Raw genomic sequence first — 55,683 nt, forward strand, 5'->3', positions numbered from 1 at the left:
TCCTGGGCGCGCTCGCCGGCTTCCTCGGCGGCCGCCTCGGCGCCCCCAAGCGCCTCACCCTCGCCGACGGCACCGACGCCCGCCGCATCTGAGCCCAGCCCCGGCCGGTCCCTGCGACCGGCCGGATCCTCACACAGCCGGAGACCTGCCATGAGAGACCTGCCATGAGAGACCTGTCATGAACGGCAATCAATTCCGCGGCGCCTCGCGCCATCTCAAGGGCCGTGCCCAGACCGCCGTCGGCGGCCTCACCGGTGACCCGGCGCGCCAGGTGCGCGGCGCCGTGAACCAGGTGGCCGGCGGCGCCCAGTACGCCTACGGCCGTGCCCGCAACCGGGCCGAAGACCTCGTCGATGACGGCCGCGACCTCGCCTACGCGGTGCGCGACCGCGCCGACCACTGGATCGAGGACGGCCGCGCGCGCGCCGACCACCTCCTCGACGAGGGCCGCGCCTTCGCCCGGAACACCCGCCAGCGCGGCTCGACCTACGGCCGACAGGCCGTGCGCTACGCCGACGACAACCGCACCTCCGCCCTCCTCGGCCTCGCCGCCGTCGCCTTCGCGGTGGGCTGGTTCGCCCGGCCCCAGCGCTAATCCGCGGGACGGGTCCCGGACTGGGTTTCCCAGGCCAAAAAACCAAGCCGTGAAAGCCTTCGGGCCGTCACTGCGGAACGGACGGCGGGATCCGTCGGTGTCCCAATCCCGTTCTCGTCCTTACGCGCGTCACTTCGGACGACGGAGCTCCTGCCAAAAGGCCAGCGATCTCCCGCGGACGGAACCGTTTTTCTCAGACCTCAGACCACAGGATAGACGATGAGCAAGGGCTACCCCTCGATGACCGCGCTGCTGGGCCTGCTGGCCGTGGCCGGCTACCAGAACCGCGACAAGCTCGCCGAGCTGCTGAAGGGCCACGAGGCCACCGTGCCGCAACGCACCGTCCCGCCGATCCCCAGCACCGCGTCCGCGGGCGCCTCCACCGGCGGCGGTCTCGGCAACCTGGCCGGCCTGCTGGGCGGCGTCGGCACCGCCGGGATCGGCGGCCTGATCGCCAGCGGCCTGAGCGAGCTCGTCGACCACTTCACCAAGGGTGGCCACGGCGAGACGGCGAACTCCTGGGTCAACCACGGTCCCAACCGCGACATGCCCGAGACGGATCTCGAGCGGGCCATCGGATCGGACACCCTCGACCACCTGACCCAGCAGACCGGCCTGAGCCGCAGCGCGCTCCTTTCCCGACTCGCGCGCGAGCTGCCCTCGGCCATCGACCGCTACGCCGCCGACGGCCGCCGCCCGGCCTGAGGTCGAGCAGAGACACGACCGGCGTCGCTTCAAGGGCGCCGGTCGCCATGTCGGCTTGCGGCGGGGGCAGGATCGACCTCCCGCATCCTCTGCCGCGTCAGCGGACTGGGAGCCCGTCCGTGAGCCCCTTGTCCGAGCTCGGTGCCGTCGATTGCCCGCTTCCCGTCCGGCCCGGCCGGCGCCTGACGACCTGGCGAAGAATGGCGGAGACCTGATCGGCCGAATAGGGCTTCTGCAGAAGTTCGAAGCCGTGCGCGCCTTCCTCGGCCAGCACATGGCTGTAGCCGGAGGCCAGCACCACGGGCAGGTCCGGCAGACGGAGCCGCAGAAGCTTGGCGAGCTCGATACCGCCCATGCCCGGCATGACCACGTCGGAGAACACGACGTCGAAGCCGCCACCGTCCGAGCCGATGCGGTCCAGCGCCTCCTCCGCGTTGGCCGCCCAGGTCATCGCGTAGCCCAGGTCCTGCAGGATCTGGGTCGCGAACCGACCGACCTCGATGTTGTCCTCGACCACCAGGACGCGCTGGCCGGCCCCGCCCGGCTCCAGGCCCGCCGCTTCCGATCCGTCCTCCGCCCCGACGAAATCCATCTCCGCCTCCGGCAGGTAGAGCGTGAAGGTCGTGCCCCGACCCGGCTCGCTCGCGACGGCCACGTCGCCACCCGATTGCTTGGCGAAGCCGAACACCTGGGACAGGCCGAGCCCCGTGCCCTTGCCAACCTCCTTGGTGGTAAAAAACGGCTCGAAGATGCGGGTCAGGACGTCCGGGGAAATGCCCGCGCCCGTATCGGAGAGGGAGACCGCCGCGAAGGGCCCGGGGGCCCCGGCATGGCCGCGAATGGACGGAAGCGGCATGCCGCAATCCAGCCGCAGGGTCAGGGTCCCTTCGCCCTCCATCGCGTCCCGTGCGTTGACCGCCATGTTCACGAGGGCGGTCTCGAACTGGCTGACATCCACCCGCACGCAGCAGGGGTGGTCGGGTAGTTCCGTCCGCACAGCGATGCGTGCGCCCGTCACGGTATCGAGCAGTTCGGCGACGCTGCGCAGCCGGCTGCCGACGTCTACCGTCTCCGGCTTCAGGGTCTGGCGTCGGGCGAAGGCGAGGAGCTGGCCCGTCAGCTTGGCGGCCCGGTCCACCGTGTCGGACACGGCATTGAGGTAACGGGCCTTGCGTTCCTCCGCGAGATCCGGCCGACGCAGGAAGTCGACCGAGGAGCGGATGATCGTCAGCAGGTTGTTGAAGTCGTGCGCGACGCCCCCGGTCAATTGTCCGACGGCCTCGAGCTTCTGCGACTGGCGCAGGGCTTCCTCGGCCTGCTGCAGCGCCTGCTCCTGGGTCTTCTCCGCGGTGACGTCCCGCCCATAGGCGTAGATGAGGTCTCCCTCCACGGAGGTCCGCCAGGAGATCCAGCGCGGGGTGCCGTCCGCGTGGCGGTAGCGATTTTCGAAGTTGGTGAGGTCGTTAGCCGAGGCCGCCCGGGCCAACACCTCGCGGGAGAGGTCCGCATCGTCCGGCCAGACGAATTCCAGCAAGCTGCGACCGACAACGTCCGACGGATGCTGGCCTAGGATCGCCTTCCAGGCGGGGTTCACCGCTCGGAAGACGCCGTCGGCCCCGACGACGACGAGGAGGTCGCGCGAATTGCGCCAGACCCGGTCGCGCTCGGCGGTGCGTTCGGCGACCCGCTGCTCCAGGGTCTCGTTGAAGCGCACGAGCTCGGCCATCTCCCGCTTCTGGTCGTCGACGTCGGTACTGGTGCCGACCCAGCGCAGGACGGTACCGTCGCCGGCCAGCACCGGCTGCGCCCGCGCCAGGAACCAGCGATAGGCGCCATCTCCGCGCCGGAGACGATACTCGCACTCGTATTCCGACAACGACGAAACCGTCGCGCGCCATTGATCGGCGACGCGGGTCCGATCATCGGGATGAATGATGGCGAGCCATCCCGCCGCGTCGAGGTCGCCGGAACGCAGGCCGGTGTAGGCGTAGACCCGCTCGTTGAACCAGTCCGCGGCGCCGGTCGCATCGGTGGTCCAGACCAGATTGGGCAGCACCTGCGACAGGACGCGGAACTGCTCCTCGCTGGCGCGCAGGGCATCCTCGGACTGCTTGCGGGCGGTGATCTCGATGGCACTCCCGAGCACGCGCACGCAGCGCTCGCCCTCGAAGAGGCCGCGTCCCTTGGCGGCAACCCAGCGGACGATCCCGTCCGCCTGTCCCACCGTTCGATACTCGACATCGTAGACGGCGCGTCGCGCCGGATCGAGCGCGGCGGCAAAGGCCGCCATCGTCGCCTCGCGGTCGTCGGGATGCAGGCCGGCGAGAAACTCCGCTCCCGAGACCGGTGTGTCCGACGACATGCCGAACATCGCCTTCACCCGCTGCGGCCAGTAGGCCGTGTCGTTCACGACGTCGACGTCCCAGAAGCCAATGTCGGAAGCCTCGGTCGCGAGGCGCAGGCGGGCTTCCGTCTCGCTGAATTCCGCCTGCGCCGCGATCTGCCCCGTCGTCTCCGCGCAGGCGCAGAACATGCCGACGACCCGGTCCGCGTCATCGCGCAGGGGCGAGTACGAGAAGGTGAAGGACGCCCTCTCCGCGTAGCCACGCCGGTCGATCTCAAACGGCATGTTCTCGGACCAGGTCGCTTCACCGGCGAGCGCGCGTTCGACCATGGGCTCGACATGGGTCCAGACGTCGGAGAACACGTTCCGGAACGGCCGGCCGAGGGCCGCCGGGTGCCTGAGCCCGAGGATCTCGGCATAAGCGTCGTTGTAGAGGACGGCGAGTTCGCTCCCGACCGCCGCGAACATCGGGAAGCGCGACCCCAGCATCAGGCTCACGGTCGCGCGCAGGCCGGCCGGCCAGGTCTCCGGCCGTCCGAGGGAGGAGCCGGACCAGTCGTGCGCGCGCAGGCGCGCGGCCATCTCGCCGCCACCCACGAGAAAGGTCGGCGCCGCCCCGGGCCCTGCGGCGAGCCCATCATCCACCGATCCGCGCTGCACGCCCTACACCCCTCCGCTCCGCCTCTGCCCGTCCGCTTCCGGACAATCGACCGCGCGCCGCGCCGCCGGCGCCGCTGGACGACGAGGCTCCGCGCGTCGAACGCGTGCATGCCCGCGCTGTGACGGAAACGGCACGCAACGGCTTCGGCGACGCTTCATGCCAGTTTTCGTCGGGCGTATCCGGCACGTCGTCGTCGCACCACGCCGCGCGCACCGGCTGGTCGGCGAGGCAGCGCATGCCCACGAGCGCGGTGAAGACTTCAAACGGCATTCGGACGCTCCACAAGGCGACTTGCCCCGCTGGAGGGCCGGTCAGACACCGGCCTGCCCAGGATCCCGTCCTCAGGCCGTCCGGCCGGCGCCCGACGGGTTGCCGACCCGCTCCGCCGCGAAGCGCTCGCGCAGCCAGGCCGCGGCCGGGCCGCAGGGGCGCTGCTTGTGCCAGACCAGTTCCAGGGCGATCGGCCAGTCGCCCTGATCGAACTGCAGGTCCGGGGTCACCAGATCGGGCGCCGTCTGTGAGGCGGCGATGACGTGGTCCGTGACGAAGGCCCAGCCGATCCCGTGCTTCACCATCTCGAGGATCACCCAGTGGCTCTCCACCCACCACACCTCGGCGGCCACCCGCAGCCGGCGCTTCTCGGGCCCGTCGCTGCGTGCGGCCACCAGGATCTGCCGATGACGCTTCAACTCCTCCCACTCCACCCGCGCCTTCGCCAGGGGGTGGTCGCGCCCGCAGACGAGCTTGAGGGGCACCCAGCCGATGGTCTGGAAGCCGAGTTCGGTGGGCAGGACCTCCTGGCGCCACATCACGCCGAGGTCGGCGGCCCCCGACTGCACCATGCGGCTGACGTCCTCCATCAGCGGGAAGAGCAGTTCGAGCTCGACAAAGGGGAAGTGCCGCGCGAAGTCCGCGAACAGCGCACCGAGCGCGTGCTCGGGATAGAGCTCGTCGATGGCGACGACCAAGCGGTTCTCGACCCGCTGCTCCAAGCTGCGGGCCACGCCGACAAGATGCTCGCGGCGCTCGATCACCACGCGGGCTTCCAGCAGGAGACGTTCGCCGGCCGGGGTCAAGACAGGATTGCGGCCCACCCGGCTGAACAGGGTGACGCCCAGATCGGCCTCAAGATTCGACACCTGGGTGCTGACGGCCGACTGCGCTTTCCGCAGCGCGCGGGCCGCGCCCGAGAACGATCCGGCTTCGGCTGCCGCCACGAACGCCTGGAGCTGATCGAGCGAGACCGCCATCTATCCGATATTCCGATACGTCCTAACTTGCTGCACCGTGTATGGCAGATAGAAGACGGCGGACCAAACGGACCCCTTCAGGAAACACCATGCGTACGACCCGTGACCGTATCCGCCACGCGATCCTGTTCGAGGTGGTGGGGCTCGCCCTGATCATCCCGCTCGGGACGTTGCTCTTCGGGCTGCAGGGCTCGGCCATGGGCGTGATCGGCGTCGGCAGCGCCCTGGCCGCCATGGTGTGGAATTACCTCTACAATCTTGTCTTCGACCGCACGATGCAGCGCACCGTCGGGCATACCCGCAAGGGTCTTCTGCTGCGCGTGGGGCACGCGGTGCTGTTCGAAGCGGGGCTGCTGGTGATCCTGCTGCCACCGATCGCCTGGTATCTCGGCATCGGCTTCACCGAAGCCTTTTTCATGGACCTCGCGATCGCGGCCTTCTACGTGGCCTACGCCTTCGTCTTCAACCTGACGTACGACGTGACCTTCCCGGTGAAGACCTGGGGCGACCCCGCGCCGAAGCCGTCTCACTAAGGGCGCCGCTGCCGTTGATCCTCGACGGTTCGGCGGACAGGGACAGCCTGTCCGCCGCATGGAGCCGATGTCGATCCCGAGATGAAAGGCGACAGCCCGTCTGACCTTGGCCGAGGGCAGGTGCGTGGGTTGCACCACCCTCAGTCGGGGTCAGGTCCGCTTCGGGAGCGAACGCTCCCCCGTCGCGTGTTCAGCGCTTGAACTTGCCGTCGTACTTGAACTCGGGAGCAGCCTTCAGGGCGTCCTTGCTGGCATTCACCGAGGCCTTCCACTTCTTCGCACCGGTGTCGTAGGTCAGCGCCACCGAGGACGGATCCACCACCACGTAGCGCTCACCCATGCCGAGAAAGCCACCGACCGACATGATGTAGCCGGTGAGCTTGCCCTTCTCGATGACGAGATCCTTGATCTCGCCGACATTGCTGTTGGTGCCGTCGACGACGTTGAGTCCGATGAGGTTGTAGCTCAGCACGGCGTCCTGCGGGACGGGTGCGAACTTCACGGCGGCCGGGGGCATCGGCGCCTCGTCCTTGGCGAGAACGGGACCAGTCAGCGCCGTGACGGCGGCGAGGGCAAGAACGAGGCGACGCATGGGAAACTCCTGTGTCCCGGAACGGGGACCAGGAATGGACGACCGCGACAAAGCGTTCCGAACCGCGGCCGGAATTTTGTCCTGGAATGGGATCGGATCGGCGGCTCGCCCCACCCCGGCCCCATCGCGGGACGGAACGGCCTCCCGCGCGCCGAACAGCCCGATCTGATCCGGGGCGACGCCAGCAAAGTCACGCCATCAGAGGTTCAGCCGCAAGGTCACGACCGATGGGCGGCAAGATCTCCAAACACCGTCCGGGCCGCCGCTCGCGGAACGACCATCTTTGAAGAAGCTGCATCAGCCTGGTTCCTCCACCGGGGAGACCGGGACGCTCCTCGATTGTGGGGTCGGCGCATGAGCGCGTTCACCGAACCTGCAAGCGTCAGCAGAAACGCTCCGTGCAAAGCACAGTCTCCGGCTTGATGTCAGGCCAACATTGCGTCGAATTCAGCGACCGGCGCGGATTATCGCCCCGTCTCTACAAAATATCATCATAGAACCACACAATGATCGATCGAATTCTGTCAGTACGGTACATTATTGTCAGCTTATTACCCTGAATACAATACTTATCAAATCACCGTGATGGCGTGCCAGTCTTCCGGTCCTGCGCTATAACTCCGCAGATTATCGCCCCTCAACAAGCCCCGGACGCTGCAGAGGCGGTTCCGGGCGAGAGTTCTTGGAACAAACGCTCTCGATGACGAGGAAGAGGACGCCGCGTTGAACATCGCCGACTCCAGCAAACTGAACACCAAGACCTTCGAGATGCAGGGGAAATGTCCGTTCGGTGGCGACCGCATCGGCGGCGCCGTCGGCAGCCCGCCGGCATTGTCGGATTGGTATCCGAACCGCCTGAAGGTTGAGCTCCTTCATCAGAACGGTCCGCAGGCCAATCCCCTGGGTCAGGACTTCGACTACAAGGCCGCGTTCGACACTCTGGATCTCGAGGCGGTCAAGCAGGACATCAAGGCCTTCCTCACGACATCCGTCGCGTGGTGGCCCTCGGATTATGGCAATTACGGACCGCAGATGATCCGTATGGCCTGGCATTCGGCAGGAACCTACCGGATCGCGGACGGTCGCGGCGGAGCCGGCGAGGGGCTCCAGCGCTTCGCGCCGATCAACAGCTGGTGGGACAACGGCAACACCGACAAGTCCCGGCGTCTGATCTGGCCGATCAAGCAGAAGTACGGGAGCGCCCTGTCGTGGGCCGACCTGATGGTCCTCACCGGCAATTGCGCCCTGGAAATCATGGGTTTTCCCACTTACGGCTTCGCCGGCGGACGCCAGGACGCGTGGGAGGCCGACAACGCGACCTATTGGGGGCCCGAGATCTGGGACCCGAACGACGTCACGTCGTTCGACAGCATGGTGACCCGCGACAAGCGCTGGCGTGGCCAGAACGGCGATGCGGATTACGATCTCAAAAACCCGCTGGCCGCCTCGCACCAGGCGCTGATCTACGTCAATCCCGAAGGCCCCTGCGGGAATGGTGACCCGATCGGGTCCGCCCGCGACATCCGCACGACCTTCACCCGGATGGCGATGAATGACGAGGAGACCGTGGCGCTGATCGCCGGCGGCCATGCCTTCGGGAAGAGCCACGGAATGGTATCGGCCGATCAGGTCGGACCGCCGCCGGAGATCGCCCCGATGGAAGCGATGGGGCTCGGCTGGCACAACCCCAAGGGCACGGGTTTCGCCCAGTACACGATGACCAACGGGATCGAGGGAAGTTGGACGCCGAACCCGACCCAGTGGGACAACGCCTACCTGGAAAATCTCTTCAGGTTCGAATGGGTGCAGACCAAGAGCCCGGCCGGCGCCTCGCAATGGACCCCGGCCGATCCGGATGCGCCCAAGACTCCGGACGCCCATGTCCCGGGCCAGATGCATGGTCTGATGATGATGACCAGCGACATCGCCCTGAAGGTCGACCCGGACTACCGCAAGGTCTGCGAGAAGTTTCTCAACGACTTCGATGCCTTCACCCTGGCCTTCTCGAAGGCTTGGTACAAGCTGACGCACCGCGACATGGGTCCGAAGGAGCGCTATCTCGGACCTGAGGTCAAGATCGAGGACGATCTGCTTTGGCAGGATCCGATCCCGCGCCGCGACCATGCTCTGATCGATGACGCCGACGTCGCCGCGCTGAAGCGGGACATCCTGGCGGCCGGCCTCTCGGTCTCCGATCTCGCCTTCACGGCCTTCTCGGCGGCCTCGACCTATCGCGACAGCGACAAGCGCGGCGGGGCCAATGGTGGTCGGCTGGCGCTCGCCCCGCAGAAGGATTGGTCGATCAACCGTCGCACCGTGCCGGTGGTAACGGCCCTGCGGCAGATCGCGGACGCCTTCAACGGCCGCCAAGCCGGCAAGCGGGTGTCGCTGGCCGATCTCATCGTGCTCGGTGGATGTACCGCCGTGGAGAAGGCGCTCGCCGATGGTGGCCACCCTGCGACGGTGCCGTTTACGCCGGGTCGTGTCGACACCCGGCAGGAACTGACCGACATCGAGATGTTCGAGTGGCTGAAGCCCGTGGTCGACGGTTTCCGCAACTATGTGGCGGAGGATTTCGCCGCGGTCGCTCCGCGCGTCTCTCCCGAAGAGCTTTTCCTCGACAGGGCGTATCTCTTGTCGCTCACGGCCCCCGAATGGGTGGCCCTGGTGGGCGGTCTCCGGGCCCTGGGAGCCAACCACGACGACTCACGGCATGGAATCTTCACCGATCGGGTCGGCGTGCTGTCGAACGACTTCTTCGCGAACCTCACGAGCGTTGATCTCGAATGGCGCAAGGCCGACCCGAAGGGCATGACCTTCGCGCTGGTCGACCGGGAGAGCGGCGCGACGAAGTTCACCGCGACGCGCTGCGATCTGGTGTTCGGGTCGAATGCGCAGCTCCGCTCCGTCGCCGAAGTCTATGCGAGCAGCGACGGCGCAGCCCGGTTCGCGAAGGATTTCGTGAAAGTCTGGGACAAGGTGATGATGCTCGACCGCTACGACGTCCGGGCGCGGTCGCACGCCCCCCTCTGACGCCAAGAACCCCTCTGACGCCAGGTAAAGGAGGGGAGACCGGGACATCCCTGTGCGAATGTCCCGGCCACGGCCAGCCTTGTGACGTCTGCGTCGAATCCCCCATTCTCTCGGCCCGCGAACCCGTGGCACGGGCCTCGATCCCGTTACAACAATGACCTCGCCGATCCCGGCCCTACCCGCCGAAGGTCGGTATCGGGTATCTCGCCGGCAAAGCCGCCCGACCGCCTACCGGTTCGCGCGAGCCTCCGACCCCACGGTGGAAAAATCGACCGCAGGGCATCGCTGCCCGACTCGGTTTCGATACCGAACGAGCGGATTCGCTTCGGCGGCTTCCCCAATCGAAGTCGCGGCGCACGCGGATCATCGCGGCGGCCCAGCGGGGCGGCGGGAACGACGGCGCTGGTATTCGTTGAGAAAAATTAGTCCCTCACGAGCCGGATGCTGAGAATACCGGACCGCGCGGAACGGTATTCGAAGCTGAGCCGTTCCCTGAGCCCGACCGACATCAGCCCCGATGTCTCGTCGGCAACACGCCTGTGAGGACGCCCATGAGGAAGTCTCTGTTCGCCGCCGCCATCCTGGCCACCCTGGGCGCCATCTCGGCCGCTCCGGCCTCTGCCGCCCCCGGCATGATCGGCGCAGTCGACGCGCCGACCGCCGTCACCGAGGTTCGGATGGATGGCATGCACGGCCATCGCGGCCATGGTCGCATGATGGGTCACCGTCACATGCGCGGCCACATGATGCGTCACCATCGTCATCATATGATGGGCCACCGTCACCATCGCGGCCACATGATGGGACATCACCGCGGCCACCGGATGTAAGCGAGCCCCTGCGGGTTCAGATTGATCCGAAGACGAACTCGGACGAGAGGGTCGAGACACGCGGCGGCGTGCGCGACGCTCTCGTCTTTTCCGACCCCAACGAAGCGCCCCGAATTTCGGAAGATTTCGCCAAGCTATCGGGTCTCGTCTGGGGGCTGAAGCTGTTCAGAGGCTGATAAGTCCCGATGCCGGGGCGTCATTCGATCCGCCGGCACCAGAGGGCGCCTCGCCGCTCAGTCTCGAGATCCGAGCCTCGAGCAAAACGACCGTGGGCCGGTCTCGACAGGAACTGTGTCGCCAGAGCAGCGGCAGGCCCGACGCGAAGGCTTTTTCGGCAGAAGCAGTGCAGAAGCAGTGCAGAAGCAGTGGTGGGCCCGGCAGGACTCGAACCTGCAACCAGACCGTTATGAGCGGTCGGCTCTAACCATTGAGCTACAGGCCCCACGCCCATTTCCGTAGAGGGAAACGCCCTAGTCCGTCCAGCCCCGTCGAGGGCCATTCCCCCCGATTTCCGCCCGTTTCCGCCCACTCCGGTCCCGCATCGGTCCCGCGTTCCCGGCGCGTTCGGGACCCGTTCTAAGCCGCCCGCCCGATCCTGGCGACGTTCTCCCGCGACCGCAGCGACCGCAGCGGCAGGCCGAGCCGGGCGAGCCTCTCGACCTGCCGGGCGTGGGCGCCCTCCACGTCGTGGTCCTTGTGGTAGTGGAGCGAGAAGATGTCGTGCAGGCCCGGTGCGGCGCGCGCCTTCGCCCGGCCGCCGGCGATGCCCGCCTGGTAGTCCTGGGCATGGTGACCGTAGACGCGCTGGAGCATCGCCTCGGTCATGCCGAGGTAGTGCGCCGCGTCCCATGCGTTCGCCCCGCGCTGCATCAGCCATGTCGCGCAGGTGTGCCGGAGGACGTGCGGCGTGACGTCCGGACCGAGGCCGGCGTTGCGGGCGGCGGTGGCGAATCCCTTGTTGACCTCCTTAACCGGCTGGTTGCGCCACTCGACGACGAACTCGGGCATCGTCCCGTCCGGGCGCGGGATGGAGGCCCATCGGCGGATGTGGGCGACGAGCCTGTCCGGGAGGCGGACGGGGGGCTGGCGCTTCTTCGTCTCCGCGGCCCCGATGGCGCGCCGGTGGAACACGCCGCGCTTCAGGTCTATCCACCCGTGTCCCGGTGTCGGTTGGAACGCCGCGCCGCAGATCGCCGCCGCGCGGGTTCCGGTGTAGATCCCCACGAGCGTGAAGCGGGCGAGGTGCCTGTGGGACATCTTGCCCGTGGGCAGGACCTCCCCGGCGGCGGCGCCCCGGTGCCGGCGCTGCATCTCGCGATAGCGCCACGCCGTCCAGATCATCTGAGCCGCCTCGACGCGCTCCAAGTACCGATCCTTAGACGCCCCCTTGTCCGGCAAGGGGACCTCGATGACCTGCCGACAGTAGCCCTCATGGCGGTGATAGTTCACGGCCGCCCGCAGGTCCTCAAGCTCGCGCCGGACGCCCTGCTCGGAAACCATGCGGGGGGGCACGCCGGTGACGTCCGGCCTTGCGGACTTCCACGCCTGGCCGCAGCGCCACTTCGTGTAGGCCCGGCAGGACCGGCCATTGATCTCCGCGAGGGCCTTGCCCTCCCACCACTCCCCGAGTTGGAGGAGGCGCTGCATGGTCTTGTCGGCGCGGGCGTGCTTGGCCGCCTTGTCGGCGGCGTAGATCGCCAGGACGTCGGTGACGAGGATGTGGCGCGGGTCCTGGTCCTGGTCACGGCCGGGCTGGTGCTTGGCCGCGATGTACTCGGCTAGCTGGACCTCGGCGCCCGCGCGATCCGCCTGAGCGCATCCAGTGACGATGCGGACGCCGCCGTCGTCCTTGATGACCCAGACGGCGGCTTTGCCTGTCCTTGTTTTGCTGGGCTTCTCGGCCGGCTTGAGCCAGAGCCTCGGTCCTTGTCTGCGTGCCGGCATCGTTCGCGCCACTCCTGGATGATCCTTCGAGTGACCACGATCCGCCGCCCGTGCCGCTCCGGCCGGAGATCGCCCCGGTCAATGGCCTCGCGCATCTGGCGCACGGTGAGCGCCGGCCACCAGCCAGTCCCCTCGATTCCCCGCACGTGCCAGGGGACGAGGAGCTCGGGCAGCCACACGGCCGTCTCGACGTCGAGCGGCGTATCGTCGAGGGCCGCCGCGGCGGTTGCCTGGCGTCCTTCGAAAATGTCGACGCTGACGAGGAGTTGGAACGCGGTCATGATCTACAGTCCAGGCTCTCGCGGGACCGGTCAACGGCCGACCGCGCACGTTGACCGTCTAGGGTTAATGTCGTGGTCCTGTCGGTCCCGGGACGCCCCGATCAAACGGCCTACGGGACGGCGGCGTCGAGACGCTGGGCGAAGGTCCGAAGCCGTGCGGCGCCTGGCTCCTGCTCGGTGGCCGCCGCCTTGCCCTCGCACCATGCTGCCAGCGCCGCCGGGTCGCACCGAAGCGCAGAGCCGTAACCCTCGTGGGGGCACCCCGTCATCGTCCATGCTCGGACGGTCCAGTACGTCGCCGGCGGGCCGAGGATCTCGGCGATCTCCTGCAGCGGCAGCGACCCAGGCGTCACCGGGTCGATGGGGGCCATGCCGTCGGCGATGGCCCGCGCCCGATCTAGGAGGGCCTCACGCTCGGCATCCGATGAGACGTCGTGCATGTCGCCGAGCGCCTCGATGGCAAAATCCTCGCCGCCGATGCGGAGGGCGTGGACGAGGGTGCGCACGTGGTCTGGCCGGGCGTCCGAGGCGGTCTGCTCGGCGATGGCGGCGTTGGTCTCGGTCCGAGTCATCACAGGTCTCCCAAGGTTGCGAACGCATCGTCGTCGGCGAGGATTTGGGCCTCCAGCGCCTCGGTCTCTTCCTTCCGGACGGCGGCGCGGACTAAGGCATCCCGGCGCTCCTCCCTTACGCGCTCGACCCAGCGCGCCTGCAGGCCCCGGTCCCAGTCCCGGTGCAGATCCACGAGGATGCCCATGGCGTCCCCGATGCGGGGCCACTGCTCCCGGATGTCGGCGGGGACGTACACGCCCCACCCCTCCGGGATGCGTGCGCCGGTGTCGGCGAGGACGATGTCGGCGAGGAGTTGCCGGATTTCCGGCGCGACCTTTTCGGAATGCCGCGCATCAAGCGTCGCGTTCAACTTGGCCTGGGCCCGCAACTTCCTCTCGATGCGTGCCTGCGCCTCCGGCTCCAGGTCCCGGACTTGAACGGCGCGGCCCCCGAGGACGCCGTACCGCATCTCGCGGCTGCGCAGCGTCCATACGGGTGACCCCGCTGGGTCCTGGGTTTCCAGGAGGATGCCGAGGTGTACCCCCCAACCGATCAGGTTGCCGATGAAGTCGAGGGTGAACTCGGTGCTCCATCTCCGGGCGCCTCGGGCGACGTCTATCCCTGCGCGCAGGTCTGCCATGGAGAGGCTCGCGCGGCTGCCGTACAGGTCGAGGAGTGAGCGGTTAGCCTCGAAGGGATACAGGCGCAGACCCTGGCCGTAAGGCCGAGACCGGATCGCGCAATTCAGGATCAAATCGGGCGATGTACCGTAGAGATGCCCATACTCGGGCCGAGATTTGAACTTGTTCCAGCGACGTGCCATCCCAATCCTTCTCTCCAATCGAGTGCCACAACACGATGAGTTTGGCGCGCCCCCAAATCCGCGCGCACGCGGCCTGGTCGGTGACCCCCTCGACGGCCCGGGCCGCGGCGGGCCCGTCACCGGCGATGAGGGCGTCCGCCTGGGCGTCGACGACGCGGGTCTCCTCCCGCCAGTCAGCGAAAGCGATCACTGCCGCGTCCTCGGCTCATCCGTGAGCATGAGTGTTTGATGGGGTGGCGTCCGCTCGTAAGTAACCCTCTTTCTGAACCCGATCGCGTCGAGGACGCTCTCTCCTAGAGCGCGTCGGCCTCGGACGACGTCCGACACATATTGCGGTGATACCCCGGCGCGGCCGGCCCACACCTTCGCGTTCCCACTCTCTTTTATGGCGGCGCGCAGGTGCTCCAACACCTCGCATTCTGTCAGCTCAGCATGCCCGGTCATGTATCGCTCCTGTCGCACCACAGTAAAACGAATCTGCCGATCCGCCTCAGAACATGATGGGAAGTCACCATCCGAACGCAAGAGACATTTTTTCGGCTTGTAAGGCGTGTTCTGGCACGAGAATTGTCCAAGCGTAGTGAACTACTGTTAGGTACGCATCATTTTGCGCTGCATCATGCCGAATTAGTCTTGCAGCCTATTTTGGTCGGGGGGTATTATCTGCTTATCCGCCGACAAGCTGCAGGCTCGACGACATGATCACGCTCGCCCTCCTCCTCCTCGGCCTCGCCATCGTGGCGGCGCAGGCCTACGCCTCGGCCGGGAGGCCGCTCCCGGTCGCCGAGGCGATCCCCCTCTCCGCGCTGGGCTTGACGTGGCGCAGGGAGAAAGACGTCGTGACGAGGCGGGGCCCTCGAAGCCTCTGGTTTGGCCTCGGAGATCCGGCCGCATACCGCCGGGCATTTGAACTGTCGCGCGAGGCGATGGGCGCTGCGGGCTACTCGTGGACGGACGGCATCATTGACGGGCGGGCTGTCGGCCGGACGCCGTGCTGCTGGGCGCCCGTCCCGGCCGACGAGGCGGCCGCCGAGGCCGCTGTCGTCGTCGCCGAGGCCGCCCTCGTGCGCGACGCGGCTGAGGTTGAGGCGCTCGGCATCGAGCACGCGGCCTGCCTCGACAGGCTGCGAGTGAGCCTCGACACGCTGTACTGGGCGTGGCCCCCGAAGAAAAAGGTCATCGCCGAGGCGCTGCTGGCGGCGCCGCTGGGCTCCAACGGTTACCCCACCGCCGAAGTCTCCCAGGTGGCATGGGCCCTCTTCCGGCAAGTCAAGGAATCCGTCGAGAAGGTCCGCGAGCGGCTGGCCCGGGACCCGGCACACGATTGGGTCGCACGGGCGCAGTTGCCCGGCGTCCCGGCGGCCGTCCACGACGCCGTCCGATTGATCACCTCGCACGACGTGGATCGGGCAAGCGTTCAAAATGGCATCGGGTGGGGCAAGAGCCACACGCACACAGGGCACATCTTGGCAGCCCTGCCGGAGCTCTCCGTCATCCAGGCGAGCTCGGCCCTGTCCGCCGTCTGGAGGCACAGGAGGCAAGTACCCGCGCAGTTGCGCCAGGCGTGCTTCGGCTCGGCGGAGGCATAAGCGTGACCCAACTGTTTTTCTGGCACCTGATCGACGCCGCGGGTCCGCACCCGGACTGCATCCGGCCCCCTCACGTGCGCTGGACGGAGACGTGGCGCCCCGGTGACGTCATCCCCCCAGGAATTTCGCCCCCGGTCGACGATGGGGTGCCGTGGCGGCGCTGGGTCCACGGACCAGAGTACGACGGGCAGGTCGCCTCGGATATCTGGGAGGCCGTCTATGCGAGCCTCCCCCTGGAGACCCCTGCGATCCCGTTCCCGTTCTACGGGTTTGTAGAGACGAAGCGGCTCCCGGACGGGGCTGCGTGGGGATGCCTGGAGGCCGTGCATGACGGCGGCCTGTCGTTTGTGATGCTTCGGGATGGGGTCTTGGAGTGGGAGGACACGCCCGGAGCGGGGGCCCTGGAGTATGACGAGGGCACCGGAACTTGGACGCGCCTCCCGGCCAAGGAACGCTGGGACGAGGAGGCACAGGACTGGGTCCCGATAACTCTTGCGCCGGAGATGCCGACGCAGGAGGCCTTCCTGGCCGACCTCCGTGCCCGCCAGGTCGCGGCCCGGGCCGTCGAGATCGACTGCGAGACCGCCCTTGTCGAGGCCGGGCTGGCGACTTGGGACGCTTCCGGCACCCGGGTCGTCATCCGCGATCCGGACGCGCCCGACCTGCCTGTCGCGCTACATCATCCGGTCCGCCTACGCCGAGGCACTATCGCGACGGCGTACAGCTACAGTCTACGGCTGACGACACCGGCATGTGCCGACTTGCCATTCGTCCGGAGGGTCGAGGCCGTCACTGGCCTCCGAGCCCGGGCGAGCGCGGTCACACGCGATTCGGTCGCGCGCAGCATCGCCGTTGATCTTGCGACGGACACGCACTGGGAACGCCTCGACGAACTCCTGCCGCACACGTCCGTCGTGGCGGTCGAGAGGGTCCTGCGGCACCATATCCTGTGGGGGATAATCTCGGCGTCGAACGCCCGCAAAGTCCTGGACGGCACCGGGTGCTGGGAGCCCGAGGGCCGGAACAGGGAGGTGCTCGCCCGGATGAAGGCGGCGGCGGGAGAGGCGCCCGACGAGTTGGTGTCCTCGACGGCATGGACAGCCGTTCATGCCGTCGAGGACGGCTGGGTCGTGCCGGGGAAGGCCGACCGGTCCACCTTCCCGAAGGTGACCAGGCTCGGTCGCGCGCGGTGCTTGTTCGCCGCGACGGAGCCCTGAACGCTACACGACGGAAGGGGCAGACCCCGCGACGGGAACGAAGCGGATCTCCGCATTGAGACCCCGTAAGCGAGGCTGTGTCCTACGCCTACTGACTTGCGAGTGCCTGCGTGGCCGAGGCGCACCCGTCTGTGCGGAGTTTATCTCGCGTCGGGCCGCTTGTAGCGCCAACACATAACTCAAGCGCTTACGCCTCGACATCGCCTTCGGCTTTTCCACAAGCCCAAGTCCATTTCCGCTCGTGCACGACAAAAGTTTGTGTGTCGTGCACATTCGTGTATAGGAGGATGATGGCTGCCAGAAAACGAGCCCGTCCCACTATTTCCCTCACTCTGAACGAAAGAACCCTCACAATGCTCGACGCTTATGCCAGCAAGCATCTCGGCAATCGGAGCGAGGCAGCAGATTGCATCGTCGGCCGATACACCTACCTCACTCAAGAGGCCGATCTTTCGAGCGTCTCGTTTGATGCCTTCGTCATGTTGTGCCAGATCAATGGGGGTCTGATTACGACAAAAATGGTTGAGCCGCGCGGGACTTTACTCGCGGGTGCTTATCAGAAGCTTGCCGATCAGAATGATTTCCGTCGTACCCTTGACGCTAAGCCGCCCGGTTTCTTTCGTGACGACTCTCAAGAAAGTCGATCAGCTTTTATCGACAAGTTAAACATTGAGCGCGAGCATCTCAATTCTGTTGTAAATCTAGTAAAGTCGCTCGATCAAACTCAGAGCATGGCTTTGCTGGAGTACGTTGAGCAAGTGCTGTGCGGAGACGATGACACGCATATCCGTGAGCATTGCGCAAATGTTTACGAGCAAATGCAAATCCGTACACGCGATATTTAAATTCCGCTGGCCGCCTGTTCCCCCACGCTAGACACGCAAAACCGGCAGCGGCGCCACACTCAAGGCCTCCTTGGACAAGGCGAACGGCTTCTTCGAGCAGGCCGTCACCAGCGCATTCGAACACGTCTTCGAGTACCTGGAGCCGCTCAGTTCCCACGCATCCGTCGGTGGCCCAAACGGGGAGGACCGCCACCGGAGCCGCGTGAGACGGGAACCCTGAGGTAGGGGCGCGAGAAGCCCGGAGGTCATCGCAGTCCCCGTACCGCTTTTCTGGGGCACGGGGACTGCGCTGTCACGACGTCACCTCGTGTCGAAGCGGATGCCGAACAGGCCGCCGGTCTCGTCGTCAGACAGGCGCGGCCGGAGCACGGCCGCGTCAAGGTCGATCTCGCTTCCCAGGTCGAGGACGTCGAGCACCTCCGAGTTCAGGGCGATGATGTATTGCCCGCCCCGAGACACGGTCGTTCGGTGGCCGAGGGCGATGGCGGTGCGAACCTGGCGGGGGTCAACGCCGTCGAAAAGGTGGCTGTCGTGGACGAGGAGCCCAGGGCCTCCGTTGAACCGTTCCGCGGCGGTCTCGTAGAGCATCAGGTCGAAGCAGAAGATCTCCATGCGGTCGATCCCGCCCCGGTTCCCGTCGCCCTGGATGCTGATGCGGAACTCAGGCCCCTTGGGCGTCGCCTCGACGATGAGGTTGCCGTACCGGTCGTCGTAGAGCTCGGTGATCGAGCGGTCGATCATGAGGGTGGCCGAACGAAGGGCATCGCCCCGCTCCCGATGATCGGCCTGAAGACGTTGCAGGAGGGATGCGCGCTCCTGCAGCAAGAGGGACTTTTTGCCTTCGAGGATTTCCGCGTTCCTGAGCTTTTCGCGCAGGAGCTCGACCTCGCTGCCGAGGGTGCCGATCTCCTCGGCCATCATCGTGAAATCTTCCAGAGCGCCCTTGCCGGCTATTTCGGCCATGATCGCGCTCTGGCTCTCGTCCAGGGCGGTCATCTCGGCGTCGACCAAGGCCAAGCTCGCGCGGGTTTCCGAGATCTGCCCCCCGAGATGGACGCGTCGATTCTCGGAAACCGACCTCTGGAAGCTGGCGACGTCGTCCATCTTGGCCAGGACGATGCCGGGCAACTGGACGTCGGCGGCGCGGTAGAGGCGTTCGAGGGCGGCGTATTCCGGGGCCCTTTCCTCGGCGACCGCCGCCTCAAGGTGGGCGATGGTCTGAAGTGCGCGCATACGCTCGAAGCCGAGCGACTGGATGCGGCGTCGGGCGGTCGCGGCTTCCGCGGCGCGTTCCCGGTAATTCTCGGCGACCTCGAACGCGGCGATGGCGGCCCTGAGGCGTTCGATCCTGGCCTCGATCCTCTGGATCTCGGGCCGGATCTCCCCGACGCTTCCAAACAGCTTGCCGAAGGCGCCTTCCTTGATCGCCTTCCGTAGGTCGGCCAGGGCGGCGGTGGAAACCTTGAGCTGTTCGATGGCCCGCGGGATGCGCCAGTCCAGGCCGATGAGGTAGGACAGGTTGACTTGCCAGTCGTAGGCGTTCTGCTTCTCGTGCTGGCGTACCGGCACAGCGAACGCGCCTCCGGCGTTGCGTCGGATGAAGTAGCTTACGAGCGAGCGGAAGCCCGGCACAAAGGATTGCTCGAACTCGGTGCCCTTAGGGTCCCTGGGCAGGCCAAACCAGTAGTGGCCGAGGATCTCGCGCCACCGCTCAACGGTAAGGTAGGCCGCCTCCGACTTGTCCCGCGTCAGCGGGGCGGCGATCTTGGCGGCATCCTCCTCCAGGAGAAGCATCCGGTTTGCGTCGGCACCGCTGCGCGACACGGTGATCTCGTGAGGACCGAGCCGGAGTCTGGCGTGGAATGTGAACGCGAACAGGGCGGGCGACTGGAAGATCGACGACTTTCCGGCGGCCGAGCCAAGCAGGAAGTGCATGACCTCGATCACGCTGGTCTTGCCGGCGCTGTTGCGGGTCTGCCTTTCCGTGGACGCGTCGGTACGGTCGGCGAGGACGACGTTGAGACCTTCGTGGAAGGTGAGCCCCTTGAAGCCCGGCAGGTCGCTGGTGAGGGATAGGATCATGGCTTGCGCTCGGCCCGCACGAGCAGGCCCTCGTCGTTCAGGTCGAGGGCGCCAAGGGCCCTGAGCAGGCACATGGCCAGCACGAACCAGTCGAACGGCAGCACGGCGCTGTCGGGGCGCGACGCGCGGTTCTTCCGTACCCCGTCCCACGCCTCGGAAACGGTCATCGGTCGGGTAAGGATTTCGAGGATGTCCGCGCCGACGCCGATGAGGGCCCGATCCTGGCTGAGGTGTTTGCTCGGCAGGATCATCCGAACACCCCTTCGTCGGCAACTTTGTCTTTGAAGATGGTGCACCGGACGAAGAGGTAGGAGAGCAAGCTCCAGGCGGCCACGTCCATCTCGACCGCGACCGGACCGTGGCCGACGATGTTGCTGTAAAGCTTCATCATGATGTCATCGGGTTCGAGGCCCTGGAGGTCGAGATCGACGTACTGTCGCCTGAACTCGTTGGCGATGGTCATCGCCATAAGCGGGACCGGGTGGCCCTCGATCTCCCTCTTTACGATGCGCTCGTTCAGGCCGCCCATGGCGATCTTACGCTGGATGGCTCCCGACAAGCCGTTCGTCCGGAGCTTGCCTACCGGTACGTCGCGTCGCTCGTCGTCTTCCGGCAGTTCCTCAAGGGTACCCTGGGCGATGGCATCGATGACGGCTACCACTTCAGGAGCCTGGATATTGCGGAAGTCCTCGGCCGTAACCTCGCGTCCGAGCAGGCCGGTCACCTGGTAGGACTCCAAGGACATGATGTGGGCCTCGAAGGTCGCCCAGCCGAAGACTGCGATACGGTGATGCGGGTTGGCGGCCTGCAGCGCGTCGATCCGGGCAAGCGGCGTCGTGCCCATCCCGAGGATGAAGTTGTTGACGATGTGCCAGACCTTCATGTCGGGCCAGTGCCCTGCCGCTCCGACGTAGTCCTCGTCGATCTTGGCCGCCAGTCGGGCATTCACGGCCTTGACCTTCGCACCGCCGTTCTCAGCCCCGTAGCACTGGAAGATCTCGTGCCCGGGGCGAAGGTAACCATCGCACTTCCGATCACCGAGCGAGCCCTCAAGCGCGGGCCTCATGAAGGCGTCGGGGTGACGGAGTTCCATCATTCGACAGAAGAACTCCTGGAAGTGGTTGCCGGTCAGGCGCCGCAGCGTGAGCTCCAGCATGTCCGAGAGGGCGAGCCGTTGCTCAGGAGGGATCGGCATGGCTGCGTTCGTACAATCACGGGCGGATTCGTTGGGGGTCAAGCGTAGCAGCCGGCGTTGAAACCCGCGAGCGCCAGAAACACCGACGGGCGGGATGACGGTCATTCCCGTGGATCCCGTTGGGCGAACCCTTGCGAGGGGACGCAAGCGGTGCGATCGACACTGCGCAACAGGAGCGCCGAGCCGATGAAAACCAGGGACGTCCACCCTTCCCGCTAACTTCGGAGCGCTGCGTCCCGTACGAGGCCTCCGTCATTTCGGAGGCAAAGAATGCCAAGGACGCTCTTCTGCGCGGACACCCATTTCGGACACCGCGGGATTCTCGGTCCACGGATGGCCCGACCGCGTCCGTTCGAGACCATCGAGGCGCACGACGAGGCCCTGGTCGCCGCCTGGAACAAGGCCGTTCGACCTGACGACATCGTCTGGCTCCTCGGGGACTTCGCCTACAAGTGCAGCCTCGACTACGCCGCATCCATCCAGGCGCGACTGAACGGACGCATCCACCTCGTTCGGGGCAACCACGACCACGGCCTGGGCGAACGTCTCGAATGGGCGGGACCCGTCGTCGACGTCCAAAGGGTCTTCGTCCAGGACCCGGGCATGCCCCGGCGGGTCGCCCTGTGGGTCAGCCACTATTCGCACGTGACGTGGCCCCATGCCTGGCACGGCGACCTTCACGTCTACGGCCATTCCCACGGTGCCATTCCGGCCACCCGGACAAGCCTCGACGTCGGCGTCGATTGCTGGGAGTTGGCTCCGGTCACGTTGATCCGGATCATGGAAAGGATGGCGGAAGCCCCGGCATCCCGCCCGTCAGGCTGATGTCACGCACGAGATAGGCGGCCCATCCGTCCAACCCGGTCACGAAGGTCGTTTTACGAACCCGATGTCGACCGCCACGGCCTTGAGGCGCTCAGGCTCGCGCTCTTTCCGTTCGGAGTAGCGGTCGACGAGATAGGAGGAACGCTCGCGGGTCAGGAGCGTGAACCTGACCAGTTCCTCACAGACGTCGACCACCCGGTCGTAGAGCGGCCCCGGCTTCATCCGACCGGCGTCATCGAACTCCTTGTAGGCCATGGGCACCGAGGACTGGTTGGGGATGGTGATCATCCGCATCCAGCGCCCGAGGATGCGTAGGCCGTTGACGGCGTTGAACGACTGCGAACCGCCGGAGACCTGCATCACCGCTAGGGTCCGGCCTTGTGTCGGGCGCACCGAGCCCTCCGACAGGGGGAGCCAGTCGATCTGGCTCTTGATCACCCCGGTCATGTTGCCGTGACGCTCGGGACTGACCCAGACATGCCCCTCGGACCAGATCGAGAGGTCGCGCAGTTCCTGGACCTTGGGGTGGTCAGCGGTCGCGTCGTCCGGCAACGGCAGGCCGTGCGCGTCGTAGATCCGCACCTCGCCGCCCATCGCCTCCAGGAGGCGTGCGGCCTCGTAGGCTAGGAAGCGGCTGAACGACCGCTCCCGGAGCGAGCCATACAGGATCAGGAAGCGTGGGGCGTGGGTGAACGGTGCCTGCACCTGCAGGTCGGTCGCCGTCGGCACTACGAAGTGCCCCTCGCTGATGTTGGGCATTCCGTCGGCGAAGAGCTGTTGCGGCTTGTCCAAGACGTTTCGTTCCTCTACATTTCAATGATGGTTGAGATATTGACATCATGATGGACGAACGGCAAGCCGTCGCCGCCTTTGCAGCCCTCGGCCAGGAGCACCGCCTGCGCGTCGTACGCCAACTCGTGACCGCCGGCCCCGAAGGCATGGCGGCCGGCGCGCTGGCCGAGGCGGTCGGCGTGTCAGGGACCAACCTGTCGTTCCACCTCAAGGAGCTCTCGCATTCCGGGCTGGTCACGTCCCGGCGCGAGGGTCGCTCGATCATCTACAGCGCGGCCTACCCGGACCTGTCCGAGCTCATCCAATTCCTGATGCGCGATTGCTGCCAGGGCCGACCCGAGGTCTGCGCCCCCGCCGTCGCGGCCCTCGCCGCCTGTTGCCTGCCTACCGGAGACACCGCCCATGCCTGACCACGTCTACAACGTCCTGTTTCTCTGCACCGGCAACTCCGCTCGCTCGATCCTGGCGGAGTCCATGCTCAACAAGGAGGGCCAGGGACGCTTCCGGGCCTTCTCCGCTGGCAGCCAGCCCAAGGCGGACGTGAACCCGCTCGCCGTTCAGGTTCTGAGCGAGACGGAATACCCGACCGAGGGGCTGCGCTCGAAGTCCTGGGACGAGTTCGCCGGCCCCGATGCGCCGGTCATGGATTTCGTCTTTACGGTCTGTGACAACGCCGCCGGCGAGGCCTGCCCCTACTGGCCCGGCCAGCCGGTGACGGCTCACTGGGGCATCGAAGACCCCGCCTCGGTCGAGGGTACGGACCTGGAGCGCAAGACGGCCTTCGTGACCGCGCAGCGCTACCTCAAGAACCGCATCTCGGCTTTCGTGGCGTTGCCGCTGGCCAGCCTCGATGGGGTCGCCCTGTCCGCTAAGGTGCGCGAGATCGGCCAGCAGGCCGGCGCCACCTCGCCCCGCGCGGAGGTCGCGTGATGGACGTCGTCATCTACCACAACCCGGATTGCGGCACGTCCCGCAACACCCTGGCCTTCATCCGCAACGCCGGCATCGAGCCGCACGTGGTCGAGTACCTGAAGACGCCGCCGAACCGGCTCCTGGTGCGACAGCTTGCCGAACGCGCCGGCGTCACGGTCCGCGATCTCCTCCGCGAGAAGGGAACGCCCTACGCCGATCTCGGGCTCTCGGACCCGAGCCTGACGGACGATCAGCTTCTCGACGCCATCGCCGAGCACCCGATCCTGCTGAACCGCCCCCTGGTGGTGAGCCAGAAGGGCGTCGCCCTGTGCCGGCCCTCGGAGAAGGTCCTCGACCTCCTGCCGGCCCAGCAGGGCGAGTTCGTCAAGGAGGACGGCGAGCGCGTCGTCGACGCGCACGGGCGCCGCGTCGCCACCGCCTGATCCGCTCCACGTACCCAAGAACAAGAAACGGTCCCGATGCTCGCGCTCGCCATCTTCGTGGTCACCCTCGTCTTCGTCATCTGGCAGCCGAAGGGTTTCGGGATCGGATGGAGCGCCCTCATCGGGGCCGCTGTGGCGCTCGCCACCGGGGTCATCAGCCCCGGTGACATCCCTGTGGTCTGGCACATCGTCTGGGACGCCACCTTCACCTTCGTGGCGCTGATCATCATCTCGCTGCTCCTCGACGAAGCCGGCTTCTTCCATTGGGCGGCGCTCCACATCGCCCGCTGGGGCGGCGGCCGGGGACGCCTGCTGTTCCCACTGGTCATCCTGCTCGGGGCGGCCATCGCGGCGGTGTTCGCCAATGACGGGGCGGCCCTCTTGCTCACCCCCATCGTGCTCGCGATCCTGCTCCGGCTGGACTTCAAGCCGGCGGCGGCGCTGGCCTTCATCGTCGCCTGCGGGTTCGTGGCAGACTCGACAAGCCTACCGTTGGTGATCTCGAACCTCGTCAACATCGTCTCGGCAAACTTCTTCGACATCACCTTCAGCCGTTATGCGGCCGTGATGGTGCCTGTGAACCTGGTCTCGCTCGCCGCGACCCTGGTGGTGCTGTGGCTGTTCTACCGGCGCGACCTTCCAGCCACCTACCCGGTGGCCGAGCTCGAAGCGCCGCGCCACGCGATCAAGGACCCACTGGTCTTCCGAGCGGCCTTCCCGCTCCTTGGTCTGCTTCTGGTCGCCTACTTCGTGACGGCACCGTTCGGCGTGCCGGTCTCGGTCGTCACCTGCGCGGGGGCGCTCGTCCTCCTGGCGCTGGCCAACCGCAGCCGGGTCATCCCCATCCGCAAGGTCCTGACCGGGGCCCCCTGGCAGATCGTCCTGTTCAGCCTCGGCATGTACCTCGTGGTCTACGGCCTGAAGAATGCCGGGCTGACCGACTACCTGGCGCAGGGGCTTGTCTGGCTCTCGGGCTTTGGCCCATTCGTCGCCACCATCGGGACCGGGTTCGCCGCCGCCATCCTATCCTCAGTGATGAACAACATGCCGAGCGTGCTCGTGGGTGCGCTCTCCATCCAGCAGGCTCCAGATCTCTCGCCCCTGATGCGCGAGCTCATGGTCTACGCCAACGTCATTGGCTGCGACCTCGGCCCGAAGTTCACCCCCATCGGGAGTCTGGCGACCCTGCTCTGGCTGCACGTGCTCGACACCAAGGGCCAGCACATCACCTGGGGCCAGTACATGCGGGTGGGTCTGGTCATCACGCCACCGGTGCTACTCGTCACACTGGCCGCCCTGGCGCTCTGGCTCCCCATGCTCGGGGCTCGGTAGCGCGCCGATGGCCTCGGCTCGCCGCTGGCCCGTGATCTCGGCTCTGGGCGTCGTCCAGATCCTGACCTGGGGCTCTTCGTTCTACCTGCTTTCGGTGCTGGCCGCTCCGATGACGCAGGACACGGGATGGCCCTTTGGATGGGTCATCGGCGGCCTGTCCCTTGGGCTCCTCGTCGCGGGCTTGGTCTCGCCACGGGTCGGAGCGTTCATCGGGGAGCACGGCGGCCGGCCGGTGCTGGCCTTCGCCGCCATTGCCCTGGCGCTGGGCCTGACGGGCCTTGCACTGGCCCCGAACGTTGCGGCTTACCTGGCGGCTTGGCTTCTCGTCGGTCTGGGCATGGGCACCGGACTCTACGATCCGGCCTTCGCCACCCTCGGGCGTCTCTACGGTGCCGAGGCCAGGCCAGCCATCACCACGCTTACCCTGTGGGGCGGTTTCGCCAGTACGGTATGCTGGCCGCTCTCGGCGTTCCTGATCGAGCAGGTGGGTTGGCGGGGGACCTGCCTCGCCTATGCCGGGCTGCACCTCTCGGTCACGTTGCCCCTCGTTCTGCTCGTGATCCCCAAGCCGCCCATACGTATCGTCACACGACTGGCAGGCGCGAACCCCGCCATCCGGCTTGAGGGACGGGAGCGTCGTGCATTCCTCCTCATGGCAGGGGTGCTGACCCTCGGGGGCACGGTGATGGCCATGGTCTCGGTGCACCTCATCACCCTGCTCCAGGCCCGTGGTGTGGCTCTCACCTCGGCCGTTGCCTACGGCGCCCTGATCGGACCGGCACAGGTAGGCGCGCGCATCGTCGAGATGGCTGGCAAGGGCCGGCACCATCCCCTCTGGACCCTGACCGCCGCCATGATCCTGGTGGTCTTGGGGGTCGCGATGCTGACGGCCGGCCTACCCTTGGTCGGGCTGGCGCTGGTCCTCTACGGGGCCGGCAACGGGATCTATTCGATTGCACGGGGTACGGTCCCCCTGGCCCTGTTCGGTCCCGAGCGCTACGCCGCGCTCGTCGGCCGGCTCGCCCGTCCAGGGCTGGTGGCGCAGGCGCTGGCACCCTCCGTCGGAGCCGTGGTCCTGGCCCAAGGTGGCGCGAACGCCACCTACGCCCTGCTCAGCGTCCTCGCCGTAGCGAACGTCGCGCTTGCCCTATCCCTCTGGCGCGTCCGGCCCCGAACCTAGCAAGCCGACGGTTGCCGTGACCCAGTCCCCGATCAAATCCTTGCCTTCGAACCGGTTCATGCCTATCGACGCTTAAACGATTCCACAAAGGTTTAAGTGTCGTGCAAGAGAAGCAAGCGCTCGATGGCTTCGCCGCCATCGCGCAGGAGACCCGCCTACGCATCATCCGCCTGTTGGTCACCGCCGGCGCGGACGGCATGGCGGCCGGTGCCATCACCGAGGCCATCGCGGGCGCCTCGGCGCCGCGCATCTCGTTCCATCTCAGCCACCTTGAGAACGCCGGCCTCGTGGTCGGCCGACGGGAGGGGCGGTCGATCATCTACAGCGCGGTGTTCACGGCCCTGTCCGACCTGGTGGCCTTCCTGATGCGCGATTGCTGCGAGGGACACTGCGAGGTCTGCGACCGAGCCATCGCCCTGTTCGCCCGGTGCACGGGCCGGCCGCAAACGATGTCCGGGTCCCCCAGGATCGCTTGCGAGGAACCATGAGCAACCTGCGTGATACCCTCGAAGGCAACCAGATCGGGATCTACTTCGCGGCCATCGGCGCCGCTGCGCTGATCGCCCTGACGCTGCCCGGCACCACGGCCCTTGAGGTCGGGATCAACCCGGCGCTGGCGCTGATGCTGTTCGTCACCTTCCTTCAGGTGCCGTTGCCTGAACTCGGAAAGGCTTTTGCGCGAGTCCGTTTCCTGGCGGCGCTCCTCGCCACGAACTTCATCGTGGTGCCCTTGCTGGTGGCCGGCCTGATCCGGTTCCTGCCCGAAGCCCCCATGCTGCGGCTGGGCGTGCTCATGGTCCTCCTCACGCCGTGCATCGACTACGTCGTGACCTTCGCCCATCTTGGTCGGGCCGACGCCAAGGTGCTGCTGGCCTCCACCCCGGCGTTGCTGATCGCGCAGATGCTGCTGCTGCCGGTCTACCTGAATGTCTTCCTCGGCGAGGACGCCGCCAGGTTCGTCCAGGTCGGTCCGTTCGTGCATGCCTTCTTCTGGTTGATCGCCGTCCCTCTTGGGCTCGCCGCCGCCGTGCAGCTCTGGGCCGGACGCAGCCCTGCCGGGCAACGGATGGCTACGGGCCTCGGACTCCTGCCGGTGCCGGCGACCGCGCTGGTCCTGTTCGTGGTGATCGCGTCCGTCCTGCCCCAGCTCGGACCCGCCCTCGACGATGCCCTACGAGTGGTCCCCGTCTACGTCGCCTTCGCCGTGGCTGCCCCGCTGCTGGGTTGGGCTGTCGGGCGCGCGTTCCGCCTGGATGCCCCCACCGTCCGCACGCTGGCCTTCAGCGCCGCCACCCGAAACTCCCTGGTGGTCCTGCCGCTGGCGTTTGCGGTTCCGGGTGCCGTGCCACTCCTGCCCGCCGTCATCGTCACGCAGACGCTGGTCGAACTCCTCAGCGAACTCGCCTACGTCCGCCTGATGCCCAGGCTCGGCCCAACGGCGGCGTCGCCGGTCCCGGCCGTCTAGGTCGACCCCGATGAGACGGCGGAGCGTACCCGTGATCCCACATCGCCACCGTCTCGTGGTGATCTCGGCCCTTGGCTCGATCCAATTCCTGACCTGGGGGGCCTCGTTCTACCTGCTGTGCGTGCTCGCCAACCTGATATCGGAGGACACGCGGTGGCCTCTGAGATGGGTCATCGGGGGCCTGTCCCTCGGCTTCCTCGTCGCGGGTTTGGTCCCTCCGCGGGTGGGGCTTTCGTCAGGTAGTCCCTGTCCCTTCCGCGCCGACACGCGATGTGGCATCGTCCGTTCGTGACCTTTTGGCTCGCCCTTCGGCGGTTGCTACCGCTCCTGGCGGTACTCGGCCTCGCCCTTGCGCCGGTGACCGCATCTGCGGCCGCCGCGGGCATGCGCGCTCCGAAGGCCGATCAGCGTCACGCCATGGCGATGCCCGACGAGGCCATGGACGAGATGCCGTGCTGTCCCAAGGAGCGGTTAAACATGCCCGATTGCTCCAAGGGCTGCCCCCTGATGGCGCTCTGCCTGGCGAAGGTCGCCACCGGGCTGCCGGTCGCCGTCGGACTTCCGGGCCGCGTTGCCGGCGTCGAGGGGCCGACCTGGGGCGTCACTGCCTCCTTCGACAGCCTGTCGCAAGGGCCGCCCACCGAGCCTCCCCGAGCCTGAACCCGATGCCGCCGGCGCCTGCGCCGGCAGATCCCGCGCGCCTGAAGGCCCGGGTCCCATCGTTTTCAGGAGATCATCCACCGTGTCCAAGACATCGTTTTCGCGCGCCCTCACGGCTGCGCTGCTCGGCCTCGCCCTCACCGCCGCCGCCCGGGCCGACACCCAGGACTACGAGTTCCAACTCGTGAAGGACGAGGCGAAGCAGGGTGAGGCCATCCTCGACGTCCGCCTCGTCGACAAGCGCACGTCCAAGCCCGTGCCGAACGCCGTCATCTTCGCCAAGCGCATCGACATGGCGCCCGACAGCATGGAGGAGATGACCTCCAAGATCGAGCAGCTCCCCTCGCCGGAGCCCGGCATCTACCGGTTCAAGGCGAAGCTGACGATGGCCGGCGGCTGGCGTCTCTCGCTCGGAGCCAAGGTTCAGGGCGAGACCGGCACCGTCGAGAACAAGCTGGTGTTCAAGGCCACCAAGTGAGCCGGTCGGCTTGGGCAGCCGGGACCCTCGCCGCGCTCGCGGCGGGGGTTTTGGGGTATGGCGCGGGGCATGAGGGCAGTCCCGTGCCGGCGCTCGTCCAGCAGGCGCGGACCGGGTTCGCCCATTGGCTGCCGGGAACCCGGCAGCCCTCTTCGGTGCCCGCTCGGGTCCCGGCCAGGGCGACGGGACCAGTCGTCTACTACCAGGACCCGGACGGGAAGCCGGACTACGCCGCGGAGCCCAAGCGCACGGCGGACGGTCGAGACTATCGCGCCGTCCACGCCAGCGAGGACGTGCGCTTCGACGAACCCGACGAGGCGGAGGCAATGCCCGACGCCGGGCACGGCGACATGGCCATGGCTCAGGCCACGCCCCCTGCAAGCGCCCGCAAGGTGCGCTTCTACCGGAACCCGATGGGCCTTCCGGACACCTCGCCGATTCCGAAGAAGGACTCGATGGGAATGGACTACCTCCCCGTCTACGAGGAGGAGGACACCGACGACGGCACCGTGAAAATCTCGCCCGGTAAGCTCCAGCGCACCGGGGTCCGGACGGCGGTCGCCGAGCGACGCGTCCTGTCGATGCCGGTGCGCGCGCCCGGCGCCATCGAGGAGGACGAGCGCCGGATCTCGGTGATCGCGATGCGCACCGACGCCTTCATCGAGAAGGTCGAGGCCGTCACCACGGGCGACCACGTCCGCAAGGGCCAGCCGCTCCTGCGCCTGTTCTCGCCGGAGATGAACGCGGCCGCCGCGCAGTACCTCACCGGCATCGGCTACGAGGGCGCCCGTCGGCGCCTGGAGAACCTCGGCATCCCGCCCGAGGTCATCGACGAGATCGAGCGATCCCGAAAAGTGCCCTCGACTATCACGTGGTCGGCGCCCCGCGACGGCGTCGTGGTCGAGCGCAACGTCTCGGACGGGATGCGCGCCAAGTCCGGCGACACACTGTTCAAGCTCGTCGACCATTCCCGGGTCTGGGTCCTGGCCGACGTGACCGAACGCGACCTGGCGGCCGTGGCGGAGGGCCAGACGGCGACCGTGCGCGCCCGGACGTTTCCGGATCGCGTCTTCACCGGCGCGGTGACCCGGATCTACCCGCACCTCGCCATGGGGACCCGGACCGCCCGCCTGCGCATCGAGCTGCCCAACCCGAACGGCGACCTGCGCCCGGGCATGTTCGCCGATGTGACGATCGCCACGGGCAGCGACAAGCCGGTGGTGGCGGTGCCCGACGACGCGGTCATCGACACCGGCACGAAACAAGTCGTCCTGCTCGACAGGGGCGAGGGCCGCTTCGAGCCGAGACCGGTCAGGCTCGGCACCCGTGGCGACGGCTACGTCGAGATCCGCGACGGCATCGCCGCGGGCGAGCGGGTGGTGACGTCGGCCAACTTCCTCATTGATGCCGAGAGCAACCTGAAGGCGGCCCTCCAAGGTCTTTCCGAGCCGAAGCCCGATCCCGGGCCGCAAGCCGCCGCCGAGGGGAAGGCGCCATGATCGCCCGTCTCATCGCCTGGTCGGCGAGGAATCTGGTGCTCGTCCTGATCGGGACCGTTTTTGCCGTCGGAGCGGGGCTCTACGCCCTGAAAACCCTGCCGCTCGACGCGATCCCGGACCTCTCGGACGTCCAGACCATCGTCTACACCGAGTACCCCGGGCAGGCGCCCCAGGTCATTGAGGACCAGGTCACCTACCCGCTGACCACCGCCATGCTGACGGTGCCCCGGTCGAAGGTCGTGCGCGGCTTCTCGTTCTTCGGGGTGTCGTTCGTCTACGTCATTTTCGAGGACGGCACCGACCCGTACTGGGCCCGCAGCCGGGTGCTCGAATACCTGAACACCGTGGCCAAGCGCCTTCCGGCCGGCGTGACCCCGACCCTGGGACCGGACGCGACTGGGGTCGGCTGGGTCTACCAGTACGTCGTGGTGGCTAAGGAACGGACGCTGGCCGAGCTCCGCTCGCTCCAGGACTGGGTCGTGCGCTTCGGGGCGTCGCGTGCCGAGGGCGTGGCGGAGGTCGCGGGCGTCGGCGGCTTCGTGAAACAGTACAACGTCGTCGTGGACCCGAGCCGGCTCCGGGCGCAGGGCATCACCCTGTCGAAGCTCCGGGACGCGATCCGGTCGAGCAACGCCGACGTCGGCGGCCGCACCGTCGAGCTCTCCGAGTTCGAGTTCGTTGTCCGTGGCCGCGGGTATCTCAAGACCGTCGCCGACATCGAGAGCATCGTCCTGAAGACCGAGGCGGGCACCCCGCTGCGGGTGAAGGACGTGGCTCGGGTCGAGCTCGGTCCCGACGAGCGCCGCGGCATCACCGAGATGAACGGCGACGGCGAGGTCGCCGGCGGGATCGTCCTGCAGCGGTTCGGGGCCAACGCTCTGAACGTCATCGAGAACGTGAAGGCGCGCCTTTCCGAAGTCGCCGCCAGCCTGCCCAAGGGCACGGAGATCCTGCCGGTCTACGACCGCTCGCACCTGATCGAGGCGGCCATCGAGACCCTAAAGGGCACGCTGATCGAGGAGAGCGTCATCGTCGCCCTCGTCTGCGTCGTGTTCCTGCTCCACGTCCGCAGCGCGCTGGTTGCGATCCTGATGCTGCCGGTCGGCATCCTAATGGCGTTCGCGGGCATGAAGGCCCTGGGGCTCGGGGCCAACATCATGAGCCTGGGCGGCATCGCCATCGCGGTCGGCGCCATGATCGACGCCGCCATCGTGATGATCGAGAACGCCCACAAGCACCTGGAGCGGGCGCCGCCGGACAAGCCCCGGGTCGAGATCCTGATCGAGGCCGCGGGCGAGGTGGGGCCGTCGCTGTTCTTTAGTCTCCTCATCATCACGGTGAGCTTCCTGCCGATCTTCACCCTGGAGAGCCAGGAGGGGCGCCTGTTCGGGCCGCTGGCCTTCACCAAGACGTTCGCGATGGCGGCGGCGGCGGTGCTGTCCCTGACCCTCGTCCCGGCGCTGATGGTCCTGTTCGTCCGCGGCCGGATCATCCCCGAGCGCCGCAACCCGGTGAACAGGCTCCTGATCTGGCTCTACCGGCCCCTCATCGCAGGCGTCCTGCGGGCACGGGTGCTCACCATCCTGCTGGCCGTGGTCGTCCTGGCGGCGACGGCGTGGCCGGCGAGCCGGCTCGGCTCCGAGTTCATGCCCGACCTCGACGAGGGCACCTTGATGTACATGCCCACCACGCTGCCGGGCATCTCGGTGACCAAGGCCGGTGACCTGCTCGCCACCCAGGGCCGCATCATCAAGTCCTTCCCCGAGGTGGCCTCGGTCTACGGCAAGGCCGGTCGGGCCAACACCGCGACCGACCCGGCGCCGTCCGAGATGTTCGAGACCATCGTCAACCTGAAGCCGAAGGCGGAGTGGCGACCCGGCGTCACGACGGTGAGCCTGAAGGCCGAGATGGACGCCGCGCTCCAATTTCCCGGGGTCTCGAATGCCTGGACCCAGCCCATCCGCGCCCGCATCGACATGCTCTCGACCGGCATCCGTACGCCGGTCGGGATCAAGGTGCTGGGGACGGACCTCACCGAGATGGAGAAGGTCGCCCGCCAAGTCGAGGCGGTGGTGAAGGCGGTCCCGGGCACGTCGAGCGCCTACGCCGAGCGCGTCCAGGGCGGCTACTTCCTCGACATCACCCCCGACCGCGAGGCGCTGGGCCGGTACGGCCTGACCGTCGGCGACGTGCAGGACGTGATCGGGATGGCGCTCGGCGGCGAGAGCGTGACCAACACGGTCGAGGGACGTGAGCGCTACACCGTCAACGTGCGCTACCCGCGCGCCTTCCGCTCCGACCCGCGGTCCATCGCCTCCGAGGTTCAGGTGTCGATCCCGAGCGGGGGGACGGTGCCCCTCGGCGAGGTCGCCAAGGTGCAGTTGAACCGCGGCCCGACGCAGATCCGAACCGAGAACGGGCAACTCGCGGTCTTCATCTACGTGGACGTCGCCGGTCGCGATCTCGGGGGCTACGTCGCCGAGGCGCGGGCGGCGGTGGCCAACGAGGTCAGGCTCCCCCAAGGCACCCTGGTGCAGTGGAGCGGTCAGGTCGAGTACCTCGACCGAGCGACGGCCCGGCTCAAGGTCGTGGTGCCGCTGACGCTGCTAATCGTGTTCCTGCTGCTCTACCTCAACTTCCGTCGGCTCACCGAGACGCTCATCGTCATGCTGTCGTTGCCCTTCGCCCTCGTCGGCGGGGTCTGGCTGATGTGGTGGATGGGCTTCAACCTGTCGGTGGCGGTGGCGGTGGGTTTCATCGCGCTGGCCGGCGTCGCCGCGGAGACCGGCGTGATCATGCTGGTCTACCTCGACCACGCGCTCGCCGAGGTGCGCGCCGATTGCGAACGCGACGGGCGGACGTTCACCCGCGACGACCTGCGGCGGGCGATCATGGTCGGCGCGGTCGAGCGGGTGCGCCCGAAGATGATGACGGTGGTGGCCATCATGGCCGGCCTCCTGCCCATCCTGTGGAGCATCGGCTCCGGCTCGGAGGTGATGCAGCGGATCGCGGTTCCCATGATCGGCGGCATGGTATCGTCGACCATCCTGACCCTCCTGGTGATCCCGGCGGTCTACGGGCTGGTGAAGGGATGGGGACTGCCGAGATCCGACATGCGGCCGGAATCCGTCGAAGGGCACACGATGTTCCTGGCCGCCGAATGAGAGGGGAAATCCAAATGATGAACGGGACGACGATAACATCGCGACGCGCCCTGGTGCTGGGCCTGGCGGCGTCGGTAGTCTTCGGGCGCCACGCCACGGCGCAGGACCTTCCGACCGTGGCCGTGACCAAGGACCCGACCTGCGGCTGTTGCGAGAAGTGGGTCGCCCACCTTCGCGAGAACGGTTTCACGGTGACCGTCACGGAAGGACCGGTGAACCCGCTCAAGGTCCGCCTCGGGGTGCCACGGGACCTCGCTTCCTGCCACACCGCCCAGGTCGGCGGCTATGTCGTGGAGGGGCACGTCCCGGCCGGGGCGATCAAGCGGCTCCTGGCGGAGAGGCCCCAGGGCACGGGACTGGCCGTTCCCGGCATGCCTGTCGGCTCCCCTGGGATGGAGGTCGAGGGCATGGAGCCCGATACCTACGAGGTGGTGCTGTTCGGGCCGGCAGCACGCAGCACCTTCGCGCGGTACAGCGGCGGCACTGCCATCTGAGACGCGGCTACAGCCTCTGAATGGGAAGGGGCGGCCTGATGCCGAGCCAACGATTTACGAAGATGTCGTCGACCACGTCCGCATCGACGACCATCACGCCACCCACCGCGTCGACGAGCGGCAGCATGAACACCTGACCGTCGCTGGTGAACCACCCGGAGCCGTTCACGTAGGTGTCGCCCGCGAACTCGCAGCCGACGGACATGAGGAAGGCGACGAGATCGGTCTCGCGGTAGGAGGCCATCAGCAGTGGGCGAGGCGTTCCTTGACCACGCGCATGCTTGCCCGCCGGTCCTTCATTCGCTCGATCATGTCGAGGGCGTCGGGGACGCCGGCCAGGGCCCTGTCCGGGTCGGGGTGCGAGACATGCAGTTCCGGCACGTCGGGAGAGGTGATCACGAACTCCGTCCCGACCTTCCGCTGAACGAGTTTGATGCCCTCGGCGCGCATTGCCGCTCACGCTCCCTGCTGCGTTCGTAAGATGCGCCTCAACGGCCGGTATATCAATCCGCAAAGGCCCATGCCGGTTCGCCAAGCTCCAGCAAGGTCCTAACACATCGCTTCATCTGAAACGATGAGGGGCCCGGGAGGATCCCTGGTAGTCACATGAGGGGATTCACCGCCCAAGCGACACGCCAAGCCTCGGCGCCGCTTGCCCGTTCGACTTCGCGGGCGACTTCGGTCGCTCGTCCCACATGACGTAGCCGGGCGGTGGGTCGTACTCGTGCGGGCGCAGGACGGCGGCCTGCCCCTCGACGGAGACCAACCCGGGAAACAGCGCCCGCTCGATGTGGTCCCGGTTAAGCGCGATCTTGTGCGCCGTGTGCGAGAGGATGTGCTGTGAGTGCGTCCGGCCCGGAGGGCTCACGCTGACGAGCCTCTTTCCCGGGAAACGCCTGGCGAAGAGCTGGGCGGTCGCAGCCTGGTCCGTATCCGCGGTCAGCAGGTAGGCGGTATCCATGACGTCGTGGACCGCATCGTCGTAGACGCTCAGGGCCAGGTTGATGTCCGTCGCCTTCTCGGTCGGCTTCTGCCAGGTGGAGCCGCAGTCCCTGCACCTGGCGTCCTCACGGCTGAAGTGTCCGAGGATGGTCTCGACGCCGACGAGTTTCAGGGCCTTGACCAGGCGTTCGTGGCGGACCTTCTTGCTGTGGTCCCCGGGGTAGTAGGCCGTGCAGAACACGACGCGGACGAGCGTCTCGGTCTGGCGCGGCAGGATGGTTTCCCCCAACTTCCAGAAGTTGCACCACTTCAGGAACGGCTCTCCTAAGTCATTGACGGAGTGGTATAAATTGAAACCATCGATGTAGAGTGCGGCCCGGATCTTGGATTTTTCGGCTTGACTATCCGACCCCATGCACTCATATCCGATCCGTCAACGCTGAACGGTGCGCCGCCAGCAACCCACGGGCTCCGGCCCGTGTGAAGCCCACAGGTTCCAACCTGTGGGCTTCTTTGTTCCCGATGTCTTTCTATGGTTCCTTCGCCTCTCATGGAACCTGTTTTTATCTGGCGCGTGACCGCTCCGGCGGACCAGGTTCCGAGGCTGGAACGGTCATGATCGTAGGTGCCGTCGCCATCCCGCTTCATGCGGTGGGAAGCTCCGGGGTGCCCCCCGGCTGCAGTCTCTCTTACGGACCCCTCGGCCCTGACATCGTCCCCTTGACCTTCCCACCATGGGAAGCCCCATATCGGCGTGACGTCACTCCAAAGAGGGGAACCGTCATGATCCGGCTCAAGGTCACTCGAATGAACTGCGGCGGCTGCGCCAGGTCCGTCACGCGAGCGGTCCTGGGCGTCGACCCGAATGCCACCGTCGACATCGACCTGGGCGGCGGCATCGTCTCCATCGCGTCGGCCTCGGATGCGACGCGGTTCGCCGACGCTGTCCGTTCCGCGGGCTATGGCGCCGAGCCGCTGAACGCCGCGGCTTGAACGAAGGACAAGTGGAAACAATATCGGCGCTCGGCCATTTGTGTCCCGGGGCGAGTATTCCTCGGCCCATCGAAACGGTGTAAGCAATCTTGATGAGACCCGACCGGCAACTCGTGCGCCTGATGGCGGCGATGATCGTGATGATCATCGCCTACGTCGCGCCGTCTGCCGTCCAGGCTCACGAAGGCCATCATCACGGTGGCCATGACCATGCCGCCATGACGCGGGCGGCCAAGGCGTCGGTCGCGCCGCTGGCGGCCCCCGCACCGCGCGACGTCGGTCGGTCGGCGGCTGCCGTCGATGCCACGCCCGTGCTGCTCAAGGCCGCGGTTCCCGCCCGGGTCGCCATCCTCCAGTCCGAGGACGCGGGTCGGGGTTGCTGCCCCGGTCCCTGCAAGGGCACATGCTGCGGGACGATGTCCTGCTGCGTTCCCGGCATCCTCTCAGCTCCAATGACCATGCCGACCCTTGCCTTCGGGCACGTCGTCCTGGTCACGCACGACGTCGACGGCCGCTCCGGCCTCGGCCCCGAGGCCCTGCCCAGGCCCCCACGAACCCTCGCGTAACGAACGGCGCGCCAAGGGCGCGCAACGGTCGGATTCCGTCCGCAAGCCGCGGATGTGCGTCCGGTGTTCGAACGCGAGGATGCCTCTTCCATGTCTTTTCGTATTGCCGCCGCCCTTGGCGCGGCGTGGCTGGCCGTCGCTTCGCTGGCGGGTCCCGCACGTGCCCATGAGGGGCACGACCACGGCGCACCGCCCCCGCCCGTCTCGAAGTCCATCGCCCCGCGCGGCGAGGCCGCGTCGGACGCGTTCGAGCTGACCGCCATCCCACGGGACGGGAAGGTCACGTTCTACCTCGACCACTTCCGGACCAACGAACCCGTCCGGGGTGCAGTCCTGGAGGTGGAGACGCCCGAGGGGCAGAGGACCGCCACCGAGACCGCCGAGGCGGCCTACGTGCTTCCCGCGCCCTGGCTCGCGCAGGCGGGATCGCACGACCTCCTGGTGACCGTCACCGCCGGAGAAGCGGTCGACGTCCTCACCGTCCCGCTGTCCATCCCGCAGACCCAGGCGCCCGTCGCCGCCCCGGCCGCAGCGCCGGCCGGCACCGCCATGGCCAAGGCGTCCGCCGCCGTCGCCGACCTGAAGGCCCGCCTCGTGGCCAAGGACCCCGTCCTGATGCTGACCGCGGCGGCCGCCTTCCTCCTCGGCATGCTGCTCACCGTGCTCACGCGGGGCCGGCGCAGCCTTCCCGCCGTGGCCATCATGGCGGTCGTCGTGACGCTGGCGCTCGGGAGCGTGGCCTTTGCCCATGGCGACGAGGACCACGGCGCCCCGGCCAAGGGCGAACCGGTTCAAGGCGCGGCCCTGCTCGACCCCGCGCAGCCGTCGTCCGACCTCGCCCAGCGCCTGCCCGACGGTTCGGTGTTCGTGCCCAAGCCGACCCAGCGCCTCCTGGTCCTGCGCACCACGATGACGGAGCAGGCGACGTTCCATCGGACGGTCGAGTTGCCTGGGCGCGTGATCCCGGACCCGAACGCCAGCGGCGTCGTGCAATCCTCCGTCGGCGGCCGGCTCTCGCCGCCGTCCTCGGGCCTGTTCCCGCGCCTTGGGACGACGGTGAGGAAGGGTGACGTGCTGGCCTACGTGACGCCGCCGGTGCAGGCGGTCGACGTCTCCGACATGCGCCAGCGCCAGGGCGAGCTCGACCAGCAGATCGACGTCTTCGAGCGTCGGGTGGACCGCTACCGCAAGCTCGCGACCACCGGCGCCGTCGCCCAGACGCAGCTCGACGACGCCCTCTCGGAGCTGAAGGGCCTGCAGGACCGCCGCGCAGCCCTCGACAAGGTCCGCCAGCAGCCGGAAGCCCTGGTCGCACCCGTGGACGGCGTGATCGCGCAGGCGTCCGCGGTGGCGGGCCAGATGGCCACGGCCGGCGGCATGGTCTTCCAGATCGTCGACCCGGCCCGACTCTGGGTCGAGGCCCTGAGCTTCGATGCCCTCACGCCGGCCGGGAACGCCACGGCGCGCTTCGCCGACGGGCGCACCCTGTCCCTCGTCTACCAGGGCACTGGCCTCGCCGACCGCAACCAGGCCATCCCGGTCCAGTTCGCGGTCAAGGGCAACACTTCCGGCCTGCGGGTCGGGCAGTTCCTCACCGTGCTCGCCGGCACGGACGCCGAGCAGTCCGGCCTCGCCTTGCCGCGTGCGGCCGTGGTCCGCTCCGGCAACGGGCAGGCCATCGTCTACGAGCACGTCGCCGCCGAGCGCTTCGAAGCCCGGCAGGTCCGCGTCGAGCCCCTCGACGGGACCAACGTGCTGGTCGCCGAGGGGGTGGGTGCGGGCAAGCGCATCGTCATTGAGGGCGCCGAGCTCCTCGATCAGGTCCGGTGAGGGGGCGCCGCCATGTTCAACGTCCTCGTCACGCAGTCCCTGCGCAACCGCCTGCTCGTCCTCGCGGTCGCCGCCGTCCTGATCCTGTACGGCGCCTTCACCGCCACCAAGCTGCCGGTGGACGTGTTTCCCGACCTGAACAAGCCCACGGTCACCATCATGACCGAGGCCGAGGGGCTCGCGCCGCCCGAGGTCGAGCAGCTCGTCACCTACCCCATCGAGACCCGGATGAACGGCCTGCCCGGCGTCAGCCGGGTGCGCTCGGTCTCCGGCGTCGGGCTGTCCATCGTCTACGTCGAGTTCGACTGGGGCACCGACATCTACCGGAATCGGCAGCAGATCGCCGAGCGCCTGACCCTGGTCCGCGACCAGCTTCCCCCGAACGTGACTCCGCAGATGGGTCCGATCTCCTCCATCATGGGCCAGATCCTTCTGGTGGCGGTGACCGGCGACAACGCCACCCCGATGGAGGTGCGCGAGGCCGCCGACTTCATCCTGCGGCCGCGCCTCCTCACGATCCCGGGCGTCGCCCAGGTCATTCCCATCGGCGGGGAGGTGCGCCAGTTCCGCGTCAGTCCCAACGTCGCGGCCATGCGGGCGCTGGGCGTCACGAACGCCCAGCTTGAGGCGTCGCTGACCCAGTTCGGCACCAACGCCGGCGGAGGGTTCACCGACCAGTACGCCCGCGAGTACCTCATCCGGAACATCGGCCGGACGATGAGCCTCGACGATTTGCGCAGCGTCGTGGTCGCCAACGTCGGCGACGCGCCGGTCTACCTGCGCCAGGTGGCGGACGTCTCCTTCGCCCCCAGGGTCAAGCGCGGCGACGGCGGCTACATGGGCAAGCCCGCGGTCATCGTCTCTGTCGAGAAGCAGCCCGACGTCGACACCGTCAAGCTCACGCGCGAGATCGAGGCGGCCCTGAAGGAGGTCACCGCGACCCTGCCGAACGGCATCAAGGCCGACCAGATCCTGTTCCGCCAGGCGAACTTCATCGAGACCTCCATTGCCAACGTCGAGCGCGTGCTCGTCGAGGCCATCGTGGTGGTGGCCATCGTGCTGTTCGCGTTCCTGCTGAACGTGCGCACCACGGTCATCTCGCTGACCGCCATCCCGGTCTCGATCCTGGCGACCGCCATCGCCTTCCACCTCGCCGGCCTGTCGATCAACACGATGACGCTGGGCGGGCTGGCCATCGCCATCGGCGAGCTCGTCGACGACGCCGTGGTCGACGTCGAGAACATTTTTCGACGGCTCGGCGAGAACCGGGCGGCCGGCTCGCCGCGCTCGACCTTCGAGGTCGTGGTCGCTGCGTCCTCGGAGGTGCGTTCCGGCATCGTCTACGCGACGATGATCATCGTCCTCGTGTTCGTGCCCCTGTTCGCCCTGTCCGGGATCGAGGGGCGGCTGTTCGCGCCCCTGGGGCAGGCCTACATCATCTCGATCCTGGCGAGTCTGCTGGTGTCGGTCACCTTGACGCCAGTGCTGGCCTATTACCTGCTGCCGGGGCTCAAGAGCCTTGCCGAGCACGACAGCGCCCTCCTGCGATGGTTGAAGCGTGGCAACGCCCGGCTGCTCGGGATCGCCTTCCGGCACCAGCGGGTGCTCGTTGCCACGGTGGCCATCGCGGTCGTCGCGGCCGGCATCGCCGCCTGGAACCTGCCGCGGGCCTTCCTGCCGCCCTTCAACGAGGGCTCGTTCACCGTCAACACGACGTTCAATCCGGGCATCTCGCTCGCCGAGAGCAATCGCGTCGGGTTGATCGCCGAGAAGCTGCTCCTCGACATCCCGGAGGTCGCCTCGGTCGGACGCCGCACCGGCCGGGCCGAGCTCGACGAGCACGCCGAGGGCGTCCATTCCTCCGAGATCGAGGTGGAGCTCAAGGGCGGTGGCCGGCCGAAGGACGCCGTGGTGGCCGACATCCGGCAGCGCCTGTCCCGGCTGCCGCTCTCGGTGAACGTCGGCCAGCCGATCTCGCACCGCCTCGACCACATGCTGTCCGGGGTCCGGGCGGAGCTCGCCCTGAAGATCTTCGGCGAGGACCTCGACGCCCTGCGCAGCGTGGCCAACGACCTGCGCGACCGCATGGCAAAAATCCCGGGTCTGGCCGACCTGCAGGTCGAGAAGCAGGTCCGAATCCCGCAATTGGAGATCCGGGTCGACTACACCCGGGCGGCCCTCTACGGGGTCCAGCCCTCGGCGGTGGTCGAGCAACTCAGCCGCCTCTCCAACGGGCGCGTCGTCTCGACCGTGGCCGACGGCTACAAGCGCTTCGACGTGCTCCTTCGCCTGCCGGAGCGCCAGCGCACGACGCAGGGGCTGAAGGACCTGCTGATCGAGACCCCGTCGGGGTGGGTGCCGGCACGCCAGGTCGCCGACATCCGCGAGACGGACGGGCCGAACCAGATCCTGCGGGAGAACAGCCGGCGCCGCCTCGTCGTCCAGGCCAACACCGACGGTACGAGCGACATGGCCACCATCGTGGCGGCCATCCGGCATCAGGTGTCCGAGGCCAAGCTCCCCCCGGGCTTCTTTGCAAGCCTGGAGGGGACGTTCCAGGCACAGGAGGAGGCGAGCCGGACCATCGCGGCCCTGTCCACCCTGTCCCTCGCCCTGGTCTTCGCCATCCTCTACAGCCGCTACCGCTCGGCCGTGCTGGCGCTGATCATCATGGGCAACGTGCCGCTCGCCCTCATCGGCAGCGTGCTCGCGCTGTGGCTGGTGGGGCAGCCGCTCTCGGTGGCGTCGATGATCGGGTTCATCACCCTGACGGGCATCAGCGCCCGCAACGGCATCCTGAAGATCAGCCACTACCTGAACCTGTCGCTGCACGAAGGCATGCCGTTCGGGCGCGACCTCGTGGTGCGGGGCAGCCTGGAGCGCCTGACGCCGGTGCTGATGACCGCCCTGTCGGCCGGCGTGGCCCTGGTGCCGCTGCTCTACGACGCCGCGACCCCGGGCAAGGAGATCCTGCACCCGGTCGCGGTGACCATCTTCGGCGGCCTGATCAGCGCGACCCTCCTCGACACGGTGCTGACGCCGGTCCTGTTCCTGCGCTTCGGGCGGGCGCCGTTGGAGCGCCTGCGCGCCGCGCAGGCCGAAACCCCCGATGCCCCCCGTCCGGACGGCGCGAAACCGCGTCCGGTCGAGGCGTTCTGATCCACCCCACGAAGGAGAGTACCGATGATCCCCTGGAGAATGGCCCTGATGGCCGGGGCGCTGGTCGCGATGCCGGCCTGCGCGCACGAGACGGCCGGCCAGCACGGCGGCCGCGTCACGGATGCCGGCAAGTACCACGTCGAGCTCGTCGCCAAGGGCGAGACGGTCGACGTGTTCGTGTCGGACGGAAGCCAGAAACCGGTCCCGGCGACCGGTTTCAAGGGCACCGCCATCCTCGTCGTCGGCGGCAAGCCGGCCCGCGTGCCGCTGGAGCCGACAGACGGCAACCGCCTCTCGGGCAAGGCGTCCGTGGCGCTCGGCGACAGCCCGAAGGGCGCCGTCCAGCTCACCGCCCCCGACGGCGCGACCGCCAGCGGCAAGTTCAACTGATCCACCCGTTCGATCCCGACCCAAGAAGGAAACGCACCATGGCCACCTCGACCACCACGACCCTGTTCGCCGCCCTCGTCTCCCTCGGGCTCGCCGGTCCGGCCATCGCCCAAGCCACGCACGACCACGGTTCCATGCCGGGCATGGGTGCCGGGGACTCGATGAAGCCCGACCCGAAGGACAACGCCTCGACCAAGGAATTCAAGGCTGCCGACATGACGATGATGAAGGACATGGACGTGGCCTACACGGGCGACACGGACGTCGACTTCCGCACGCACATGATCCCGCACCACAAGGGTGCGATGGCCATGGCCGAGGTGGCGCTGAGGCACGCCAAGGACCCGGCGACCAAGGCGATGGCCCAGAAAATCATCGATGACCAGAAGAAGGAGGTTGCAGATATGGAGGCATGGCTGAAGAAGAATGCCAAGTGACCGCATGCAAAAATAGGGATCAATTATCGTTGAGTTCTATTTCGACGGAATAATTGAACCTTAGTCGGAGTGCTTGGTTGTGATACTAACAAGATCAGGTGTCTAATGTGCTTGATATTGTTAGTCAATGACATCATTTTGCCAATTGATGGAGTGGATATCATGCACAACATGTCGAGCGAGATGCAGTCGTGCATCGATGAGTGCCTACGCTGTTATCAAACCTGCCTCGGGATGGCCTCAAACCACTGCCTGCCGGCCGGGGGCAAGCACGTTGAGCCGGAGCATCTTCGCCTGATGCTGGCCTGCGCGGAGATCTGTCGGACCTCCGCCCACTTCATGCTGCTCGGGACCCCCGAGCACAGGCACACCTGCCGGGCCTGCGCGGAGGTCTGCGAGGCCTGCGCGAAGAGTTGCGAGCAGGTGGGCGACATGCAGGACTGCGTCGAGCAGTGCCGCCGCTGCGCCGAGAGCTGCCGCAAGATGGCGGCCTGAGCCCCGGGGACGGCCTCCGGGGCCGTTCCTCACGTTTCCGAACCACCCAGGAGAAAACGATGAAGCAGATGATGTTGGCCGCGGCCGCGATGCTCGCCCTCTCGCTGACCCCGGCCCTGGCGGCCGGGTGCTGCGGAAAGGGCGCCAAAGGAATGTGCGCCAAGCCGATGGCCTCGATGTCGATGAAAAGCGGGAAGAAGGGCTGCTGCTGCGACGGCATGGGCAAGAAGGTGGCCATGTGATGCGGCGCGCCGGGCGTCGGGAGCGACCGATCCGTTCGCTTCAGCGCTTGGCGACGGCCTTCCTGCGAGGTGTGGGAGGCCGCGCCGGCCCCGGGGACGCGCCCGGACGGCTGGCTGAGACGTCGGCCCCGGTCTCCAGGCTGGCGATGATCGGACAATCCGGCCGACCGTCGCCGTCGCAGGCGTCGGCCAGGGACCGCAGGGCGTCGGCCATCTCGTTTAATTGGCGGGCCCGCTGTTCGAGTTCCTTCACGTGGGCCCTCGCGATGGCCTTCACGTCGGCGTTGCTGCGGTCGGGATCGCTCCAGAGTCCTAGCAGCACCCGGATGCGGTCCAGCGAGAAGCCCAGGTCCCGGGCGTGCCGGACGAAGCCGAGCCGGTGCAGGTCGGCGGTTCCGTAATCGCGATAGCCGCTGTCGCGCCGGTCCGCCGGGGGCACGAGCCCGATGCTTTCGTAGTGCCGGATCATCTTGGCCGAGACCCCGGAGGCCCGGCTCGCCTCGCCGATATTCATCGTAGGAGCCCCTCAGTTGACCTTCCCATAATGGGAAGGTGCAGGAAGGTCCGCAAGCCCAATCGGCCGCTGCCCGCACCCTGCTTCCACTTCGAAGCCCGGACGGCATCCCGGCCAGACAACCCACGGAGTTTCCGATGCAAGCCACCGCGTCCCGCAAGGCGGTCCTGTACCGCATGATGATGCCGCAGCACACGTGTCCGTACGGCCTCAAGGCGAAGGATCTCCTCGAACGCCAGGGCTTCCAGGTGGAAGACCACTGGCTGACCACCCGCGAGGAGACCGACCGCTTCAAGGCCGAGCACGGGGTCAAGTCGACGCCCCAGACCTTCATCAACGGCGAGCGCGTCGGGGGCTTCGACGATCTCAGGCGGCATTTCGGACGGGCCGCCAACGACCCGAACGCGACGACCTATACGCCGGTCGTGGCGGTGTTCTCGATGACGGCGCTGATGGCGCTCGCGGCGAGCTACGCCGTGTACGGCACGCCGCTGACCGTCCGGGCGGCCGAGTGGTTCATCGCCTTCAGCATGTGCGTGTTGGCCCTCCTCAAGCTGCAGGACGTCGAGACCTTTTCCTCAATGTTCCTCGGGTACGACCTGCTGGCCAAGCGCTGGGTGCGTTACGCCTACGCCTACCCGCTCCTGGAGGGCATCGCCGGCGTCCTGATGGTGGCCGGCGCCCTGAACTGGCTGTCGATCCCCGTGGCCCTGTTCATCGGCACCGTCGGCGCGGTCTCGGTGTTCAAGGCGGTCTACGTCGACAAACGCGAGATCAAGTGCGCCTGCGTCGGCGGGTCGAGCAAGGTGCCGCTCGGCTTCGTCTCGCTGACCGAGAACGTGATGATGGTCGCCATGGCGATCTGGATGCTGGCGATGGGGCATTGAGCGGCATGGCCACGATGTTCCCCGCCTGGCTCCATGCGCTCTCCATCCTGGCCCTGCTGCTCGGGGCCGCCTGCTCGATCCTTCTGTCGGTGCAGGTGATCCGGCATCCGCAGCACATGACCGTGATGAACGTGGTCTGGCCGGTCAGCGCCCTGTTCGGCACGGTGGTCGTGGTCTGGGCCTACTTTCGCTATGGCCGCCTCGCGACCATGGAGGCGCATCACCGCGCGATGGAGCGGGACGAGAAGCCTCCGAACATGACGCAAACGCCGTTTCCGGTGATGGTGGGCAAGGGCGCGCTCCACTGCGGCAGCGGCTGCATGCTCGGCGACGTCGCCGCCGAGTGGCTCGCCTTCCTCGTGCCGGCGGTGGCGGTCTGGTTCGGCTGGCACTCGCTCTTCGAGGAGAAGATGTACGCGGTCTGGGTGCTGGACTTCGTGTTCGCCTTCGGGCTTGGGATCGTGTTCCAGTATTACGCCATCGTGCCGATGCGCGGGCTCTCCCCGGGCCAGGGCATCGTCGCAGCCCTCAAGGCCGACACCCTGTCGCTGATCGCCTGGCAGGTCGGCATGTACGGCTTCATGGCGTTCGCCCAATTCGCCGTGTTCCCGCACCTCGCGGGGCAGCCAGCGCCGGTGAACTCGGTCGAGTTCTGGTTCGCCATGCAGGTGGCCATGGTGGCAGGGTTCCTGACCAGCTACCCGGTGAACTGGTGGCTCGTCTCCACCGGGATCAAGGAGCGGATGTGACAGGATTTCGTGCCCCTGACCGCCCTCCAGCATGTGACGCATCCCCAGGTGCCTGCCACCACAAGGGCTAGGTGCGAACGCAGCCCTTCCGTTGGGACGCCGCTTCCGAAACCCGCCCATGAGGATATGCAGGGTCATGCGCCGCTTCCCGCCCGAACGCATCGTGTGTCTGACGGAGGAGACCGTCGAGACCCTCTATCTCCTCGGCGTGGAGGACCGCATCGTCGGAGTCTCCGGCTATGCCGTCCGTCCGCCGCAGGTCCGCCGCGAGAAGCCGCGGGTTTCCGCCTTCACCAGCGCCGACATTCCGAAGGTTCTCGCCCTCGCCCCCGACCTGGTGCTCACCTTTTCGGACCTTCAGGCCGGCATCGTCGCCGACCTCGTCAGGGCCGGCGTTGCCGTGCACGCGTTCAACCACCGCGACGTCGCCGGCATCCTCGCCATGATCCGCACGGTGGGCGCCCTGGTCGACGTCCGCGACAAGGCGGAGGCACTGGTCCGTGGCTACGAGGCCAGACTCGCGCGCGTAGCGGAGCAGGCCAACGAACGGCCGCGGCCGCGGGTCTATTTCGAGGAATGGGACGAGCCCCTGATCTCGGGCATCGGCTGGGTCTCCGAGCTCGTGGCAATCGCCGGCGGCGACGACATCTTCCCGGAGCTTTCCCGGCAGGGGGCCGCCAAGGATCGCATCGTGGCGCCGGAAGCGGTGATCTCGGCTGCGCCCGAAGTCATCCTGGCGTCCTGGTGCGGGAAGAAGGTCGTGCCCTCCCGCATCGCCGGCCGGCCGGGCTGGGCCGCAATCCCCGCCGTCGCGCAGGGTCGCATCGTCGAGATCAAGTCGCCCCTGATCCTGCAGCCCGGACCTGCGGCCCTTACGGATGGCCTGGACGCCATCCTGCAGGCGCTCGGGCATCCGATCCCGCACGCCGAGGCCCCTTGGCAGGTGCCCGTCCCGGCCCCATCGCCGTGGCGCCTGACCGAACGCCATCGCGCCCAGCTTCTCAAGGTCCCGGACGACGGCTGGATCGAGGCCACGCGCCTCGACGCGCGCTCGCTGGAGGTCCTCGTCCGGCGAGGCTGGATACGGCGCGTGCATGCCGACCCGCTCGGACGACCGCGCCATGACGGCTACCGGCGAACCGATGCGGCCAGGATCGCACTGAACGGTACGGTGAGCGCAGCCTGACGCTACGGAACCGGCACGGCCGCCCCGGCGGGCAGTCCTGCCGCATCTCGGATCTACGCCTCAGAAGTGGTGATTGTGCCGACGATGGTGGTGATGATGGTGGCCCCAGTGGTGCTGATGCCGCCGGTAGTGATGATGGTGCCCCCAGCCATGATGGTGGTGTCCCCAGCCATGGTGATGATGGTGGCGCCGGTGATGGTGGTGGCCCCCATGGTGATGGTGGTGGCCCCCATGGTGATGGTGGCCCCAGTGCTGCACGGTCTGCACCGGACTTCCGATGGGGTCGACGAGGCCGGGGCTCGTCGCAAGGGGGGCTGCCTTCGCCGGGGTGAGCTGAAGGGTCACTGCCAAGATCACAGCGCCGATCATCGCAAAAAGACGTCCAACCATTGTCGCCTCCTGGATCACGGAAATGTCTCCGTATTCAGGATGCTAGGCGTCGCAAGCTGAATGTACAGTGACGAAGGGCGACCGGACCTTCAGGTCAGGGTGAAATCTCGGTCCGTCATTGCGTTGCGACCAAACTTGGCCGACGAATACAGAACAGACACACCCGGGTGAGCCGCGTCCAAAGTGAGCCGGTAACCGTCGGCCTTGCAAACCGCCCCCGCCGTCACAAACTGGATGTTGGCTTCGGCCGCGTGTGATAGAGTTCGCGACGTGATGACCCTGACCCGACAAACATGGCGCTGTCTGGCCGCGATCCTGATGATCGTGGCCTTCGTCATGCCGTCGGTGGTCCACGCTCACGTCGGCCATACGCACGGCCCGACGCTGGTGGCGGCAGTCGACGATGGCCAAACGGCGGTCTCCGAGGGCTCGCAGGTCGGCCACGATCATGCCGGGGACACCAACAAGTCCAAGGCGCATGCGGCCTGCTGTGCGGCGTGTGCCTGCCATGGCGGGTTGACGGTTACGGAAGCCGCCGCGGTCGGGCGCGTCTGGCGCTCGCTGCGCCTGGCGCTCGGACCCGCGGATCTCGCACCCCCGAGCCGAGCGCCAGAGGCGCTGCCCGAGCCCCCTCGATCCTTCGCCTGAACCTGGCGCGCTGAGGCGCGCCTGTAGCGGCATGCCGTCTTGAGGGACGGCGGCCGGTGTTTTGGTGCGAAGGAATTCCTGATGATGCGTCGTAATCCGTTGGCCGCTGCCCTGAGCGCGGCGGCGCTGCTGCTTTGCCTATGGGGCGGAGCCGCCCCTGCCCATGAGGGCCACGACCATGGAGAGGAGGCGAAGTCCGCTCCCGCGGTCACCGCTCCCCGCGGCGTATCGAGTTCGGACGCCTTCGAGGTCGTGGTCGTGGCCCGCAACGGCGCGCTGATGGTCTACGTCGACCGCACCGGCAGCAACGAGCCCGTGACCGGGGCCACCGTCCAGGCGGAAACGCCCGAGGGCGCCGTAACCGCGACCGCGACGCCGGACGGGGCCTACCTGGTCGACGCCCATTGGAGCGAGAAGCCGGGCGCCTACGACCTGACCTTCACCGTGACCCTGGCCGACGGCACGAGCGATGTTTTTCCCGTGGAGCTTGAGGTGCCCGAGCCTCCCGCCGCCACGGCAGGTCCGCCCACCGCCTGGACGAGCGGCCTCGCCATCGCCCACGATTTCCAGCACCACCTGACCCAGGCTGATCCGATGGCGTTCGTCATCGGCGGTACCGGCTTCGTGCTCGGCGTCGGCCTCACGCTCCTGCTCGGACGACGCCGCTCGGCACCGGCCGTGGCGGTCCTGGTTCTGGCGGCGGGCGTCGTGTTGGCGCCGAGGGCCAACGCCCACGAGGGCCACGACCACGGGAACGAGCCCAAGACCCTGATGGCGGCGCCGAACGGCGCCAGCCGGGACGTGGCCCAGCGCCTGCCGGACGGCAGCGTATTCATGCCCAAGCCGACCCAGCGCCTCCTGACCATCCGCACGGTGGTGACGGCCACGAGCGCCTTGGCCCGCACCACCGAGATGCCGGGCCGGGTCATCACCGACCCGAATGCGAGCGGAGTCGTGCAGTCTTCCGTCGGCGGGCGCCTGTCGCCGCCGCCCTCGGGGGTGTTCCCGCGGCTGGGCACACCTGTCGCCAAGGGCGACGTGCTCGCCTTCGTCACCCCTCCAATCCAGGCGGTGGACGCCTCGGACATGCGCCAGCGTCAGGGCGAGCTCGACCAGCAGATCGCCATCGTGCAGCGGCGCGTCGAACGCTTCCAGAAGTTGGCCCCGGGCGGTGCGGTCTCGCAGGTCCAGCTCGACGAGGCCAACGCCGAACTGTCCGGGCTTAAGGACAGGCGCACCGCCCTCGACAAGATCCGCCTTCAGCCCGAACCGTTGATCGCACCCGTCTCCGGCGTCATCGCCGAGGCCAACGCCATGGCCGGCCAGATGGCGAGCCCGGGTACGATGGTCTTCCAGATCACCGACCCTGCGAAGCTATGGGTCGAGGCCCTCAGCTTCGAGGCCCTGGCGCCGGCCCAGAACGCCTCGGCTCGGTTGGCCGACGGACGCACCCTGACTCTGAACTACCGCGGCGCCGGATTGGCCGACCGCAGCCAGGCCGTACCCGTTCAATTCGCCATCGAGGGCGAGCAACCCGACCTGCGCACCGGCCAGTTCGTGACGGTGCACGCCAGCAGCAGCGCCCCCCTGCAAGGTCTCGCGCTCCCTCGGGCAAGCGTCGTGCGCTCCGCCAACGGGCAGGCCCTCGTCTACGAACACACGCAGGCGGAACGTTTCGAGCCGCGCGAGGTGCAGGTCGAGCCCCTCGATGCCGCCCGGGTGCTGGTGGTCTCCGGCATTGGGAACGGCAAGCGGGTCGTGACCCAAGGCGCCGAACTCATCAACCAGGTTCGGTGAGGGCAGGCGTATGTTCACGTTCCTCGTCTCGCGGTCCCTCGGGAACCGCACTCTGGTCCTCGCCATCGCGGCGGTGCTGGTGCTCTACGGCGCCTTCACCGTCACCAAGCTGCCGGTCGACGTCTTCCCCGACCTGAACAGGCCCACCGTCACGGTCATGACGGAGGCCGAGGGCCTCGCCCCGCAGGAGGTGGAGCAACTCGTCTCCTTCCCCATCGAGACCCAGATGAACGGCCTTCCTGGGGTGAGCCGCGTGCGCTCGGTCTCGGGCGTCGGCCTGTCGGTGATCTACGTCGAGTTCGACTGGGGCACCGACATCTATCGCAACCGCCAGCAGGTGGGCGAGCGCCTCGCGATGGTGCGGCCCCAGCTTCCGGCCAATGTCAGCCCGATGATGGGCCCGATCTCCTCCATCATGGGGCAGATCGTGATGGTGGCCGTCACCGGCGACACCGTTTCGGCCATGGAGCTGCGCGAGATCGCGGACTTCACGATCCGCCCGCGCCTCCTCTCGATTCCCGGCGTGGCGCAGGTCATCCCGATGGGCGGCGAGGTCCGACAGTTCCGGATCGCACCCCAGCCCACCGCCATGCGGGCGCTGGGCGTCACCTACGAGCAGGTGGAGAAGGCCCTCCAGCAGTTCGGGACCAACACCGGCGGCGGCTTCACCGACCAGTACGCCCGCGAGTACCTGATCCGGAACGTCGCCCGGACCATGAACCTCGACGACCTTCGCAACATGGTCGTGGCGACCGTCGACAAGCGCCCGGTCTATCTTCGCCAGGTCGCGGACGTCTCCTTCGGGGCCAAGACCAAGCGCGGCGACAGCGGCTACATGGGCGCTCCGGCCGTGGTTGTCTCGGTGGAGAAGCAGCCCGGCGTCGACACCGTCCGCCTGACCGAGACCATCGAGGCCGCGCTCAAGGAGATCGGCACGAGCCTGCCCAAGGGCGTCCAGGCGGACCGGCTCATCTTCCGGCAGGCCAACTTCATCGAGACCTCGATCCATAACGTCGAGAAGGTGCTGCTGGAGGCCGTCGCCGTGGTGGCGGTGGTGCTCTTCGCCTTCCTCCTCAACGTGCGCACCACGGTGATCTCGCTGACCGCGATCCCAGTCTCCATCCTGACCACGGCGGTGATCTTCCACTTCCTCGGGCTGTCCATCAACACGATGACGCTCGGCGGCCTTGCCATCGCCATCGGCGAGCTCGTCGACGACGCCGTGGTGGACGTCGAGAACATCTTCCGCAGGCTTCGCGAGAACCGGGCAGTGGGGAACCCGCGTTCCGTGTTCGACGTGGTTGTGTCGGCCTCGCAGGAGGTGCGCTCGGGCATCGTCTACGCCACGATGGTCATCGTCCTGGTGTTCGTGCCGCTGTTCGCCCTGTCGGGCATCGAGGGCCGCCTCTTCGCGCCGCTGGGTCAGGCCTACATCATCTCGATCCTGGCAAGCCTCGTCGTCTCCATCACCCTCACGCCGGTGATGGCCTACTACCTGCTGCCCGGCCTCAAGCGGTTGGACGAGCACGAGAGCGGCCTGGTGCGCGTGCTCAAGCGCTTCAACGGCTGGCTCCTGCTGCGTGCCTTCGCCCATGGGCGGCTCGTGATGGCCACGGTCGCCGCCGCCGTGATCCTCGCCGGCACGGCCGCGGTGTTCCTGCCACGCGCCTTCCTGCCGCCCTTCAACGAGGGCTCGTTCACGGTCACCGCCGCCTTCAGCCCCGGGATATCGCTCTCCGAGAGCGACCGGGTCGGCCTCATCGCCGAGAAGCTGGTCCTTGAGATCCCGGAGGTCCGCTCCGTCGGCCGCCGCACCGGCCGGGCCGAGCTCGACGAACATGCCGAGGGGGTGCATTCCTCCGACCTGGAGATCGACCTTAAGCCCGGCGGCCGGCCCAAGGCCGAACTGGTGGCCGACATCCGGGAGCGCCTGAAGGTGCTGCCGGTCTCCATCAACGTCGGCCAGCCGATCTCGCACCGCCTCGACCACATGCTCTCGGGCGTCCGCGCCGAGATTGCCCTAAAAGTGTTCGGCGAGGACCTCGACACCCTGCGCAGCCTCGCCGAGGATTTGCGGCGGCGCATGGCCAATATCCCGGGCATCGCCGACCTCCAGGTCGAGAAGCTGGTCCGAATCCCGCAATTGGAAATCCGGGTCGACTACACCCGGGCGGCCCTCTACGGCGTCCAGCCGGCGGCGCTCGTCGAGCAACTCAGCCGCCTGTCCAATGGCCAGGTCGTGTCCCGCGTGGTGGACGGCTACCGCCGCTTCGACGTGGTGATGCGGCTGCCCGACACCATGCGCACTACGCAGCGCCTGGGCGACCTCCTGATCGAGACGCCCTCGGGATGGGTCCCCGCCCGCCAGATCGCCGATATCCGCGAGACTGACGGACCGAACCAGATCCTGCGCGAGAATGCCCGCCGCCGGATCGTGGTCCAGGCCAACACCGACGGCAAGACCGACATGACCGGGATCGTGGCGGCCATCCAGCGGGAGATGGCGGCGACCAAGCTACCCAACGGCTACACGACGAACCTGGAAGGGTCGTTCCAGGCGCAGTCCGAGGCGAGCCGAACCATCGGCACGCTCTCGCTCCTGTCGCTGGGGATGATCTTCGCCTTGCTCTACAGCCGGTACCGGTCGGTCGTGTTCACGCTGATCATCCTCGGCAGCATCCCCCTGGCGCTCATCGGTTCGGTGCTGGCCCTTTGGCTGGCGGGTCAGCCCTTGTCGGTCGCGTCGATGATCGGGTTCATCACGCTGACGGGCATCGCCACGCGCAACGGCATCCTGAAGATCAGCCACTACCTCAACCTCGCCCTGCACGAGGGGCTGCCGTTCGGGCGCGACCTGGTCATCCGGGGTACCCTGGAGCGCCTGACGCCGGTACTGATGACGGCGCTCTCGGCGGGCGTGGCCCTGGTCCCGCTGATGATCGGGGCCGAGGAGCCGGGCAAGGAGATCCTGCACCCCGTGGCGGTGACGATCTTCGGCGGCTTGGTCAGCGCCACCCTGCTCGACACGGTGCTGACGCCGCTCCTGTTCCTCACCTTCGGACGGAAAGCCTTGGAGCGGTTGCGAACCGCCTCCGTCCGCAGCCCCGCCGCCCCGGCCGGTATCGAGCCCCGTCCGGTCGAGGCGTTCTAGTCACCTGGCACGACTGCTTATCTGAACCCTCAAGGAGACGTCCCATGCGCAAGACCTTTCCGATCCTCGCCGCCCTCCTGATGTCCTCGACCCTGGCGACCGCCGCGGCCGCCCAGGTACCCTCGGCGGCAAAGGTCGGTCCCAACGGCGGTCAAATCACCGTGGCCGACGGCCACCCCATCGAGTTCGTCGGCACGGATAAGGAGATGGTGTTCTTCCTGAAGGACGAGGAAGGTAAGCCCCTCGACACCAAGGGGGTTAGCGCCCGTGCAGTCATCCAGTCCGGGGGCAAGACCGAGACCGTCACGCTTAACGCCTCAGCGCCCAACAAGCTGGTCGGGCCCCTGAGCGCCCCGTTAGGAGCGGGCGCCAAGGTGGTGCTGTCGACCAAGGTCCATGGCCACAGCCTGCAGGCACGCTTCTCGAAGTAGGCCTCACGCCTGGCAGTCGGGAGGGCCCGCCAAGCACACCGATGCACCCACGATGACCGCGTCGGTCGAGCGGGGCGACCCTGCATCGGCGTAAGGTTGCCGGAAACGAGAAGGGGCCCCGAAGGGCCCCTGGAAGATCACATGCGGTGGTGGCGATAGCCGTGACCGTGGCGCATCATGTGGCCGCGGTGATGGTGGTGATGGCGCATGCCGTGACCGCGATGGTGGTGATGGCGCATGCCATGGCCGCGGTGGCCGTGGCTGTCGTGCATGCGGACGTCGACGATGTTGGTCTGGGCATCGACGGCACCGACCATGCCGGGGGCGGCGGAGGCGGGGGCGGCGATGCCGATGGCGCCGAGCGCGGCCAGGGCGGCGACGGCGAACAGGGACTTCCTCATGGGGGCTTCCTCGTTGGTTGTTGGTGGCTCGTCCTGGCGCCGAGCCGGACCGGCGAACGGCCCGGCCGATCGGGAGCGACGAGGAACGGCTCCGCTTCGAAGAGGGTTCCGAGGATGCGCAGTCTCCCGATGGGCATGGATAAGGAAGGCTTGTCCCGCTAACCGCCAAATCAACGGTGTTCATCCTCAAGGCGGCCCGGGTTTGGAAGGAGTCGCCATGCGCATGCGACCGTGTTACCTATTGGGTAACGGAGTGCGGAGCATTACCTTGCAGGTAACGGATTGGTGCGATGCAGATCCGTTTCCGGTCTAAGCGCCTCGGGAAGGCGCTGTCGGACCCGAAGGAAATGGCGAAGGCCTACGGGGACAGAGCGAAACCGATACGGAGGCGGTTGGACGTTTTGGGGCAGGCAGCCTGCCTCTCGGACGTCCCGACGGAGCCACCCGACCGCCGGCATCAACTCGGCGGTAACCGGGACGGCCAACTCTCGGTCACGATCAAGGACAACTGGCGTATCGTCTTCGTGCCCGACCACGACCCGTTGCCCTGCCTGCCTGACGGCGGCCTCGACACGGGTCAGGTCACGGCGGTCGAGATCATCGAAATCGTCGACTACCATGGCAACTGAACGGCGGAGACCAAGGGGATGACGACGCAGGAAGCCTGGACGCCGCAATGGGCGACCCATCCCGGCGAACACCTCGAAGAGTACATCCAGGAGCGCGGCTGGTCCCAGGCCGAGTTCGCCCGCATTGCCGACATGACGCCCAAGCTCGTCAGCACGATCATTAACGGCTCCAACCCGGTCACTCCCGAGACTGCACTGAAGCTGGAGCACGTGCTCGGCCTCAAGGCCTACATCTGGACCGGCCTCCAGGCGAACTGGGACCTGTTTCAGGCACGGCTGCGGGAGCAGGAGGCGGCCGTGCGAGAGGCCGAATGGCTCAAGGGGTTCCCTATCCGGGAACTGAAGGCCTGCGGTCGCCTTCCCCAGACCAACGACCTCGGCAGGATCATGGACGGGCTGCTGAGCCTCCTCGGGATCGGGGGACCCCACGCCTACGAGGCGAAGCTCGGTTCCCTGGCCGTGCACCACCGCAAGGCGAGGACCGGCACCACCTCGCCTCACCACATGCTGTGCTGGCTGATGCTGGGCGAGGAGAAGGCGCGCCGGCTCAGCCTGCCTGCCTACGATCCGGGGCGGTTCAAGCAGGGATGCGCAGAGATCCGTTCGCTGACCGTGGCAAGGCCTGAGACCTTCGAGCCGCGCATGCTCGAAATCTGCCATGCGTCCGGCGTCGCCCTGGTGTTCCAGAAGCCCCTAAGCAAGACCTGCGTCTTCGGGTCGGCGCGGTGGCTGAACGACGAGCGTCCCCTGATCCAGATGTCGCTGCGCATGAAGAGCAACGACCATTTCTGGTGGACCTTTTTCCACGAGGCAGCGCACATCAGCCTGCATCGAGGAATGAATTTCGTCGACGACAAGAACGGCGAAGACAACGACGTCGAGGCCGAGGCGGATGCCTGGGCCGAGGAGATGCTGGTCGGGCGCGAGCGGATCGACGCTTTCGCCACCACGTGCCCGCGGACGAAACAGGAGGTGGTGGCCTTCGCCGACGAGGTCGGGCTTCATCCGGGCATCGTGCTCGGGATGCTGCAGCATCGTCGCGTCGTTCCCTTCAGCCACATGAACGACCTCAAGGCGCGCCTGGGATGGGCGGACGAGGTCGCCGCGGCCTGACGAACGCGGGGCATCAGCGAGGCCCCTCGGTCATGTCGTCGCCTGTCCCCGACGTTGCATCACTTCCGCCCGTCCCCAGCCGCGGCGAAGGTCTCAAGCAGGCGCCGACGTTCCGCCTCCGTCACGCCGGTCCCCGGAAGCTTGGGTGCCGCCGTGCTCCGCACTGGCTCACGCTTTCCGACGGTGGCGCCCGGCCCCTGAGCGGGCATCGCGACTTCGCGCGGCCCTGCCGCCAGGGCTTCGGGGCGGCTAACCTCGCCAAGACCGTATCCGGCCGCCATCATGGTCTCGCGGAATGCCCGGTGCTGACCGCCGTCCTCGTACACCAGGCGGACGGCCGGCGTTCCGTTCGCCACCAGGGCAGCGACCTGCCGCTCGTCGTCCGCCTGCTTCCGTGCGACCGCGTCGGCGGTGGGGC

The 55,683-nt window shown here is 67.5% G+C and carries 55 protein-coding genes, 1 tRNA gene and 2 pseudogenes (1 of these 58 only partly in view); 39 read left to right on the forward strand and 19 right to left on the reverse strand.

The annotated features are described in order from the left end of the window. Positions 1-178: 178 nt before the first annotated feature. Positions 179-595 carry a CsbD family protein gene (locus tag CRT23_RS20490; protein WP_103711545.1) on the forward strand — a complete coding sequence of 139 codons (417 nt, stop codon included), beginning with the start codon at positions 179-181 and terminating at the stop codon, positions 593-595. 219 nt (positions 596-814) lie between these two features. After that, positions 815-1,300 (forward strand): YidB family protein, encoded by a 486-nt coding sequence (locus CRT23_RS20495; RefSeq protein WP_103711546.1) that lies wholly within the window; start codon positions 815-817, stop codon positions 1,298-1,300. 97 nt (positions 1,301-1,397) lie between these two features. Here the strand turns inward: CRT23_RS20495 and CRT23_RS20500 are convergent, their stop codons facing one another. From CRT23_RS20500 to CRT23_RS20505, 3 genes are all read right to left on the reverse strand, one after another. Beyond that, positions 1,398-4,304, reverse strand: a complete 2,907-nt coding sequence (locus CRT23_RS20500; RefSeq protein WP_348628879.1) for a PAS domain-containing protein — start codon at positions 4,302-4,304, stop codon at positions 1,398-1,400. Then, the gene (locus CRT23_RS27920) at positions 4,282-4,575 is read right to left on the reverse strand and encodes a hypothetical protein (RefSeq protein ID WP_146056441.1); all 294 of its coding nucleotides are present in this window, start codon (positions 4,573-4,575) and stop codon (positions 4,282-4,284) included. The genes CRT23_RS20500 and CRT23_RS27920 overlap by 23 nt, the downstream gene beginning before the upstream one ends. 71 nt (positions 4,576-4,646) lie before the next feature. Next, entirely contained in the window at positions 4,647-5,555 is a 909-nt protein-coding gene (locus CRT23_RS20505) for a LysR family transcriptional regulator (RefSeq protein ID WP_103711547.1), read from the reverse strand. Positions 5,556-5,644: 89 nt separating this feature from the next. Between CRT23_RS20505 and CRT23_RS20510 the strand changes: the two genes are divergently transcribed. Further along, complete coding sequence (locus CRT23_RS20510) at positions 5,645-6,088, forward strand: PACE efflux transporter (RefSeq protein WP_055950462.1); 444 nt, start codon at positions 5,645-5,647, stop codon at positions 6,086-6,088. 190 nt (positions 6,089-6,278) lie between these two features. Here the strand turns inward: CRT23_RS20510 and CRT23_RS20515 are convergent, their stop codons facing one another. After that, complete coding sequence (locus tag CRT23_RS20515; RefSeq protein WP_103711548.1) at positions 6,279-6,680, reverse strand: PRC-barrel domain-containing protein; 402 nt, start codon at positions 6,678-6,680, stop codon at positions 6,279-6,281. 729 nt (positions 6,681-7,409) lie between these two features. Here CRT23_RS20515 and katG point away from each other — a divergent pair. Further along, positions 7,410-9,713 carry a catalase/peroxidase HPI gene (gene katG / locus CRT23_RS20520; RefSeq protein ID WP_181017411.1) on the forward strand — a complete coding sequence of 768 codons (2,304 nt, stop codon included), beginning with the start codon at positions 7,410-7,412 and terminating at the stop codon, positions 9,711-9,713. A gap of 551 nt (positions 9,714-10,264) precedes the next feature. Continuing rightward, positions 10,265-10,543, forward strand: coding sequence for a hypothetical protein (locus CRT23_RS20525; protein ID WP_055950468.1), 279 nt, complete (start codon positions 10,265-10,267; stop codon positions 10,541-10,543). Between the two features lie 366 nt (positions 10,544-10,909). Here CRT23_RS20525 and CRT23_RS20530 read toward each other — a convergent pair. The 4 genes from CRT23_RS20530 to CRT23_RS20545 form a co-directional block, all read right to left on the reverse strand. Next, positions 10,910-10,985, reverse strand: a tRNA-Ile gene (locus CRT23_RS20530). Between the two features lie 134 nt (positions 10,986-11,119). Continuing rightward, a complete protein-coding gene (locus CRT23_RS20535; RefSeq protein WP_103711549.1) occupies positions 11,120-12,487 on the reverse strand; it encodes a site-specific integrase in 1,368 nt (455 codons plus the stop codon). Between the two features lie 391 nt (positions 12,488-12,878). Further along, a complete protein-coding gene (locus CRT23_RS20540; RefSeq protein ID WP_103711550.1) occupies positions 12,879-13,340 on the reverse strand; it encodes a hypothetical protein in 462 nt (153 codons plus the stop codon). Beyond that, positions 13,340-14,143, reverse strand: coding sequence for a hypothetical protein (locus CRT23_RS20545; protein WP_181017408.1), 804 nt, complete (start codon positions 14,141-14,143; stop codon positions 13,340-13,342). The genes CRT23_RS20540 and CRT23_RS20545 overlap by 1 nt, the downstream gene beginning before the upstream one ends. A gap of 698 nt (positions 14,144-14,841) precedes the next feature. Between CRT23_RS20545 and CRT23_RS20560 the strand changes: the two genes are divergently transcribed. The 3 genes from CRT23_RS20560 to CRT23_RS20570 all read left to right on the forward strand — a co-directional run bounded on the left by CRT23_RS20560 (position 14,842) and on the right by CRT23_RS20570 (position 17,794). Further along, complete coding sequence (locus CRT23_RS20560) at positions 14,842-15,732, forward strand: hypothetical protein (protein ID WP_103711553.1); 891 nt, start codon at positions 14,842-14,844, stop codon at positions 15,730-15,732. Positions 15,733-15,734: 2 nt separating this feature from the next. Then, complete coding sequence (locus CRT23_RS20565) at positions 15,735-16,949, forward strand: hypothetical protein (protein ID WP_103711554.1); 1,215 nt, start codon at positions 15,735-15,737, stop codon at positions 16,947-16,949. A 353-nt stretch (positions 16,950-17,302) separates the two neighbouring features. Continuing rightward, the gene (locus CRT23_RS20570; protein WP_103711555.1) at positions 17,303-17,794 is read left to right on the forward strand and encodes a hypothetical protein; all 492 of its coding nucleotides are present in this window, start codon (positions 17,303-17,305) and stop codon (positions 17,792-17,794) included. Positions 17,795-18,094: 300 nt separating this feature from the next. On the opposite strand, the gene CRT23_RS20575 is transcribed toward CRT23_RS20570, so the two are convergent. Genes CRT23_RS20575 through CRT23_RS20585 form a run of 3 tightly spaced genes read right to left on the reverse strand, consistent with a single transcriptional unit; the run spans position 18,095 to position 21,176 of the window. Next, the gene (locus CRT23_RS20575; protein WP_103711556.1) at positions 18,095-19,876 is read right to left on the reverse strand and encodes a DUF2326 domain-containing protein; all 1,782 of its coding nucleotides are present in this window, start codon (positions 19,874-19,876) and stop codon (positions 18,095-18,097) included. Continuing rightward, complete coding sequence (locus CRT23_RS20580; protein WP_103711557.1) at positions 19,873-20,127, reverse strand: ABC-three component system middle component 6; 255 nt, start codon at positions 20,125-20,127, stop codon at positions 19,873-19,875. Before CRT23_RS20580 ends, CRT23_RS20575 begins: the two co-directional genes overlap by 4 nt. Further along, positions 20,124-21,176, reverse strand: a complete 1,053-nt coding sequence (locus tag CRT23_RS20585; RefSeq protein WP_146056442.1) for an ABC-three component system protein — start codon at positions 21,174-21,176, stop codon at positions 20,124-20,126. The genes CRT23_RS20580 and CRT23_RS20585 overlap by 4 nt, the downstream gene beginning before the upstream one ends. Positions 21,177-21,341: 165 nt before the next feature. Between CRT23_RS20585 and CRT23_RS20590 the strand changes: the two genes are divergently transcribed. Next, complete coding sequence (locus CRT23_RS20590; RefSeq protein WP_103711559.1) at positions 21,342-21,896, forward strand: metallophosphoesterase; 555 nt, start codon at positions 21,342-21,344, stop codon at positions 21,894-21,896. 39 nt (positions 21,897-21,935) lie between these two features. On the opposite strand, the gene arsH is transcribed toward CRT23_RS20590, so the two are convergent. Next, positions 21,936-22,688, reverse strand: a complete 753-nt coding sequence (arsH, locus tag CRT23_RS20595; protein ID WP_103711560.1) for an arsenical resistance protein ArsH — start codon at positions 22,686-22,688, stop codon at positions 21,936-21,938. 50 nt (positions 22,689-22,738) lie between these two features. Between arsH and CRT23_RS20600 the strand changes: the two genes are divergently transcribed. The 13 genes and pseudogenes from CRT23_RS20600 to CRT23_RS20660 all read left to right on the forward strand — a co-directional run bounded on the left by CRT23_RS20600 (position 22,739) and on the right by CRT23_RS20660 (position 34,315). Next, positions 22,739-23,098, forward strand: a complete 360-nt coding sequence (locus tag CRT23_RS20600; RefSeq protein ID WP_181017412.1) for a metalloregulator ArsR/SmtB family transcription factor — start codon at positions 22,739-22,741, stop codon at positions 23,096-23,098. Continuing rightward, positions 23,091-23,618, forward strand: coding sequence for an arsenate reductase ArsC (locus CRT23_RS20605; protein WP_103711562.1), 528 nt, complete (start codon positions 23,091-23,093; stop codon positions 23,616-23,618). Before CRT23_RS20600 ends, CRT23_RS20605 begins: the two co-directional genes overlap by 8 nt. Next, positions 23,618-24,043 (forward strand): arsenate reductase (glutaredoxin), encoded by a 426-nt coding sequence (gene arsC, locus CRT23_RS20610; RefSeq protein ID WP_103711563.1) that lies wholly within the window; start codon positions 23,618-23,620, stop codon positions 24,041-24,043. The genes CRT23_RS20605 and arsC overlap by 1 nt, the downstream gene beginning before the upstream one ends. Before the next feature lie 36 nt (positions 24,044-24,079). Continuing rightward, entirely contained in the window at positions 24,080-25,375 is a 1,296-nt protein-coding gene (locus CRT23_RS20615) for an arsenic transporter (RefSeq protein WP_103711564.1), read from the forward strand. A gap of 7 nt (positions 25,376-25,382) precedes the next feature. Beyond that, positions 25,383-26,555 carry an MFS transporter gene (locus CRT23_RS20620; protein WP_103711565.1) on the forward strand — a complete coding sequence of 391 codons (1,173 nt, stop codon included), beginning with the start codon at positions 25,383-25,385 and terminating at the stop codon, positions 26,553-26,555. 101 nt (positions 26,556-26,656) lie between these two features. Then, positions 26,657-27,043 carry a metalloregulator ArsR/SmtB family transcription factor gene (locus tag CRT23_RS20625; RefSeq protein ID WP_103711566.1) on the forward strand — a complete coding sequence of 129 codons (387 nt, stop codon included), beginning with the start codon at positions 26,657-26,659 and terminating at the stop codon, positions 27,041-27,043. After that, on the forward strand, positions 27,040-28,020 hold the full coding sequence (locus CRT23_RS20630; RefSeq protein ID WP_103711567.1) for an arsenic resistance protein: 981 nt from the start codon (positions 27,040-27,042) through the stop codon (positions 28,018-28,020). Before CRT23_RS20625 ends, CRT23_RS20630 begins: the two co-directional genes overlap by 4 nt. A 10-nt stretch (positions 28,021-28,030) precedes the next feature. After that, positions 28,031-28,255 (forward strand): annotated as a pseudogene (locus tag CRT23_RS29255) (MFS transporter); the annotation flags it as partial. Positions 28,256-28,308: 53 nt separating this feature from the next. Continuing rightward, on the forward strand, positions 28,309-28,680 hold the full coding sequence (locus tag CRT23_RS20640) for a hypothetical protein (RefSeq protein WP_103711596.1): 372 nt from the start codon (positions 28,309-28,311) through the stop codon (positions 28,678-28,680). 82 nt (positions 28,681-28,762) lie between these two features. Then, complete coding sequence (locus tag CRT23_RS20645; protein WP_103711568.1) at positions 28,763-29,158, forward strand: FixH family protein; 396 nt, start codon at positions 28,763-28,765, stop codon at positions 29,156-29,158. Next, the gene (locus CRT23_RS20650; protein WP_103711569.1) at positions 29,155-30,657 is read left to right on the forward strand and encodes an efflux RND transporter periplasmic adaptor subunit; all 1,503 of its coding nucleotides are present in this window, start codon (positions 29,155-29,157) and stop codon (positions 30,655-30,657) included. The genes CRT23_RS20645 and CRT23_RS20650 overlap by 4 nt, the downstream gene beginning before the upstream one ends. Further along, entirely contained in the window at positions 30,654-33,821 is a 3,168-nt protein-coding gene (locus CRT23_RS20655; protein ID WP_103711570.1) for a CusA/CzcA family heavy metal efflux RND transporter, read from the forward strand. Before CRT23_RS20650 ends, CRT23_RS20655 begins: the two co-directional genes overlap by 4 nt. Before the next feature lie 17 nt (positions 33,822-33,838). Beyond that, positions 33,839-34,315, forward strand: coding sequence for a DUF411 domain-containing protein (locus CRT23_RS20660; protein ID WP_103711597.1), 477 nt, complete (start codon positions 33,839-33,841; stop codon positions 34,313-34,315). A 7-nt stretch (positions 34,316-34,322) separates the two neighbouring features. On the opposite strand, the gene CRT23_RS20665 is transcribed toward CRT23_RS20660, so the two are convergent. The 3 genes from CRT23_RS20665 to CRT23_RS20675 all read right to left on the reverse strand — a co-directional run bounded on the left by CRT23_RS20665 (position 34,323) and on the right by CRT23_RS20675 (position 35,672). After that, positions 34,323-34,559 (reverse strand): hypothetical protein, encoded by a 237-nt coding sequence (locus CRT23_RS20665; protein ID WP_103711571.1) that lies wholly within the window; start codon positions 34,557-34,559, stop codon positions 34,323-34,325. Next, positions 34,559-34,765, reverse strand: coding sequence for a hypothetical protein (locus tag CRT23_RS20670; protein WP_103711572.1), 207 nt, complete (start codon positions 34,763-34,765; stop codon positions 34,559-34,561). Before CRT23_RS20670 ends, CRT23_RS20665 begins: the two co-directional genes overlap by 1 nt. 166 nt (positions 34,766-34,931) lie before the next feature. After that, positions 34,932-35,672: an NYN domain-containing protein gene (locus CRT23_RS20675; RefSeq protein WP_103711573.1), complete on the reverse strand. Its 741-nt coding sequence runs from the start codon at positions 35,670-35,672 to the stop codon at positions 34,932-34,934. Between the two features lie 368 nt (positions 35,673-36,040). Here CRT23_RS20675 and CRT23_RS20680 point away from each other — a divergent pair, with 368 nt between their 5' ends. The 8 genes from CRT23_RS20680 (at position 36,041) to CRT23_RS20715 (ending at position 43,369) form a co-directional block, all read left to right on the forward strand. Next, complete coding sequence (locus CRT23_RS20680) at positions 36,041-36,250, forward strand: heavy-metal-associated domain-containing protein (RefSeq protein WP_103711574.1); 210 nt, start codon at positions 36,041-36,043, stop codon at positions 36,248-36,250. 92 nt (positions 36,251-36,342) lie between these two features. Continuing rightward, on the forward strand, positions 36,343-36,816 hold the full coding sequence (locus CRT23_RS20685; RefSeq protein ID WP_103711575.1) for a hypothetical protein: 474 nt from the start codon (positions 36,343-36,345) through the stop codon (positions 36,814-36,816). 90 nt (positions 36,817-36,906) lie between these two features. Next, entirely contained in the window at positions 36,907-38,646 is a 1,740-nt protein-coding gene (locus CRT23_RS20690) for an efflux RND transporter periplasmic adaptor subunit (RefSeq protein ID WP_103711598.1), read from the forward strand. Between the two features lie 12 nt (positions 38,647-38,658). Next, on the forward strand, positions 38,659-41,805 hold the full coding sequence (locus tag CRT23_RS20695; RefSeq protein ID WP_103711576.1) for an efflux RND transporter permease subunit: 3,147 nt from the start codon (positions 38,659-38,661) through the stop codon (positions 41,803-41,805). 24 nt (positions 41,806-41,829) lie between these two features. Beyond that, positions 41,830-42,195, forward strand: coding sequence for a hypothetical protein (locus tag CRT23_RS20700; protein WP_103711577.1), 366 nt, complete (start codon positions 41,830-41,832; stop codon positions 42,193-42,195). Positions 42,196-42,233: 38 nt separating this feature from the next. After that, a complete protein-coding gene (locus tag CRT23_RS20705) occupies positions 42,234-42,632 on the forward strand; it encodes a DUF305 domain-containing protein (RefSeq protein ID WP_103711578.1) in 399 nt (132 codons plus the stop codon). 162 nt (positions 42,633-42,794) lie between these two features. Continuing rightward, a complete protein-coding gene (locus tag CRT23_RS20710) occupies positions 42,795-43,127 on the forward strand; it encodes a four-helix bundle copper-binding protein (RefSeq protein ID WP_103711599.1) in 333 nt (110 codons plus the stop codon). A 59-nt stretch (positions 43,128-43,186) separates the two neighbouring features. Next, positions 43,187-43,369, forward strand: coding sequence for a hypothetical protein (locus tag CRT23_RS20715; protein ID WP_103711579.1), 183 nt, complete (start codon positions 43,187-43,189; stop codon positions 43,367-43,369). Positions 43,370-43,409: 40 nt separating this feature from the next. Here CRT23_RS20715 and cueR read toward each other — a convergent pair whose 3' ends face one another. Next, positions 43,410-43,883 carry a Cu(I)-responsive transcriptional regulator gene (cueR, locus tag CRT23_RS20720; RefSeq protein ID WP_103711580.1) on the reverse strand — a complete coding sequence of 158 codons (474 nt, stop codon included), beginning with the start codon at positions 43,881-43,883 and terminating at the stop codon, positions 43,410-43,412. 137 nt (positions 43,884-44,020) lie between these two features. Here cueR and CRT23_RS20725 point away from each other — a divergent pair, with 137 nt between their 5' ends. The 3 genes and pseudogenes from CRT23_RS20725 to CRT23_RS20735 form a co-directional block, all read left to right on the forward strand. Beyond that, entirely contained in the window at positions 44,021-44,770 is a 750-nt protein-coding gene (locus CRT23_RS20725) for a glutaredoxin (RefSeq protein WP_103711581.1), read from the forward strand. Positions 44,771-44,784: 14 nt separating this feature from the next. Beyond that, entirely contained in the window at positions 44,785-45,519 is a 735-nt protein-coding gene (locus CRT23_RS20730) for a DUF4396 domain-containing protein (RefSeq protein WP_103711600.1), read from the forward strand. 136 nt (positions 45,520-45,655) lie between these two features. Next, positions 45,656-46,423 (forward strand): annotated as a pseudogene (locus tag CRT23_RS20735) (cobalamin-binding protein); the annotation flags it as partial. A gap of 335 nt (positions 46,424-46,758) precedes the next feature. Here CRT23_RS20735 and CRT23_RS20740 read toward each other — a convergent pair. Then, positions 46,759-46,938, reverse strand: a complete 180-nt coding sequence (locus CRT23_RS20740; RefSeq protein WP_181017409.1) for a hypothetical protein — start codon at positions 46,936-46,938, stop codon at positions 46,759-46,761. A 430-nt stretch (positions 46,939-47,368) separates the two neighbouring features. Between CRT23_RS20740 and CRT23_RS20745 the strand changes: the two genes are divergently transcribed. From CRT23_RS20745 to CRT23_RS20760, 4 genes are all read left to right on the forward strand, one after another. After that, positions 47,369-47,743 (forward strand): DUF2946 family protein, encoded by a 375-nt coding sequence (locus tag CRT23_RS20745; protein ID WP_103711583.1) that lies wholly within the window; start codon positions 47,369-47,371, stop codon positions 47,741-47,743. A gap of 81 nt (positions 47,744-47,824) precedes the next feature. Then, positions 47,825-49,540 carry an efflux RND transporter periplasmic adaptor subunit gene (locus CRT23_RS20750; protein WP_245436443.1) on the forward strand — a complete coding sequence of 572 codons (1,716 nt, stop codon included), beginning with the start codon at positions 47,825-47,827 and terminating at the stop codon, positions 49,538-49,540. A 10-nt stretch (positions 49,541-49,550) separates the two neighbouring features. After that, positions 49,551-52,691 (forward strand): efflux RND transporter permease subunit, encoded by a 3,141-nt coding sequence (locus tag CRT23_RS20755; protein WP_103711584.1) that lies wholly within the window; start codon positions 49,551-49,553, stop codon positions 52,689-52,691. A gap of 44 nt (positions 52,692-52,735) precedes the next feature. Beyond that, positions 52,736-53,122, forward strand: a complete 387-nt coding sequence (locus CRT23_RS20760) for a hypothetical protein (RefSeq protein ID WP_245436445.1) — start codon at positions 52,736-52,738, stop codon at positions 53,120-53,122. Between the two features lie 137 nt (positions 53,123-53,259). On the opposite strand, the gene CRT23_RS20765 is transcribed toward CRT23_RS20760, so the two are convergent. After that, entirely contained in the window at positions 53,260-53,523 is a 264-nt protein-coding gene (locus CRT23_RS20765) for a hypothetical protein (RefSeq protein WP_103711585.1), read from the reverse strand. A gap of 392 nt (positions 53,524-53,915) precedes the next feature. Between CRT23_RS20765 and CRT23_RS20770 the strand changes: the two genes are divergently transcribed. Both CRT23_RS20770 and CRT23_RS20775 read left to right on the forward strand, forming a co-directional pair. Continuing rightward, positions 53,916-54,152: a plasmid maintenance system killer protein gene (locus CRT23_RS20770; RefSeq protein ID WP_245436447.1), complete on the forward strand. Its 237-nt coding sequence runs from the start codon at positions 53,916-53,918 to the stop codon at positions 54,150-54,152. 18 nt (positions 54,153-54,170) lie between these two features. Further along, positions 54,171-55,265 carry a HigA family addiction module antitoxin gene (locus CRT23_RS20775; protein WP_103711587.1) on the forward strand — a complete coding sequence of 365 codons (1,095 nt, stop codon included), beginning with the start codon at positions 54,171-54,173 and terminating at the stop codon, positions 55,263-55,265. A gap of 59 nt (positions 55,266-55,324) precedes the next feature. Here CRT23_RS20775 and CRT23_RS20780 read toward each other — a convergent pair whose 3' ends face one another. Continuing rightward, positions 55,325-55,683: the 3' end of a murein L,D-transpeptidase family protein gene (locus CRT23_RS20780; RefSeq protein WP_103711603.1), read on the reverse strand. The gene runs 712 nt beyond the window's last position; only the last 359 of its 1,071 coding nucleotides appear in the window; its start codon lies off the right edge, out of view; it ends in the stop codon at positions 55,325-55,327.

Origin of the sequence: Methylobacterium sp. V23, assembly GCF_002917135.1 — a bacterium.
GTDB lineage: Bacteria > Pseudomonadota > Alphaproteobacteria > Rhizobiales > Beijerinckiaceae > Methylobacterium.

Coding starts and splice junctions, on each gene's coding strand:
- CRT23_RS20585 (WP_146056442.1), bottom strand. CDS start 21,176: ATGACCGTCATCCCGCCCGTCGGTGTTTCTGGCGCTCGCGGGTTTCAA.
- CRT23_RS20570 (WP_103711555.1), top strand. CDS start 17,303: ATGCTCGACGCTTATGCCAGCAAGCATCTCGGCAATCGGAGCGAGGCA.
- CRT23_RS20545 (WP_181017408.1), bottom strand. CDS start 14,143: ATGGCACGTCGCTGGAACAAGTTCAAATCTCGGCCCGAGTATGGGCAT.
- CRT23_RS20490 (WP_103711545.1), top strand. CDS start 179: ATGAACGGCAATCAATTCCGCGGCGCCTCGCGCCATCTCAAGGGCCGT.
- CRT23_RS20630 (WP_103711567.1), top strand. CDS start 27,040: ATGAGCAACCTGCGTGATACCCTCGAAGGCAACCAGATCGGGATCTAC.
- CRT23_RS20760 (WP_245436445.1), top strand. CDS start 52,736: ATGCGCAAGACCTTTCCGATCCTCGCCGCCCTCCTGATGTCCTCGACC.
- CRT23_RS20740 (WP_181017409.1), bottom strand. CDS start 46,938: ATGGGGGCCACCACCATCACCATGGGGGCCACCACCATCACCGGCGCC.
- CRT23_RS20725 (WP_103711581.1), top strand. CDS start 44,021: ATGCAAGCCACCGCGTCCCGCAAGGCGGTCCTGTACCGCATGATGATG.
- CRT23_RS20730 (WP_103711600.1), top strand. CDS start 44,785: ATGTTCCCCGCCTGGCTCCATGCGCTCTCCATCCTGGCCCTGCTGCTC.
- CRT23_RS20590 (WP_103711559.1), top strand. CDS start 21,342: ATGCCAAGGACGCTCTTCTGCGCGGACACCCATTTCGGACACCGCGGG.
- CRT23_RS20750 (WP_245436443.1), top strand. CDS start 47,825: ATGATGCGTCGTAATCCGTTGGCCGCTGCCCTGAGCGCGGCGGCGCTG.
- CRT23_RS20655 (WP_103711570.1), top strand. CDS start 30,654: ATGATCGCCCGTCTCATCGCCTGGTCGGCGAGGAATCTGGTGCTCGTC.
- CRT23_RS20660 (WP_103711597.1), top strand. CDS start 33,839: ATGAACGGGACGACGATAACATCGCGACGCGCCCTGGTGCTGGGCCTG.
- CRT23_RS20755 (WP_103711584.1), top strand. CDS start 49,551: ATGTTCACGTTCCTCGTCTCGCGGTCCCTCGGGAACCGCACTCTGGTC.
- cueR (WP_103711580.1), bottom strand. CDS start 43,883: ATGAATATCGGCGAGGCGAGCCGGGCCTCCGGGGTCTCGGCCAAGATG.
- CRT23_RS20510 (WP_055950462.1), top strand. CDS start 5,645: ATGCGTACGACCCGTGACCGTATCCGCCACGCGATCCTGTTCGAGGTG.
- CRT23_RS20695 (WP_103711576.1), top strand. CDS start 38,659: ATGTTCAACGTCCTCGTCACGCAGTCCCTGCGCAACCGCCTGCTCGTC.
- CRT23_RS27920 (WP_146056441.1), bottom strand. CDS start 4,575: ATGCCGTTTGAAGTCTTCACCGCGCTCGTGGGCATGCGCTGCCTCGCC.
- CRT23_RS20615 (WP_103711564.1), top strand. CDS start 24,080: ATGCTCGCGCTCGCCATCTTCGTGGTCACCCTCGTCTTCGTCATCTGG.
- CRT23_RS20745 (WP_103711583.1), top strand. CDS start 47,369: ATGACCCTGACCCGACAAACATGGCGCTGTCTGGCCGCGATCCTGATG.
- CRT23_RS20670 (WP_103711572.1), bottom strand. CDS start 34,765: ATGCGCGCCGAGGGCATCAAACTCGTTCAGCGGAAGGTCGGGACGGAG.
- CRT23_RS20710 (WP_103711599.1), top strand. CDS start 42,795: ATGCACAACATGTCGAGCGAGATGCAGTCGTGCATCGATGAGTGCCTA.
- CRT23_RS20665 (WP_103711571.1), bottom strand. CDS start 34,559: ATGGCCTCCTACCGCGAGACCGATCTCGTCGCCTTCCTCATGTCCGTC.
- CRT23_RS20775 (WP_103711587.1), top strand. CDS start 54,171: ATGACGACGCAGGAAGCCTGGACGCCGCAATGGGCGACCCATCCCGGC.
- CRT23_RS20575 (WP_103711556.1), bottom strand. CDS start 19,876: ATGATCCTATCCCTCACCAGCGACCTGCCGGGCTTCAAGGGGCTCACC.
- CRT23_RS20685 (WP_103711575.1), top strand. CDS start 36,343: ATGAGACCCGACCGGCAACTCGTGCGCCTGATGGCGGCGATGATCGTG.
- CRT23_RS20515 (WP_103711548.1), bottom strand. CDS start 6,680: ATGCGTCGCCTCGTTCTTGCCCTCGCCGCCGTCACGGCGCTGACTGGT.
- CRT23_RS20580 (WP_103711557.1), bottom strand. CDS start 20,127: ATGATCCTGCCGAGCAAACACCTCAGCCAGGATCGGGCCCTCATCGGC.
- CRT23_RS20600 (WP_181017412.1), top strand. CDS start 22,739: ATGGACGAACGGCAAGCCGTCGCCGCCTTTGCAGCCCTCGGCCAGGAG.
- arsC (WP_103711563.1), top strand. CDS start 23,618: ATGGACGTCGTCATCTACCACAACCCGGATTGCGGCACGTCCCGCAAC.
- CRT23_RS20680 (WP_103711574.1), top strand. CDS start 36,041: ATGATCCGGCTCAAGGTCACTCGAATGAACTGCGGCGGCTGCGCCAGG.
- CRT23_RS20525 (WP_055950468.1), top strand. CDS start 10,265: ATGAGGAAGTCTCTGTTCGCCGCCGCCATCCTGGCCACCCTGGGCGCC.
- CRT23_RS20560 (WP_103711553.1), top strand. CDS start 14,842: ATGATCACGCTCGCCCTCCTCCTCCTCGGCCTCGCCATCGTGGCGGCG.
- CRT23_RS20705 (WP_103711578.1), top strand. CDS start 42,234: ATGGCCACCTCGACCACCACGACCCTGTTCGCCGCCCTCGTCTCCCTC.
- CRT23_RS20715 (WP_103711579.1), top strand. CDS start 43,187: ATGAAGCAGATGATGTTGGCCGCGGCCGCGATGCTCGCCCTCTCGCTG.
- CRT23_RS20700 (WP_103711577.1), top strand. CDS start 41,830: ATGATCCCCTGGAGAATGGCCCTGATGGCCGGGGCGCTGGTCGCGATG.
- CRT23_RS20620 (WP_103711565.1), top strand. CDS start 25,383: ATGGCCTCGGCTCGCCGCTGGCCCGTGATCTCGGCTCTGGGCGTCGTC.
- CRT23_RS20605 (WP_103711562.1), top strand. CDS start 23,091: ATGCCTGACCACGTCTACAACGTCCTGTTTCTCTGCACCGGCAACTCC.
- CRT23_RS20765 (WP_103711585.1), bottom strand. CDS start 53,523: ATGAGGAAGTCCCTGTTCGCCGTCGCCGCCCTGGCCGCGCTCGGCGCC.
- CRT23_RS20535 (WP_103711549.1), bottom strand. CDS start 12,487: ATGCCGGCACGCAGACAAGGACCGAGGCTCTGGCTCAAGCCGGCCGAG.
- CRT23_RS20675 (WP_103711573.1), bottom strand. CDS start 35,672: ATGGGGTCGGATAGTCAAGCCGAAAAATCCAAGATCCGGGCCGCACTC.
- CRT23_RS20505 (WP_103711547.1), bottom strand. CDS start 5,555: ATGGCGGTCTCGCTCGATCAGCTCCAGGCGTTCGTGGCGGCAGCCGAA.
- CRT23_RS20540 (WP_103711550.1), bottom strand. CDS start 13,340: ATGACTCGGACCGAGACCAACGCCGCCATCGCCGAGCAGACCGCCTCG.
- CRT23_RS20495 (WP_103711546.1), top strand. CDS start 815: ATGAGCAAGGGCTACCCCTCGATGACCGCGCTGCTGGGCCTGCTGGCC.
- CRT23_RS20690 (WP_103711598.1), top strand. CDS start 36,907: ATGTCTTTTCGTATTGCCGCCGCCCTTGGCGCGGCGTGGCTGGCCGTC.